Annotated in this window: 48 protein-coding genes and 2 pseudogenes (1 of these 50 running past the window's edge); 18 read left to right on the top strand and 32 right to left on the bottom strand. The window is 74.5% G+C overall.

What is annotated here, in order from left to right; genetic code table 11:
- On the bottom strand, window positions 1-355 hold the start of the coding sequence (locus IPL61_29330) for a glutamate racemase (protein ID MBK9035310.1). Its footprint begins 458 nt before the window's first position; 355 of the gene's 813 nt are visible here — the first part of the coding sequence; it begins with the start codon at window positions 353-355; the stop codon falls past the left edge of the window.
- A gap of 442 nt (window positions 356-797) precedes the next feature.
- Here IPL61_29330 and IPL61_29325 point away from each other — a divergent pair, with 442 nt between their 5' ends.
- The 3 genes from IPL61_29325 to IPL61_29315 all read left to right on the top strand — a co-directional run bounded on the left by IPL61_29325 (window position 798) and on the right by IPL61_29315 (window position 4602).
- Window positions 798-1982: an HD domain-containing protein gene (locus tag IPL61_29325; protein MBK9035309.1), complete on the top strand. Its 1185-nt coding sequence runs from the start codon at window positions 798-800 to the stop codon at window positions 1980-1982.
- A gap of 69 nt (window positions 1983-2051) precedes the next feature.
- On the top strand, window positions 2052-4259 hold the full coding sequence (locus tag IPL61_29320) for a hypothetical protein (protein ID MBK9035308.1): 2208 nt from the start codon (window positions 2052-2054) through the stop codon (window positions 4257-4259).
- 25 nt (window positions 4260-4284) lie between these two features.
- The gene (locus tag IPL61_29315; protein MBK9035307.1) at window positions 4285-4602 is read left to right on the top strand and encodes a hypothetical protein; all 318 of its coding nucleotides are present in this window, start codon (window positions 4285-4287) and stop codon (window positions 4600-4602) included.
- A gap of 34 nt (window positions 4603-4636) precedes the next feature.
- Here the strand turns inward: IPL61_29315 and IPL61_29310 are convergent, their stop codons facing one another.
- The 5 genes from IPL61_29310 to hisD form a co-directional block, all read right to left on the bottom strand.
- The gene (locus tag IPL61_29310; GenBank protein MBK9035306.1) at window positions 4637-5095 is read right to left on the bottom strand and encodes a hypothetical protein; all 459 of its coding nucleotides are present in this window, start codon (window positions 5093-5095) and stop codon (window positions 4637-4639) included.
- 4 nt (window positions 5096-5099) lie between these two features.
- Complete coding sequence (locus IPL61_29305; protein ID MBK9035305.1) at window positions 5100-5693, bottom strand: Uma2 family endonuclease; 594 nt, start codon at window positions 5691-5693, stop codon at window positions 5100-5102.
- Between the two features lie 329 nt (window positions 5694-6022).
- Window positions 6023-7885 carry an FHIPEP family type III secretion protein gene (locus tag IPL61_29300; protein MBK9035304.1) on the bottom strand — a complete coding sequence of 621 codons (1863 nt, stop codon included), beginning with the start codon at window positions 7883-7885 and terminating at the stop codon, window positions 6023-6025.
- A 66-nt stretch (window positions 7886-7951) separates the two neighbouring features.
- Window positions 7952-9052 carry a histidinol-phosphate transaminase gene (gene hisC, locus IPL61_29295; protein MBK9035303.1) on the bottom strand — a complete coding sequence of 367 codons (1101 nt, stop codon included), beginning with the start codon at window positions 9050-9052 and terminating at the stop codon, window positions 7952-7954.
- Window positions 9049-10341, bottom strand: a complete 1293-nt coding sequence (gene hisD, locus IPL61_29290; protein MBK9035302.1) for a histidinol dehydrogenase — start codon at window positions 10339-10341, stop codon at window positions 9049-9051. Before hisD ends, hisC begins: the two co-directional genes overlap by 4 nt.
- A gap of 223 nt (window positions 10342-10564) precedes the next feature.
- Between hisD and IPL61_29285 the strand changes: the two genes are divergently transcribed.
- The gene (locus IPL61_29285; protein ID MBK9035301.1) at window positions 10565-11044 is read left to right on the top strand and encodes a hypothetical protein; all 480 of its coding nucleotides are present in this window, start codon (window positions 10565-10567) and stop codon (window positions 11042-11044) included.
- A gap of 19 nt (window positions 11045-11063) precedes the next feature.
- A complete protein-coding gene (locus IPL61_29280) occupies window positions 11064-11519 on the top strand; it encodes a hypothetical protein (GenBank protein ID MBK9035300.1) in 456 nt (151 codons plus the stop codon).
- 444 nt (window positions 11520-11963) lie between these two features.
- On the opposite strand, the gene IPL61_29275 is transcribed toward IPL61_29280, so the two are convergent.
- The 5 genes from IPL61_29275 to IPL61_29255 all read right to left on the bottom strand — a co-directional run bounded on the left by IPL61_29275 (window position 11964) and on the right by IPL61_29255 (window position 14695).
- Window positions 11964-12242, bottom strand: a complete 279-nt coding sequence (locus IPL61_29275; protein ID MBK9035299.1) for a DUF2277 domain-containing protein — start codon at window positions 12240-12242, stop codon at window positions 11964-11966.
- 8 nt (window positions 12243-12250) lie between these two features.
- On the bottom strand, window positions 12251-12649 hold the full coding sequence (locus tag IPL61_29270) for a DUF4345 family protein (GenBank protein MBK9035298.1): 399 nt from the start codon (window positions 12647-12649) through the stop codon (window positions 12251-12253).
- A gap of 7 nt (window positions 12650-12656) precedes the next feature.
- The gene (locus IPL61_29265; protein ID MBK9035297.1) at window positions 12657-13397 is read right to left on the bottom strand and encodes a hypothetical protein; all 741 of its coding nucleotides are present in this window, start codon (window positions 13395-13397) and stop codon (window positions 12657-12659) included.
- Between the two features lie 57 nt (window positions 13398-13454).
- Window positions 13455-13724: a hypothetical protein gene (locus IPL61_29260; GenBank protein MBK9035296.1), complete on the bottom strand. Its 270-nt coding sequence runs from the start codon at window positions 13722-13724 to the stop codon at window positions 13455-13457.
- Between the two features lie 80 nt (window positions 13725-13804).
- The gene (locus IPL61_29255; GenBank protein MBK9035295.1) at window positions 13805-14695 is read right to left on the bottom strand and encodes a hypothetical protein; all 891 of its coding nucleotides are present in this window, start codon (window positions 14693-14695) and stop codon (window positions 13805-13807) included.
- Between the two features lie 255 nt (window positions 14696-14950).
- Here IPL61_29255 and IPL61_29250 point away from each other — a divergent pair, with 255 nt between their 5' ends.
- The 3 genes from IPL61_29250 to IPL61_29240 all read left to right on the top strand — a co-directional run bounded on the left by IPL61_29250 (window position 14951) and on the right by IPL61_29240 (window position 17825).
- The gene (locus IPL61_29250) at window positions 14951-15652 is read left to right on the top strand and encodes a hypothetical protein (GenBank protein MBK9035294.1); all 702 of its coding nucleotides are present in this window, start codon (window positions 14951-14953) and stop codon (window positions 15650-15652) included.
- A gap of 332 nt (window positions 15653-15984) precedes the next feature.
- The gene (locus IPL61_29245; protein MBK9035293.1) at window positions 15985-16341 is read left to right on the top strand and encodes a YciI family protein; all 357 of its coding nucleotides are present in this window, start codon (window positions 15985-15987) and stop codon (window positions 16339-16341) included.
- A gap of 236 nt (window positions 16342-16577) precedes the next feature.
- Window positions 16578-17825 (top strand): sigma-70 family RNA polymerase sigma factor, encoded by a 1248-nt coding sequence (locus tag IPL61_29240; protein MBK9035292.1) that lies wholly within the window; start codon window positions 16578-16580, stop codon window positions 17823-17825.
- Between the two features lie 649 nt (window positions 17826-18474).
- Here the strand turns inward: IPL61_29240 and IPL61_29235 are convergent.
- Window positions 18475-18924 carry a hypothetical protein gene (locus tag IPL61_29235; GenBank protein MBK9035291.1) on the bottom strand — a complete coding sequence of 150 codons (450 nt, stop codon included), beginning with the start codon at window positions 18922-18924 and terminating at the stop codon, window positions 18475-18477.
- 119 nt (window positions 18925-19043) lie between these two features.
- Between IPL61_29235 and IPL61_29230 the strand changes: the two genes are divergently transcribed.
- The gene (locus IPL61_29230) at window positions 19044-19502 is read left to right on the top strand and encodes a hypothetical protein (GenBank protein MBK9035290.1); all 459 of its coding nucleotides are present in this window, start codon (window positions 19044-19046) and stop codon (window positions 19500-19502) included.
- 236 nt (window positions 19503-19738) lie between these two features.
- Here the strand turns inward: IPL61_29230 and IPL61_29225 are convergent, their stop codons facing one another.
- Both IPL61_29225 and IPL61_29220 read right to left on the bottom strand, forming a co-directional pair.
- Window positions 19739-20335 carry a hypothetical protein gene (locus IPL61_29225; protein MBK9035289.1) on the bottom strand — a complete coding sequence of 199 codons (597 nt, stop codon included), beginning with the start codon at window positions 20333-20335 and terminating at the stop codon, window positions 19739-19741.
- 328 nt (window positions 20336-20663) lie between these two features.
- Entirely contained in the window at window positions 20664-21521 is an 858-nt protein-coding gene (locus tag IPL61_29220; GenBank protein ID MBK9035288.1) for a hypothetical protein, read from the bottom strand.
- Window positions 21522-21556: 35 nt separating this feature from the next.
- On the opposite strand from IPL61_29220, the gene IPL61_29215 reads away from it, so the two are divergent.
- A complete protein-coding gene (locus IPL61_29215) occupies window positions 21557-22627 on the top strand; it encodes a teichoic acid biosynthesis protein (GenBank protein ID MBK9035287.1) in 1071 nt (356 codons plus the stop codon).
- Between the two features lie 497 nt (window positions 22628-23124).
- Here the strand turns inward: IPL61_29215 and IPL61_29210 are convergent, their stop codons facing one another.
- Together IPL61_29210 and IPL61_29205 are read right to left on the bottom strand one after the other, a co-directional pair.
- A complete protein-coding gene (locus IPL61_29210; GenBank protein ID MBK9035286.1) occupies window positions 23125-26655 on the bottom strand; it encodes a hypothetical protein in 3531 nt (1176 codons plus the stop codon).
- Between the two features lie 600 nt (window positions 26656-27255).
- Entirely contained in the window at window positions 27256-27714 is a 459-nt protein-coding gene (locus IPL61_29205) for a hypothetical protein (GenBank protein ID MBK9035285.1), read from the bottom strand.
- Window positions 27715-27997: 283 nt separating this feature from the next.
- Here IPL61_29205 and IPL61_29200 point away from each other — a divergent pair, with 283 nt between their 5' ends.
- Entirely contained in the window at window positions 27998-28810 is an 813-nt protein-coding gene (locus IPL61_29200) for an alpha/beta hydrolase (protein MBK9035284.1), read from the top strand.
- A 119-nt stretch (window positions 28811-28929) separates the two neighbouring features.
- On the opposite strand, the gene IPL61_29195 is transcribed toward IPL61_29200, so the two are convergent.
- Entirely contained in the window at window positions 28930-30546 is a 1617-nt protein-coding gene (locus IPL61_29195) for an ATP-binding protein (protein MBK9035283.1), read from the bottom strand.
- Window positions 30531-30986: a hypothetical protein gene (locus IPL61_29190; GenBank protein ID MBK9035282.1), complete on the bottom strand. Its 456-nt coding sequence runs from the start codon at window positions 30984-30986 to the stop codon at window positions 30531-30533. The genes IPL61_29195 and IPL61_29190 overlap by 16 nt, the downstream gene beginning before the upstream one ends.
- 145 nt (window positions 30987-31131) lie before the next feature.
- Between IPL61_29190 and IPL61_29185 the strand changes: the two genes are divergently transcribed.
- On the top strand, window positions 31132-31902 hold the full coding sequence (locus tag IPL61_29185) for a hypothetical protein (GenBank protein MBK9035281.1): 771 nt from the start codon (window positions 31132-31134) through the stop codon (window positions 31900-31902).
- A gap of 271 nt (window positions 31903-32173) precedes the next feature.
- On the opposite strand, the gene IPL61_29180 is transcribed toward IPL61_29185, so the two are convergent.
- The 4 genes from IPL61_29180 to IPL61_29165 form a co-directional block, all read right to left on the bottom strand.
- Window positions 32174-34228 carry an ATP-binding protein gene (locus IPL61_29180; protein MBK9035280.1) on the bottom strand — a complete coding sequence of 685 codons (2055 nt, stop codon included), beginning with the start codon at window positions 34226-34228 and terminating at the stop codon, window positions 32174-32176.
- Between the two features lie 46 nt (window positions 34229-34274).
- Window positions 34275-35618, bottom strand: coding sequence for a hypothetical protein (locus tag IPL61_29175; GenBank protein MBK9035279.1), 1344 nt, complete (start codon window positions 35616-35618; stop codon window positions 34275-34277).
- Between the two features lie 67 nt (window positions 35619-35685).
- A complete protein-coding gene (locus IPL61_29170; GenBank protein MBK9035278.1) occupies window positions 35686-37311 on the bottom strand; it encodes a thrombospondin type 3 repeat-containing protein in 1626 nt (541 codons plus the stop codon).
- A gap of 176 nt (window positions 37312-37487) precedes the next feature.
- Entirely contained in the window at window positions 37488-38051 is a 564-nt protein-coding gene (locus IPL61_29165; protein ID MBK9035277.1) for a hypothetical protein, read from the bottom strand.
- Between the two features lie 140 nt (window positions 38052-38191).
- Here IPL61_29165 and IPL61_29160 point away from each other — a divergent pair, with 140 nt between their 5' ends.
- Genes IPL61_29160 through IPL61_29150 form a run of 3 tightly spaced genes read left to right on the top strand, consistent with a single transcriptional unit; the run spans window position 38192 to window position 39857 of the window.
- Entirely contained in the window at window positions 38192-38893 is a 702-nt protein-coding gene (locus IPL61_29160; protein MBK9035276.1) for a methyltransferase domain-containing protein, read from the top strand.
- Entirely contained in the window at window positions 38890-39504 is a 615-nt protein-coding gene (locus IPL61_29155) for a tail fiber protein (protein MBK9035275.1), read from the top strand. Before IPL61_29160 ends, IPL61_29155 begins: the two co-directional genes overlap by 4 nt.
- Entirely contained in the window at window positions 39501-39857 is a 357-nt protein-coding gene (locus IPL61_29150) for a tail fiber protein (protein MBK9035274.1), read from the top strand. Before IPL61_29155 ends, IPL61_29150 begins: the two co-directional genes overlap by 4 nt.
- A gap of 100 nt (window positions 39858-39957) precedes the next feature.
- Here IPL61_29150 and IPL61_29145 read toward each other — a convergent pair whose 3' ends face one another.
- From IPL61_29145 to IPL61_29120, 6 genes are all read right to left on the bottom strand, one after another.
- Window positions 39958-40596, bottom strand: a complete 639-nt coding sequence (locus IPL61_29145) for a hypothetical protein (protein ID MBK9035273.1) — start codon at window positions 40594-40596, stop codon at window positions 39958-39960.
- The gene (locus tag IPL61_29140; GenBank protein ID MBK9035272.1) at window positions 40593-41285 is read right to left on the bottom strand and encodes a hypothetical protein; all 693 of its coding nucleotides are present in this window, start codon (window positions 41283-41285) and stop codon (window positions 40593-40595) included. Before IPL61_29140 ends, IPL61_29145 begins: the two co-directional genes overlap by 4 nt.
- A gap of 311 nt (window positions 41286-41596) precedes the next feature.
- Entirely contained in the window at window positions 41597-42763 is a 1167-nt protein-coding gene (locus tag IPL61_29135) for an elongation factor Tu (GenBank protein MBK9035271.1), read from the bottom strand.
- A 364-nt stretch (window positions 42764-43127) separates the two neighbouring features.
- Window positions 43128-44921 carry a chloride channel protein gene (locus tag IPL61_29130; protein ID MBK9035270.1) on the bottom strand — a complete coding sequence of 598 codons (1794 nt, stop codon included), beginning with the start codon at window positions 44919-44921 and terminating at the stop codon, window positions 43128-43130.
- A gap of 426 nt (window positions 44922-45347) precedes the next feature.
- Window positions 45348-46274, bottom strand: coding sequence for a ClpX C4-type zinc finger protein (locus tag IPL61_29125; protein ID MBK9035269.1), 927 nt, complete (start codon window positions 46272-46274; stop codon window positions 45348-45350).
- Between the two features lie 26 nt (window positions 46275-46300).
- Window positions 46301-47875 (bottom strand): tetratricopeptide repeat protein, encoded by a 1575-nt coding sequence (locus tag IPL61_29120; GenBank protein MBK9035268.1) that lies wholly within the window; start codon window positions 47873-47875, stop codon window positions 46301-46303.
- Window positions 47876-48913: 1038 nt separating this feature from the next.
- On the opposite strand from IPL61_29120, the gene IPL61_29115 reads away from it, so the two are divergent.
- Window positions 48914-49327 carry a hypothetical protein gene (locus IPL61_29115; protein MBK9035267.1) on the top strand — a complete coding sequence of 138 codons (414 nt, stop codon included), beginning with the start codon at window positions 48914-48916 and terminating at the stop codon, window positions 49325-49327.
- 160 nt (window positions 49328-49487) lie between these two features.
- On the opposite strand, the gene IPL61_29110 is transcribed toward IPL61_29115, so the two are convergent.
- The 4 genes and pseudogenes from IPL61_29110 to IPL61_29095 all read right to left on the bottom strand — a co-directional run bounded on the left by IPL61_29110 (window position 49488) and on the right by IPL61_29095 (window position 54724).
- Entirely contained in the window at window positions 49488-49658 is a 171-nt protein-coding gene (locus IPL61_29110; protein MBK9035266.1) for a hypothetical protein, read from the bottom strand.
- Window positions 49659-49734: 76 nt separating this feature from the next.
- A pseudogene (locus IPL61_29105) lies at window positions 49735-50915 on the bottom strand (DUF1688 family protein).
- 354 nt (window positions 50916-51269) lie between these two features.
- Window positions 51270-52700 (bottom strand): hypothetical protein, encoded by a 1431-nt coding sequence (locus IPL61_29100; protein ID MBK9035265.1) that lies wholly within the window; start codon window positions 52698-52700, stop codon window positions 51270-51272.
- A gap of 1533 nt (window positions 52701-54233) precedes the next feature.
- A pseudogene (locus IPL61_29095) lies at window positions 54234-54724 on the bottom strand (D-tyrosyl-tRNA(Tyr) deacylase).
- Window positions 54725-54822: 98 nt separating this feature from the next.
- Between IPL61_29095 and IPL61_29090 the strand changes: the two are divergent.
- Entirely contained in the window at window positions 54823-55314 is a 492-nt protein-coding gene (locus IPL61_29090; protein ID MBK9035264.1) for a hypothetical protein, read from the top strand.
- A 1074-nt stretch (window positions 55315-56388) separates the two neighbouring features.
- Complete coding sequence (locus IPL61_29085) at window positions 56389-57048, top strand: hypothetical protein (GenBank protein MBK9035263.1); 660 nt, start codon at window positions 56389-56391, stop codon at window positions 57046-57048.
- Window positions 57049-57671: the final 623 nt, after the last annotated feature.

Below are 57671 nucleotides of genomic sequence, written 5' to 3'. Positions count from 1 at the left end.
GCGTGCCGATCACGCCGACGCGATGGTTGCGCGTCGCGGCGAGCGCGCTGGCCGCGCCGGGCTCGACGGCGCCGATGACCGGCACCGGGCTGGCCTCGATCAGCGCGGGCAGCGCGTTGGCCGAGGCGGTGTTGCACGCGATCAGCACCAGCTTGACGTCGTGCGCGAGCAGGAACCGCTGGCACGTCAGCGAGTAGCGCTCGACCGTGCGCGGGCTCTTGGAGCCGTACGGCACGCGCGCCGTGTCGCCCAGGTAGACGATGTCCTCGCCGGGCAGCCGCGCGCGCAGGGCCCGCACGACGGTCAGGCCGCCGACGCCAGAGTCGAAGACACCGATCGGGCGACGCTCGCTCATGCTTCTATAAGGCCTACACCGCGACCGATGTTCGCGGGGCTGCGCAGATCGGCCCACGTCGACCCATCAGCAGCGTACCGGTGGCCAGATTCCCCGTCGTCGACACGAACAGTGAGACGGTGTGGCGCACTGGCTGATCGATCCGCCAGTGAGGGGTCACTTCTTGCGGCGGGGCTTCTTGGTGGCGCGGGTGGCCTCGACGGCGCACCGCCGCCCCTCGTAAATCCAGAGAAGCTGCAAAAATGTCGTCGGCTTGCACCGACCGTCGGACTCGGACGAGAGCTCCCGATAGAGCTTCCCGATGCCCGGGCACGCCTTTTCGGCGAGCGGAAGCTGGCGAGCGGTGATACGTCCTTGCACTGCGCCGCCGCGCTAGAGCACGTCTCGTGCCGCCGGCCTTGACGCTGGCCGGGCCCGCCGGTAGGAAGCCCCACCCGTGTCGATGGTGGATCCCCAGGATATCTTGCGCGCTCCGGATGGCCCCGAGACCGGGGCCCGCGTCCGCGCGTGGGCGGAGGCCAACCCTCTGATCTTGTTCGATATCGCCAGCGCCATCGCCACCGAAGGAGGGCACTGGCCGGCCCCGGCCGTGACCGCAGCGGCCCAGGAGGCCTCCAGCACCATCCTGAGCGCCCCAGCGGACCAGCTCCGCGCCGCGATCGAGCCGATGCTCATGGGCCGCGACGTCGACCTCGCCCTCGAGTGGGTCCGCGAGACCGGCCTCTTGGCCCAGGTGTTCCCCGAGCTCGAGGCGACGGTCCACCTGCAGCAGGAGACCGATCGCCAGCACAAGGACGTCTGGAGCCACACCAAGCAGGTCGTCAAGCAGGCCGTGCGGCGCCCGCTGGTGCGCTGGGCCGCCCTGCTCCACGACATCGGCAAGGTGCCGACCCGCACGTTCACGCCGCAGGGCGTCCACTTCCATGGCCACGCCGAGGTCGGCGCGCGGATGTTCGACAAGGTCACCCAGCGGCTGCTCTTCGATCGCGATCATCGCCGCGCGGTGAAGTTCCTGATCCGCCACCACCTGCGCTCGAACCAGTACAGCCAGGCGTGGACCGACAGCGCGGTGCGCCGGTTCCACCGCGAGATGCTGCCGCACCTGCACGACCTGCTCGACCTGTCGCGGGCCGACATCACGTCGAAGCGGCCGGGCCGCCGCAAGCAGATCCTCGAGCAGATCTCGGCGCTGTCCGAGCGGATGGAGCGCCTGGTCGAGGAGGACGCCAAGCTGCCGCCGCTGCCGGGCGGGGTCGGCAACGCGATCATGGAGACGTTCAAGCTGCCGCCGTCGCGGCTGATCGGCGATCTCAAGCGCAGCCTCGAGGAGGCGGTCACCGCCGGCACGCTCGAGGCTCGGCGCGAGGACGCGTACTACATCGCGGCGCTGGCGCGCGCGGGCATGATCCCGGGCCTCGATCCCGCGGTCGCGGCGACGCTGATCGCCGCGGGCGGACTCACCGACGCCGACGCGGCCGACGCCGACGCGGCCGAGGCCGCCGGTGACCTGGCGGGACCTGCGCCCGAGCTCGAGCCGTCGACCCACGACGGCGATCCCGATCGGCCCCACGACGGGCCGGTGCCCTGCGGCCCCGACTGCGATCCCGACGAACCACACACGCACTGACGGGCCCGGTCGGGTTGTCTTTGCCGGCGGTTGGATCGACCGTCGGGGTTCATGCGTTGGAACGCTGCGATGCGCACGCCCGTCTACGCGACCCTGCTGATCCCGGCGCTGCTCGCGTGCGGCGGCGACAGCCACAAGCCCCCGACCAGCCCGCCGCCGCGCGTCGGCAGCGACGGCGGCGCGACGGTCACGCCTGACCTCGGCGGCGCCACCGACTGGGGCCCGGCGGCGCCGCCGCGGATCGCGCCGCACACGGCGTTCATCACGGCGACGGTGCTGGACCGCACCGCGACTGCGGCGATCTCGATCGACACGATCGGCGCGCTGCGCCTGTGGCCCGCGCTCGACGGCACCGCGGCCCCGATCGCGCTGCCGCAGCGGGGCGCCCGCGCGCTCGAGGTGGTCCGCCACGCCGGCGGCTTCGTCGTCGGCGCGATCGACGCCAGCGGCACCGCGCACCTGTTCCGGCTCACGGCCGACGGCGGGCTGCTCGATGTGGTCGACGTGCCGGCGGTGCCGCAGGCCATCGGCCTGGTCGCCAGCGCCGCCGACGCGTGGCTGGTGGTGCGGGCCGATCAGTCGATCGCCCTGGCCGACGGCCACGGCGCGATCGTCGACGAGCTCAGCCGCGACGGCACCCGCATCGAGGCGCTGCGCCCGAGCGGCGCGACCGACGCGCTGGCGATCGTCAGCCGTGCGGACGGCGTCGACCGCACGTTCGCGGCGGTGGCGATCACCGTCGCCGATCGCCACCTGCGCTGGGGCGCCGAGCGACCGCTGGCGATCGCGCCGCGCACCCCGGTCGAGCTGGCGGTCGCGCCCGACGGCGCCCACCTGGCGTACTTCGCCGACCCGGCCGCGGTGAAGGCCGCCGCCGCTGCTGCTGCCGCTGCCGCGGTGCAGCCCGCCCCGCCCCCCGGCAGCGCCGGCCCCAGCGGCGCCGGCGCGCCCGCGCCCGGCCCGCGCAAGCCTCAGCCCGATCGCCAGTTCGAGGCGCCCCGGCAGCGACTGGCGCCGCCGACCGAGCAGGCGGTCGCCGTGATCATCGCCACCGCCACCGGCGCCGACGTCACGCCCAAGGCGCTGGCCGCGCTCACGCTCACCAATCCGCAGCGGCTCGGGTTCCCGAGCGCCGACGCCCTCGACGTGTTCTCGCTCGGCGCCGGCGACTGGACCGTCGCGCTGACCGCCGACGCCGACGCCGTGACCAGCACGCTCGGGCGCAACAGCCCGCCGGCGATCGGGCCCGGCCGGGTCGTCGCCGGCATCGGCCAGAACCTCGTCGTCGCCGACGACGGCGGCGCCACGCGGTACGTCGGCTATCAGTTCGCCACCACCACCGCCGCGGCGCTGTCGCCCGACGGCACCCACGTGACCTGGGCGATGGGCGCTGGCGACGTGACCATCGAGGCGCTCGACGGCACCGGCGCGGTCACGGCGACCGCCGGGTCGGCCGTGGTCGTCGTCGAGTACGTCGACGACGCCCACGTCGTGCTGATCACCGCCACCGGCCAGGCCGTGCTGATCGCCGCCGCCGACGGCCACGTCGTGGCGCAGGCGCAGGTGCCCGGCAGCCCGCACTCGGCGGTCTGGCACCCGCGCGGGTACCTGCTCGGCGTCCGCGACGGCGGCGGGGTCTGGGCCCTGCCGATCACGCCGAGCGCGACGCCGGTGTTCGGCAAGCCCAAGGTCATCGCCGACGGGTCGTTCTCGTTCTGGCCGCGCGCGGGCGCCGACGACGCCGCGCCGGCGCTGGTCACCGTCGACTCGTCGCAGCGCGTGCGCACGTACACCGCCGCGCAGCTCGCGACCGGCGTGCCGCTGACCAAGCTCGGCGACGTGCCCAGCCGGACCATGACCGCGCAGCCGCTCCTCGTCGACAGCGCCGGCCGCGTGTACATGTTCGACGGGCGCACCGTCACGCGCTACGCCAGCGCCGCCGCCGACGATCCGCACGCCTTCGACTACCGCCAGTCGATCGAGCAGATCATCGGCGTGCCCGGCACCGACACCGCGATCCTCGCCGACGTCAACGGCGCGACCACGGCGATGGCCCTCGACGGCAGCGTGCGCTGGAGCGCCAGCCTCGGCACCAGCCTGTCGCGGCTGACCCTCGCGCGCGACGGGCGCCGCGCGCTCTTGATGTCGATGGCCGGCGCGGTCGTCCTCGACACCGCGACCGGCGCGATCGTCGCGAGCCGCTGCGGCTGGCGCTTCGGCGCGTGGCCGACCGCGCCCCAGGCCGTGAACAACCCGTTCGAGTCGGCCTGCCAGTAGCCGCGGGATCTGCGACGCTCGCCCCATGGCACCGATCCCGCCCGTCGGCCGGGCCCGCGCCCTCGCCGCCGTCCGCGCCGGCGACCTGCCGCTGTGGCTGGGCTCCCCACACCCGTTCGTGGCGATCGTCGAGCAGGACGGCGTGATCCGGATCCGCGCGCTGGTCGTCGATCCGGCCGAGGCCGAGGCCGCCCGCACCGCGTCGCTCGCGGCCCACGGCCACTGGCTGCCCGAGCAGCACTACGAGCTCGGGCGCCCGACCGGGCCGATCCATCTCGAGGCCGCGACCCGGGCCGAGCTGGCGGCGGCGATCGAGGCGATGCCCTGGCCCGAGCGCTGGTAGCGCCGGGTGTCACGGCGCCGCGGTGACTCGAGATCTAGCGGGCCAGCGCCAGGCCGAGCTCGAGCGACAGCGCCAGCGGCGCCGGCGCGACGTCGTCGATGAAGGCGTAGACGCGGACGCCGGTCGTGACAGCGATCGGGAAGCGCGTCGGCCACAGGAACGCGGTGACGCCGGCGGCGGCGACCGGCGCGGTCGGCCAGGCGACGCCGGCGCCGACGTGGACCACCAGCTCGAGGCGCGGGCGCGCGGCGTTGGCGCGGTACGCGAACCCGGCGGTGACCGCGCCGCTGGCGCCGTCGAGCGCGAGCCGCGACACGCTGACGTGGCCGCCGGCGCGCCGGGTCAGGTAGGCGATCGCCGTGGCGTTGACGCGCTGGCGCGGGCCGCCGCCGAACGCGACCTCGCTGCCGCCGATCAGCGCGCCGATCGGCTCGGCCGTCGCGGGCGCAGCGGCGCCGACCAGCACCGCGATCGCGACGAGCCCGCGGGTCACGCGATCAGCCCTGATCGTCGGGATCATCGCCCAGCAGGACCGCGACCTGGAGCTCGATGGCGTCGAACGGCTCGGCCCGCACCCGCTCGCCGGCCTCGGCCGACACCACGATGAGATAGCCGTCGGCGGTGTGGCGGTGGACCGTGAGCGTGCGCGCCAGGTGGTCGAGCAGCCAGTAGTGCGGCACGCCGGCCTGGTGGTAGCGCCGCAGCTTGGTGACCGTGTCGATGGTGCGGTTGGACTCGCTCACGATCTCGCACAGCCAGTCGGGGCGCGCGGTGATCGGCCGCGTCGAAGGGGGCGCCGGCAGGTGTTCGCGGCGCCAGCCGGCGATGTCGGGGCGGTAGCCGCGGCCGTCCAGCACGATGTCGACCTCGGTCGCCAGCCACCAGCCGCCCGGTCCACCAGGACCACCCACCCGTCGGTCGAACGGCCCGCCGAGCGCTCCGACGGTGTGGCCTTGCGCCCGCCCGTGCTCGAACGTCGGCGCCGCCTTCTCGACGAACTCGCCGTCGATCAGCTCGACCCGCGCGTCGCTCGGCAGGGCCAGCCATTCCTCGAGGGTGTGGCTCGGGCGGGGAGCGCCGGGCGTCGCCATGGCTCAGGTTACCACGCGCCCGCCGACCCACACGCCAGGTCGATGCGCCCGCGCGACGCCCGCCGACGCTCACGCCAGGTCGATGCGCCCGCGCGACGCCCGCCGACGCTCACGCCAGGTCGATGCGCCCGCGCGACGCCCGCCGACGCTCACGCCAGGTCGATGCGCCCGCGCGACGCCCGCCGACGCTCACGCCAGGTCGGTGCGCCCGCGCGACGCCCGCCGACGCTCACGCCAGGTCGATGCGGCCGCCCGGCGTGACCACGCTCCCGCCGACGGTCACGCCAGGTCGATGCGCCCGCGCGGCGGGAGCACGACGCCGCGGACGCTCACGCCAGGTCGATGCGCCCGCGCGGCGTGACCACGACGCCGGCGACCAGCTCGTGCGGCGCGACCACGGCGACGCCGGGCAGCTCGGGCTCGAGCACGGTGCGCAGGTGCCGGCGGACGTCGCCGGCGACCAGGATGACGCCACGCTCGCCGACGACGCGGCGGACCGCGCCGACGATGTCGCGGCCGAGGTCGGGCTCGAGCGCGACGATCGCGCCGCCGTCGCGCGGCAGGATCGCGCTGCGCACGACGTCCTCGATCATCGGGTCGAGGGTCCAGGCCTCGAGCTTGTTGCGCGGCGCGACGCCGGCGGTGACCGCGCGGCCGGTGCGCCCGCGGACCTGCTCGGTCAGGCTGGCGGCGTCCTTGGCGCCGCCGGTCGGGACCTGGGCCAGCGCCTCGAGGATCGCGCCGAGATCGTGGATGGCCACGCCCTCGCGCACCAGCCGCCGCAGCACGTCGGTGACCACCGCCAGGGACGCCACCCGCGGCACGACGTCGCGCACGAGCGGCGCCTGGCCCGGGCCCAGCTCGTCGAGCATCGCCTGCACGCCGCCGGCGCGGATCAGCTCGTCGGCGCAGCCGGCCAGCGCGGCCGTCAGCGGCGCGACCAGGTCGGCCGCGGTCCGCGGCGCCGGCAGCCAGTCGACGGTCGTGCCCCACAACCGCAGCTCGGCGTCGGCGGACGCCACCGCCGCGTCGCCGATCACCGCCAGCCCCGGCACGCGCACGCCCAGCCGCGCGATCAACCCGGCCCGCACGTCCGACAGCACGGTCGCCAGCGCGGCGCGATCGAGCGCGGCCGCCACCCGCGGCGCCACCGCGATCACGACGCCGTCGGGCCGGCCGCGGTCGTCGGTCGTCGCCGCCACCGCGATCGTCGCGCTCGGCGCGACCCGCCCCGCCGCCGCCCGCGCCAGCAGCGCCAGCCCGCCGGCCACCGCCGCCAGCACCAGGAACGGCACGTGGGGCAGGCCCGGCACCAGGCCCAGCGCCGCCAGCAGCACCGCGGTGGTCGCGAGCGCCCGCGGCTGCGCGCCGAGCTGCGCGACGATGTCGTCGCCGACCGCGCGCTCGCCGTCCGCCGACGCCAGGCGCGTCACCGCCAGCGCCGCCGCCAGCGCCACCAGCAGCGCCGGCAGCTGCACGACCAGGCCGTCGCCGACCGACTGCACCGCGTAGATGCGCGCGGCCTCGGCCAGCGACAGGCCGCGCTCGCCGACGCCGATCACCAGCCCGCCGATCAGGTTGATCGCGACGATCAGGATCGCGGCGATCGCGTCGCCCTTGACGAACTTCATCGCGCCGTCGAGCGCGCCGTAGAGCTGCGACTGCTGCTCGAGCGCGCGCCGGCGACGCCCGGCCTCGGCGGCGTCGATCGCCCCGGCCTTGAGATCGGCGTCGATCGCCAGCTGCTTGCCGGGCAGCCCGTCGAGCGCGAACCGCGCCGCGACCTCGGCCACGCGCTCAGCGCCGCGCGCGATCACCAGGTACTGCACGATCGTGATCACCGCGAACACCACCAGCCCGACCACCAGGTCGCCCTGGGCGACGAAGTTGCCGAACGCCTTGACCACCTGGCCGCCGTCGGCCTCGGCCAGGATCCGCCGGGTCGTCGACACGTTCACGCCCAGGCGGAACAACGTCGCGACCAGCAGGATCGTCGGCAGCGTGGTCAGCCGCGCCGGCGCGGTCGCGTAGACCGAGGTCAAGAGGATCACCACCGCCGACGTGAAGCTCAGCGCCAGCAGCAGATCGATCGCCAGCGCCGGCAGCGGCACGACCATCATCGCGACCACCGCGACCACGATCACGGCGAGCGCGATGTCCCCCCAGCCCCGACGGAAGCTCGAACCGGCCATGGCGCGGTTATCGGCGGTCCCTGTGACAGTCCGCGGCGCCGTCCGCGCCGTCCGTGCGGCGGCGGATCACGCGGTCAGGACCGCGCGCAGCTCGGTCAGGAACAGGTCGTTCTCCTCGGGCGTGCCCGGCGTGACCCGTAGGCACCCGGCCAGCGGCCCGGGACGGTCGAGGTTGCGGACCAGCACGCCGCGCTCGGCCAGGGCCTGCCACGCCGCCTTGGCCCGGCCGTCGCCGACCCGGCCGATCCGGAACAGCAGCAGGTTGGCCTCGCTCGGGAACACCCGCACGTCGGGCACCGTCGCCAGCGCCGCGGCCAGGCGCGCGCGCTCGGCCACCACGTCGGCGGCCCGGGCCCGCAGCCACGCGCCCTGGGTGCGCAGCATCCACAGCGCCGCGCGCTGGTTGAGCGCGCCCAGGTTGTACGGCGGCCGGACCTTCTCGACCTCGCGCACGATCGCCTGGTCGGCCACCAGGAACCCGATCCGCAGCCCGGCCAGGCCGACCTTCGACAGCGTGCGCATGACCACCAGGTTCGGCAGGTCGGCGAGGCGCGGCAGGAGCGTGCGCCCGCCGTAGTCGATGTAGGCCTCGTCGGCGACGACGATCGTGCCCGGGTGGGCCGCCGCCAGGTCGGCGACGCGCTCGGGCGTCCACAGCGTGCCGGTCGGGTTGTTGGGCAGCGCGAAGAACGCCAGGTTGGGCGCCGCGCCGGTCATCGCGTCGTCGACCAGCTCGAAGTCGAGCTGCATGTCGTCGTCGAGCGGCACCTCGATCGGGTCGAGGCCGTGGCCGAGCGCGGCGATCCGGTAGACGACGAACGACGGATCCGGATACAGCACCGTCGCGCGGGTCTTGCCCGGCCGCGGCTCGCCGAACGCCGCGCACAGGAGCGCGAGCAGCTCGTCGGAGCCGTTGCCGAACGACAGCGCCGCCGGCGCGACGCCTAGCTCGGCCGCCAGGTGCGCGCGCAGCTCGACCGGATCGGCCTCGGGATACCGGTGGAGCGCGACCGTCGCCAGCTCGCGGCCCAGGGCCTCGGCCACCTCGGGCGGCAGCGCGTGCGGCGACTCGTTGGCGTCGAGCTTGGCGCGGATGCCCGCGGGCCGCGGCACGTGGTAGGCGGTCATCGCGCGCAGGCCCCGGGTCACCAGCCCCGCGATCGTCACGAGCCACCTCCGCCGCCGTGGCCGCCGAGCCGGATCAAGGCCGAGCGCCCGTGGGCGTCGAGGCCCTCGACCGTCGCCAGCGTCGCGATGATCTCGGCGTCGGCCCGGGCCGCGGCCTCGTCGTACTCGACGATCGAGGTGCGCCGGACGAAGTCGTAGACGCCCAGCGGGCTGGCGTAGCGCGCGGCGCCGCCGGTCGGCAGCACGTGGTTGGCGCCGGCCACGTAGTCGCCCGCGGCCTCGGCCGCCCACTTGCCGACGAAGATCGCGCCGGCGGTGTGCAGCCGCGGCACCAGCGCCCGCGGATCTTCGACGTCGAGCTCGAGGTGCTCGGGCGCGTAGCGGTTGGCCACGGCCACCGCCTGATCGAGATCGTCGACGAGGATCGCCGCGCCCCAGCGCTCGAGCGCCGCGCGCGCGATCGCCGCCCGCGGCAAGGTCTCGAGCTGCGCCGCCAGCGCCCCCTCGACCGCGGCCGGCAGGTCGCGCGCCGTCGTCACCAGGATCGCGCGGGCCTCGACGTCGTGCTCGGCCTGGGCCAGCAGGTCGGCGGCGACCCAGGCCGGGTCAGCGCTGGCGTCGGCGATGATCAGCACCTCCGACGGGCCGGCGACCGAGTCGATGTCGACCTGGCCGAAGACGATCCGCTTGGCGGCGGCGACCCACTGGTTGCCGGGGCCGACGATCTTGTCGACCCGCGGCACCGTCTCGGTGCCGTACGCCAGCGCCGCGACCGCCTGGGCCCCGCCGATCTCGAACACCCGGTCGACGCCGGCGATCTCGGCGGCGGCCAGGGTCTCGGCCGACGCGCCCGGCGTCACCATGATCACCTCGGCCACGCCCGCGACCTTGGCCGGGATCGCGGTCATCAGCACCGACGACGGATAGCGCGCGGTGCCGCCGGGCACGTACAGCCCGACCCGGGCCAGCGGCGCGACCCGCAGGCCCAGCCGGATCCCGTCGCGCGTGACGTCGACGTCGACCTCGCGCTGACGCTCGTGGAACCAGCGGACGCGCTCGGCGGCGTGCTCGAGCGCGGCCCGCACCGCCGGCGCGATCTGCGCGCGGCGGGTCCACTCGGCGCGCGTCACCTCGTAGCTGCCGTCGGGGCCGGGGCTGCGGTGATCGAACCGCTCGGTCGCGGCCTGGACCGCGGCGTCGCCGCGCGCGCGCACGTCGTCGATGATCGCGTGGACCGCGTCCTCGACCTCGCGCGGAAACGTCGTCGATCGATCGAACCGCGGCGCCAGGGCCGGGTCGTCATGCTCGAACACGGGCAAGAGCGACATCGGGCGCAGGATGGCCCGCCCGCCGCCGCGCGCCAAGGCCCGACTACCGCAAGCGCGCCGGCGCCGGCGCGCTGGGCACGAAGGCGCTTCGGCGCGCCGACGACACGCCCACCCACCTTCGGTTGCAGGCGAGATCGCAGTACATTTCCGTCGTCGCCGGCTGTCACGATCGCCCGCGGGCCTCGTTATGGCGTGCGAACCCCGAACGAAAGGCCCCGCCCCGATGCGCACGCTCCTGCTCCTGTCCACGCTGCTCGCCCCGCTCGCCCTCGCCGCCTGCGGCGGCGCCGACGCCGCACCGGCCCCGCGCACCGGCGCCACGCCTGCGGCCAGCGCGCCCGTCGACGCGGCGGCCCTGGCCCAGTGCGAGGCCTTCTTCGCCCGCGCCCGCACCTGCACCGACGACTACATCCCGGCCCTGGTCGACGTGCGCATCGAGCTCGACAAGCCCGCCGGCATCGCCGCCGAGGCCCAGCAGCCGGGTGGCCGCGACGGCATCGTCGCGCAGGCCAAGACCGAGTGGGCTGACGACTCCCAGCCGGCCGCGGTGACCGCGATGTGCACGCAGGTCCTCGGCTCGATGCCGACCACGCAGTACGACGCGATGCGCGCCCAGGCCGAGGCGTGCATGGCCGCCAGCGACTGCGCCGCGTTCTCGACCTGCTCGATGGACATGCACCGCGGGATGATCGGCGGCCACTGACCGTGGCACGCTGGCGGGCGTGCCGGCCGATCCGCTGACGCTGCGCCTGCCGCCGTGGCTGGTCGATCGCTTCGAGCTGCCGCGCGTGATCGCCGAGTCGGGCGACTGCACCCGCAGCGCGGCGTTCCGGCTGCTCGAGCGGTTCGCGATGAGCGGCCCCGAGCAGGCGTTCGTGCAGACGGTGCTCGCCCGCCGCACCAACCTGTGGCTCTACCGCTGCAACCAGCGCGCGGCCTGCGGCGACTTCATCGTGGTCGACGTGTCATCGCCGACGCCGGCCGATCGCGTCGCCGTGGCGATCGAGCTCAAGGCCGGCGCGCCGCTCGCGCTGGGCGGCGCCCGGGTGCAGCTCGCCAACGTCGACGCCGCGGTCGCCGAGCTGGTCGTCGCGGGCGTGGTCGGTGGCGGCGCGGTCACGCACGCCTACGGCGACGAGGCCGTGGTGCTGACCTACCTGCGGGCTGCGCCGCCATAGCGACGTGCCCGAATCCCGGGCGCGGCGCGCGCTTCTCCCAGCGCGCACGGGCCTTCGCCAGCTCGCCGTCGCGCGCTTCAACGACCTCCGCCGTCAGCCCGGCCGCGGGCGCGCGCGCTTCAGCGACCGCCGCGGTCACCCCCGGGCCCGCCGTCGCGCGCTTCAGCGACGTGTGCCGTCAGCCCGGCCGCGGGGTCGCGCGCTTCAGCGACCGCCGCTGTCACCCCCGGGCCCGCCGTCGCGCGCTTCAGCGACCTGCGCCGGCAGCCCGGCCGCGGGCGCGCGCTTCAGCGACCGCCGCTGTCACCCCCGGGCCCGCCGTCGCGCGCTTCAGCGACGTGCGCCGTCAGCCCGGCCGCGCCGTCGCGCGCGGCCGCGACGCACGCCCTCAGCCTGGCCGCGCCGTCGCGCGCTTCGCCCAGCGCATGCCCTCGGCCTGCGCCGTCAGCCCGGCCGCGGGGTCGCGCGCTTCTCCCAGCGCGCGCGGGCCTTCGCCAGCTCGCCGTCGCGCGTGCGCGGCTCGCCGCGGGCCTCGAGGTTGTCGAGCAACGCCGTCGTGATCGCGGCGATCGACGTGACCGCCGCCGCGAACGCCGCCTGGTTGGCCTGCGACGGCTTGGTCGCCCCGCTCACCTTGCGCACGTACTGCAGCGCGGCGGCGTGGATCTCCTCAGGCGTCGTGGGCGGTGCGAAGTTGTGCAGGACCCGGATGTTGCGGCACACGCTCGAGGTTAGCGCGCCGGGCCGGCCGCGCGGCGCGCGAAGGTGCGCAGCGCCAGGGCCCCGCCGATCACCAGCGCGACCTCGGCCGTGATCCACACCCACTGGCGCTGGTCGGGCGCGCCGTCGAGCGCGAACCCCAGCAGCCGCGCCGCCCCGATCCCGGCCATCGACCACATCGTCAGGCCCGCCAGCGTCCGCCGCCACGGCCCCAGCCCCGGCAGCCACGCCACGAACGCGCCCAGCCCCGCGAGCGTGCCGCCCCAGCTCGCGCGCAGGTTGATCAGCTGGCCGGGCGTCGTCGCCGGGCGGTCGAGCGCCCGCGCGACCGTCAGCGGCGCCAGCGCCAGGTACGCGCCCAGCGCCACCAGCGCCAGCCCGACGACCACCCGCGCCCGGCGCCCGGTCATCGCCGGCTCAGCGCTCGCACGGACGGTCGATCACCGCGACGTCGGTGGCCCCGCCGCTGTCGCCCTCGATGCCCCAGCTCACCGACGCGGTCAGCACCAGCTGCTGGGCCGGGGTCACGATCGCCGCGATCGCCGCGGGCTCGATCGTGTTGGCGAACGACTCCTCGGACAGGTCGAGCGCGGTCCACTGCTCGCCACACCGGACCTCGATCCGGTCGGTCGACACCGGCCACGCGCCGGTCACGCCGTCGCCGTCGGTGCCGACCTCGGCGCGGGTGCGGCGCAGGGTCCAGGCGCCCAGCTCGATCTGCCCGCCGGGCTCGAGCGCGACGCCGCGGAAGCCGAACGGCTGGTAGCCGCCGGCGGTCAGCGCGGCCCTGGCCGCGGCCAGCGCGTCGTGATCGATCCGCGCGAGGTCGTAGTCGAAGAACTGCTGGTCGTCCGGGTGCCGGTAGTAGACGTGCTCGCCGGGCTGTGCGCCGACGAAGCGCACCGCCGCGGTGGCGCCGCCCTGGATGCTGGAAGCGTCGACCGCGCAGGCCGCGGTCCGGGCGCTGTCCGACCACGCGAAGCACGTGACCTGGAGCGCGTCGCCCTTGGCCAGCACCGCGAAGGCCTCGTCGAGCGAGGCCACCGCGAGGTCCGGATCGCTGGTGCGGTCGAGCGGCGGTGATGACGACGACGCCCCCACGACCGTGGGCTTGGGCGATCCGCCGCAGGCGGCCACCAGGACGATCGCTCCAGCCATGCGCGTGATCATGGGTCGATCATGCGAGCCCGCGCGCGCCGACACAAGCGCCCCGGGTTACGGCTGGGGCACCACCCAGCGCAGCGGCCCGCGCGGGATGCCGCGGCCCTCGGCGTCGCCGACGAGCGCCCGCCCGGCCGCGTCGACCGCGCACCGTGCCCGCGATCGATCCCAGGCGAGCACGGGCGGCGAGGTCGAACACCTCGCCGCCGCCCACGACCACCGGCCCGGCGGCCTCGAGCTGCCGTGGCCGCCGAGCTCGCCCCGGCTACCGGCGGCGACGTCGACCACCACCGCGGTGTCGCAGTCAGGGTCGCGTCGCGTCACGGCGCGACGCATCGCCTCGAGGAAGCACGCCCGCGGCGCCGGTCGCACGCGGGGCGCGCGTCCGGGCGGTCAACGGCGCATCACGGGATGATCGGCGCCTCGGTCGTGACGCCGGCGCCGAACCAACGGATCGTGCTCGCCTCGATCAGCGTCCCGACCCCGGTCTGGCGATCGATCCGGATGAACGATCCGCCGAGGCCGAAGCCGTTGTCGACGAAGCCGTAGAGCGTGCCGCCCCAGAACGCGACGCCGAAGATCTTGTCGAAGCCGGTGGAGGTGGCGCTGACGGTCGCGGCCCAGTTGTTGGTCGGATCGAGCGTCGCCAGGTAGTCCATGCCCGTCGCGGCGCCGATGTCGACCGTCGCGACCGTGCCGAAGCCCTTCACGTAGACGATGTCGCCGCTCGAGATGATGTCCATGCCGCCGAGCTGGCCGTAGTCGCCGATCACCGTCGCGGTCGCGGCGGTGCCGACGACGTCGATCCGGATGACCGCGCCGGTGTCGGTGGCGGCGACCAACATCTCGGCCCCGTCGGGGTTAGCCGGGTCGGCCGGCACGAACGACAGGCTGGTCAGCGCCGAGCCCGTGAAGTCGGCCAGGAACGTGCACGCGGCCGTGGCCGGATCGATCTCGAAGATCTTGTCGCGGGTCACGCCGATCATCCGCTCGTTGCGATCGACGGCGATGTCGAGCATGCCCTGCATCGCCAGGTTGGTGAACATCCCGACCACGTTGGCCACGTTGGTGGTGGTGTCGATGCGGTAGAGCGTGTCGCCGGAGTGGGCGTAGACCCGGCTGGGCGGGGTCTCGTCGGCGTCGATGCCGCCGGGGCCGTCGATCGGCACCGCGCCGTCGGTCGCGGCGTCGATGGGCACGTCGTCGTCGTCGCCGCTGACCTTGGGGCCGCAGGCGATGAGCGAGCCGCCGATGACGGCGGCGAGGACGACCAGGCGCGGGCGAGGGAGGTACATCGTTGTCGGCTCCAGGCGAGGGACGCGGACCTTACGCGATCCAGCGCGACAATACCGCGAGGAATCGGTGACACCTTGCCGCGATCGCCCGGCTACCCGGTCCGAACCCCGGGGCTGTGGCCCGGCGCACGCGACGATCCGGGCCGGGGCCGGGCGAAGATCCGTCGGGGCGGTGCCCGGGGCTGTGGCCGGGCGCACGCGACGATCCGCCGCCACCCCCGTCCCCGCGTCCCCGTGCGACAGTGCGGTCGAGCCATGAAGTCCGCCTGCGCGCTCGCCGTCCTGCTCGCCGTCGCCGCCTGCGCCGACGACGCCGCCACACCGATCGACGCCGCCGTCGACGCCATCGACGCCGTCGACGGCCCCGACATCGACGCCGGCCCGTGCGGCGCCGACTTCTTCCTGACCGGCGCGTACGAGGACTGGGACTCGACCACGGCCACGTTCGACGGCATCGAGTTCGCCACCTGGACCGTGCGGGGCGAGCCGGCGCGCACCTTCACGACCAACCCCAACGGGCGGGTCGAGCTGTGCATCGGCGCCGGCCGCGAGAGCGTCATCGACGCGACCCAGGGCGAGTACGTCCCGTCGATCTACGTGGCGCGGCCCGAGGTGTTCGGATCGCCGGGGCTGTTCTTCTTCCAGATCAAGGGCATCAAGACCGTCCGGATCGATCCGTTCCTGCAGGACCTCGGCATCACCGCCGACCCCACCCGCGGCCACGTGTTGATCCAGCAGCAGGGCACCGCCCGGGCGTTGGCGCTCACCGGCGGCGGCAGCCCGTTCGCGGTCGCCTCGAGCGACGACACCGCCTGGACCGCTGGCTCGACCGGCGGCCTGGTGCTGTTCACCAACGTCGCCGTCGGCACCGCCACGCTCAGCACCTCCGGCGCGATCGTGGGCGCGACCGCGCTCCCGGTCGAGGCCGGCACGCTGACGATCACGACGATCCGCTGACCGCGCAGGTCGAGGTCCGGGACCTGACCAGCGGGCGCGGGCTGGTGAACACGCGCCGTGACCACGTCGGCCGCCGCCTGCGCCGACGCGCCGCCAGCACGCCGCGTCGAGCCGATCGGGATCGGCCAGGATCGTCCACGGCGCGCGCACCGGTGCCGCCCGGGCTCCGCGCGGCGCTCGGTCCGACGGACCGCCTGATCTGCGGGAGGTTCTTCGCTATCCTCCAAGATCTCACGACGTTGGGCCGGCCCGGATCTTGTGCGGGGCGCTGTCGATCCACGACCCCGCCGTTCGACCCATGGGTGTACGCACCAACGACAGGAGCCCTCCCGATGCAATACCTCTGCTTGATCTACGACAACGAGAAGCTGATGGACGACATGCCCCCGGCCGCCAAGGGCACGTTCTTCGGCGAGTACGGCCAGTTCACCTCCGACATCAAGGCGTCTGGCCACTTCCTCGGCGGCGACGCGCTGCAGCCGGTGGCGACCGCCACGACCGTGCGCGTGCGCGACGGCAAGGTCACGACCACCGACGGCCCGTTCGCCGAGACCCGCGAGCAGCTCGGCGGCTACTACCTGATCGAGGCCAAGGACCTCGACGAGGCGATCAAGGTCGCGGCCCGGATCCCGAGCGCCCGCTACGGATCGATCGAGGTGCGACCGATCATGGTCTTGACCGCGATGTGACGTCGACCCGGCGTACAATGCGCCGGTGACCGCCCCGATCGACGCCGTGTTCCGCGCCGAGCTGCGCCCGTGATCGAGGCCGTGTTCCGGATCGAGCGGCGCCCGTGACCGCCTCGATCGAGGCCGTGTTCCGGATCGAGCGGCGCCCGTGACCGCCTCGATCGAGGCCGTGTTCCGGATCGAGCGGCGCCCGTGACCGCCTCGATCGAGGCCGTGTTCCGGATCGAGCGGCGCCCGTGACCGCCTCGATCGAGGCCGTGTTCCGCGCGGAGCGCGCGCGGGTGCTGGCGTCGACGATCCGCGTCACCAACGGCGACTTCGATCTCGCCGAGGAGATGGTGCAGGAGGCGTTCGCCGCGGCGACCGAGGCCTGGGCCGCCGGGGTCCCCGACGAGCCGCGCGGCTGGCTGGTGCAGGTGGCGCGCAACAAGGCCATCGACACGATCCGCCGCCGGGTCCGCCTGCGCGCGATCGTCGCCAGCGAGCTACGCGACGACGAGCCGACCGCGACCGTCGACACCGCCGCGGTCACCGACGATCGCCTGCGGCTGATCTTCACGTGCTGTCACCCGGCGCTCGCGCCCGAGGCCCAGGTGGCGCTGACCCTGCGCACGCTCGGCGGGCTCACCACCGACGAGATCGCCCGGGCGTTCCTGACCTCGCCGGCGACGATGGCCCAGCGCCTGGTGCGGGCCAAGACCAAGATCCGCGAGGCCCGCATCCCGTACGAGGTGCCCGAGGCCAGCGAGCTCGGCGCGCGCGCCGAGGCGGTGATGGCGGTGGTGTACCTGGTGTTCAACGAGGGCTACGCCGCCACCGCCGGCGACGATCTGGTGCGGCGCGACCTGTGCCACGAGGCGATCCGGCAGGCCCGCCTGGTGGTCGAGCTGACCGCCAGCGACCGGCCCGAGCTGGCCGCGGCCAACGCCGAGGCCGCGGGGCTGCTGGCGCTGATGCTGTGCCACGACGCGCGCCGCGCCACGCGCACCGACGCCGCCGGCGACCTGGTGCTGCTCGAGGACCAAGATCGCGCGCGCTGGGATCGGGCGCAGATCGACGAGGCCCTGGCGCTGGTGCCGCGCGGGCTGCGCCGCCGCGGCGGCCCCGGTCCGTACGCGCTCCAGGCCGCGATCGCCGCGCTGCACGCGTCGGCGCCGACCTCGAGCGCGACCGACTGGCCGCAGATCGCCGCGCTGTTCGGCGAACTCGAGCGCCGCTATCCGTCGGCGATCGTCGCGCTCAACCGCGCCGTCGCCATCGCAATGGTCGACGGCCCCGCCGCCGGCCTCGCGCACCTCGAGCCGCTCGCCGACGAGCTCGGGGACTACCACCTCTGGCACGCCGCCCGCGCCGATCTCCTCCGCCGCCTCGACCGCGCCGCCGACGCCGCCGACGCCTACCGCGCCGCCCTCGCCCGCGTCGGCAGCGCCCCCGAGCGCCGCTTCCTGACCCGCCGCCTCGCGACCGTCACCGCCGACGACTGACCGGCCCCGTTCCCGGCGGACTAGAAATCGGAATTAATTCAACAATATAGGGCCACCCCGAGAAAGGACCTGCGCCCTCGTGACGGGTGTCCGCCCGCGTGACGGGTGTCCCCGCGTGACGGGTGTCCCCGCGTGACGGGTGTCAGCCGATCGGACGCTCGGCGCCCCGCGTGACGGGTGTGCCCCGCGTGACGGGTGTCAGCCGATCGGACGCTCGGCGCCCCGCGTGACGGGTGTGCCCCGCGTGACGGGTGTCCAGCGTTGCCGGGTGTCAGCCAGCGTGCCGGGTGTCAGCCGATCGGACGCTCGGCGCGTGACGGGTGTCAGCCGATCGGGTGCTCGCAGACTCGAAAGAATAGTTAATTCAACTACATAATGTCGTCCCCGAGAAGGACATGAGCATTGAATCATCTGCTTCAAGCAGTTGCTTGACATCGATGGGCGTCGCGCACGTGTCAACTACGGCCAGCGTGCCGGGTGTCAGCCGATCGGACGCTCGGCGCGTGACGGGTGTCAGCCGATCGGGTGCTCGGAAGACTCGAAAGAATAGTTAATTCAACTACATAATGTTGTCCCGAGAAGGACATGAGCATTGAATCATTTGCTTCAAGCAGTTGCTTGACATCGATGGGCGTCGCGCACGTGTCAACTACGGCACCGGCGGGCAGTCGCCCTCGCACGACTCCTGGCAGCGCGCCAGCCGCACCGGCTTGGTCGAGCGCGGCAGCGGCACCACCACGGCGTTGTCGATGCACGCGCCGCTGACCCGCTGGTAGATCCCGACCACGATCTCGCCCGCGGACTCGGCGGTGAAGCGGTGATCGATCGGCGCGCAGCGCACGTCGACCACCGCCGCGCGCTGCACGTCGAGGTCGAGGCCGGGCGGCACCGGCGTCGCGCACGCGAACAGCCCGTCCCATTGCGCGACCGAGTCGACGACGACCAGGTCGCCCGCCACGTCTGACAGGCAGTCGACCTGCGGCAGCACGATCGCCGTGGTCGCGACGGCCGTCGCCCCCGTCGGCGGCGCGCACTCGCCGACCTCGACCGTCCGCGAGCCGTCGGTCCCGCCGACACAGCCGATGGCGACGAGGGACACGGACAGCAACGCGCGCTTCATTAGCCCTCGTCGAAGCAAGGGCCATGCCCCACGCGAATCCAGCGGCTTGACCTCCCGCGATCACAGGAATCTGAGGCGCCGACGGGTACGCTCACCAGATGTACCGCGTCGCGTGGGTCGGCATGTTCGTGCTCGCGGGCGCGTGTTCGTCGTCAGCGCCACCGCCCGCCGCGGCGCCGGCGTCCGAGCCTGTGCTCGGGTGCGCGGCGATGGGCCAGGGCGCGCTGTACGCGTTCAAGGCGAGCTCGCCTGCGCTCGACGACGCCCAGCGCGAGTACGACGTCGCCGCCGAGGACACCGATCCGGCCAGCGCGGCGCAACACTACCTCGCCTGCGCGCGCGCCTACCGCGCGGTGCCCGACGACTTCGCCGAGCTCGACCACGTGATCGCGAACACCCGGATCTGCTACCAGGCCGCGATCGTCGAGTACTACAACGGCCAGCTCCTCGAGCGCCTCGGGCGCGCGGCGGTGACCGCGGCCCTGGCCGACGAGCCCCGGGTCAAGGCCGCGGTCGAGGCCGAGCTGGCCAGCACCAAGGAGTGCACCGCCGAGTAGCGCGGTGCCGCGCACCATGCACGTGGGACCCTCGTCGGCGAAGCGCCCCTGCTTGAACGACTGGATCAGCTCGACGGTCGACGCGCAACGCCCGCCGGCTAGCTGGCGAGGTCGAGGCGGATGACGGCGGGGCCGCGGCCGGTGGGGTTGGGGACGCGCTGGATGATGAGTTGTTCGGTGGCGGAGCGCCCGACGGTGTCGCCGGTGGGCAGGTGCTTCGTAGGGTCGTTGAGGAGTTAGTGGACCATGCCGAACACGAAATCGAGCGCGCCCTTGCCCTGGATCGGACAGGTCACGTAGATCTCCTCGCGGCCGTACCGGGCCATGCCGTGGCTGAGGAACGACATGCGGTCCTCGGACTCGCGCGCGGTGGTGATGTCGACGGCGATCTCCGAGGGCAGCGCGCCCTGCTCGACCCCGAGCTTGGCCATGTCTCGGAACAGCGCGGCCTTGTGGAACACCACGCCGTGGCCGAGCATCGCGCCGACCGCGGGGACGTGCTCGATGACCGCGGCGGTGAGCGCGGCCATGCGGGTGTCGCGCTCGCGCTCGGCGCCGGTCAGGCCGAGCGCGGTGACCATGAGGTGCGCGCGCGCGGCGGTGGCCTCGGGCGGCGGCACCGCGGTCGGCCCGGAGGCCATGTTCGGCGCGTCGGGGTGCGGCGGCATCAACGCGACGAACAAGACGCCACCATCGCCGAAGGTGAAGGTCTGCAGGTCGCCGCTCGGCGCGTCGACGCTGAGCTCGATCCCGAGCGAGCCCGCCGAGGCGATCACGAGGTCGGGCTCCGGGTAGGACGGGTCGCGGAGGAGAACGAAGGCGAGGTCGGCCATGGGCCGAGCCTCGCATGGCCCTCCGCGATCGTCGGGCACGTCTCGGGCCAGGATCGCCGCCCGCGCGATCGGGACCTGATCTACCCTTTCAAAGCACTAGAATCGCATGAGAATTTCGGCCTACCGCGTCAGAAATGGGGGGGGTCTGCCGCTTTCAATGCACCAGAATCGCATGAGAATTTCGGCCTACCGCGTCAGAAATGGGAGGGGTCTCCGCTTTCAATGCACCAGAATCGCATGAGAATTTCGGCCCACCGCGTCAGAAATGGGGACAGGCTCCCGTCCCCCAGATTTCTGTGACGCGGTAGGCCGAATTGTATTTTAGATTTCATGCACATGGAGGGAAAGACCCGGTCCCCATGGCGTCGAGCCAGCGCTCGGGAGGGCCCCGGCGGACCATGCCGCCGAGGTCGAAGACCGTCAGCTCGTCAATGCCGGCGGCGTGGGCGCGGGCGACGTCGCGGGCGAGCTCGTCGGGGCCGCGGTAGGCGGGCTCGTCGCCGAGCGCGCCGGTCGAGACGCAGCCGAGCGAGAGCGCGGCGCGCGGGCCGAAGCGGCGGCGGGCGAGGCGCGCGGTCACCGTCAACAGCGCCTCGGCGCGCCGACGGCCGACGAGCCCGCGCGACCAGCCCTCGTAGAGCGACGTGTACGCCATGACGCTGTGGCGATCGACCGGCAGCGCGGTCACCGGCGTGCCCAGCAGGCGTTGCAGCCACTCGCCGCCGAGCTCGACGGTGAGGAACGGCAGCACCGCGGTCGACACCCGGCGCGTCGCCCGCCAGCGCGTCACCGCCGCGACGTACGCGGCGCGGGCGGTGCGGTAGGCCGCGGGCGTCGGCCGCGCGCTCAGCGCGAGGCGCCCGCCCTTCCACGCCTCGAGCTCCGCCAGCGGCGGCTCGAGATCGAGCACCAGCTCGTCGCAGGTCGGGGCGGTCGCGACGACCGCGTCGGCGAACGCGAGGAAGGCCGTGGCCGAGGCCACGCTCGCCCAGCGCCCGGCCGCGTCGTCGATCATCGGCCACAGCGCCACCACCAGCCCTGCGGCTTGCAGCCGTCGCACCAGCGCGTCGACCTCGCCCAGCTGCCACGGTCGCACCGCCAGCACCAGCGCGATCCCGCGCGCGCGCAGCGCCGCGATCAACGCCGGCCGCGCGACCTCGTCGAAGGCCAGAGTCTCGCACCACACCCGTCGGCGCACGATGCCGGATAGTATCGTCGCCGATGCGAATTCTCTACGGCGTGGTGGGTGAAGGCATGGGCCACGCGATGCGCTCGCGCGTCGTGCTCGAGCACCTGGTCGCGGCCGGCCACGAGGTCGAGATCATGGCCTCGGGGCGCGCGGTCGACTTCCTCGGCAAGCGCTTCGACGGCGTCAACCGCATCCACGGCCTGCACATGGTCCTCGAGGAGAACCGCGTGCGCCGTGGCAAGACCCTGTGGTCCAACGTCGTCGGCGGCGCGCTCGGGCTGCCCGACAACATCGGGGCGTACTTCGATCTGATCGGCGCGTTCGAGCCCGAGGCGGTCATCAGCGACTTCGAGTCGTGGACGCACCTCTACGCCAAGAACCACCGCCTGCCGATCCTGTCGATCGACAACATGCAGATCATCCACCGCTGCGCGCTGCCCGACGACATCATCGGCGACGACGGCGTCACGTTCCAGCTGACCAAGGCGTTCATCAAGTCGAAGCTGCCGTTCTGCGACGCGTACTACATCACCTCGTTCTTCCGCCCGCCGATCCGCAAGGCCGACACGTTCCTGTTCCCGCCGATCCTGCGGCCCGAGATCCTCGCCGCCACGCCCGGCCCCGGCGATCACCTGCTGGTCTACCAGCCCGGCGCCAACGCCGCGCTCGAGGCCGCGCTGCGCGCGCTCGGCCGCGAGTGCCGGATCTACGGCATGCGCCCGGGGCTCGCGACCGAGGAGCACGACGGCGCGCTGCGGTTCCGGCCGTTCAGCGAGGCCGGCTTCATCGACGATCTCGCGACCGCGGCCGGCGTGGTCGCCGGCGGCGGCTTCACGCTCATGGGTGAGGCGGTGTTCCTGCACAAGCCCATGCTCGCGATCCCGCTCGCCGGTCAGTTCGAGCAGATCATGAACGCGCGCTACCTCGCCAAGGAGGGCTACGGCCTCGCCGCCGCCGACATCAACGAGCCTGACCTGCTCGCCCGCTTCGTCGAGCGCCTCCCCGACCTGACCGCCGCCCTCGCCGGCTACCACCAGGACGGCAACCGCGAGCTCCTCACCGCCGTCGATCACTTCCTCACGATCGCCGCCCAGCCCCGCTGAAGGGGACCGGATCTACCCATCCAGGCACCTGAAATCAGGGCCGTTTTTTTGAGCTCACCGCGTCAGAATAGGGGGTCTACCCCTTCAAAGCCGCAGGATCGCTGAGGAATTTCGACCTACCGCGTCGAGGCTGATTCACGCGTGGGGTGGGTCGGTCCCGATGCGTGGTCGAATCGGTAGGCGGATTTATGAACTCGCCTCAGGCCATTCTGACGCGGTGCAGTCAAATAGGTGTGTTGTTCTAAACGGTTACGACCCACGATCCTGTCCCCTATTTCGACGCGGTAGGTCGAAATTCCTAAATGATTAGAATTGGTTGAAGGGGTAGATCCTGTCCCCTATTCGCCGGCGCAGAAATCAACGAGCACGACCTGCTCGCCCGCTTCGTCGAGCGCCGACCCGACCGCCGCCATCGCCGGCACGGTCGAAAAGTCGAGTAGTTCAATTTACTTACGACCCATGAGCCGGTCCCCAGCGAGCCCGTGGCCACGACCCGCTCACCGGGCGAGTAGCTCGAGATCGCGGGCGACCGCGGGGTCGGTGGGATCCGAGAGGCGCTGGAACTCGAGCCGGAGACGCACGAGCGGGTCGGCCCGTGACGCCTTGGCGCGCGCGGCGAGGGCGGGATCGTCGATGAGCAGCGCCAGCTTGACGGCATCGAGCCCTGGGCGTCCGTGCGCTGCGCGCGCGTGCGCGGCCACCTCGGTCCAGGTCGGGGCTGCCGTCAAGACGGCCCACAGGGGATCCCGGGCGGTCGCGAGGTCCGCGGCGACGTCGACGGCCGCGCGCGTCCGTCGGAGCTGTTGCCACCGGCTGGCATCGGGCGTCGCCAGCGCGATGCGGTCGATCGCGCAGTCGACGGCGACCGTGCCGGTCGCGAGCGCCGGCCACAGCCGCGTTGCCGCGGCCTCGTCGGCCAGGCACGCATCGAGGTCGGCGGGCGTGGCCCGGCGCCAGCCGACCCGACCACGCGCCGCTGCGCGGAGCACGTGCGCCAGCGCCGCGGTCCGGGGATCGACGCGCGGTCGCTCGACGACGCTCGTCATGTGGTCGATCAGCGTGGTCGCGGCCTCGACGTACTTGGCGTCGTCGTCGCCGCGCTCGACCCGCGCCCGCGCCCGCGCCGCGTCGCTGGTGTCGAGCGCCTTCGCCTGCCGCATCCGGTCGACGACGGCCGCGGCCGCGACCGCGTCCTGCCGGAAGTCGGCCGCGCCCAGCACCACCGCGTAGGCGTCGGGGTTGTTCGGCGCGAGGATCTGATACTGGGCGGCCAGGTCGATGGCCCGACGCCAGGCAGGATCCCCGCTCAGCTCCGCCTGGATCGGGTCGGCCTGGTCATCACGCGCGAGCGCCGTCACCACGTCGAACGCCGTCTCGCCGTCGAGCTTGAGGAGCCGCGCGTCGACCCGGCGCGCGAGCACCCGGATCGCGGCCTTGTGCCGCAACAGGGCCGCCAGGTTGCCGACGACGATCGGATCGTCGGCGGTTGCCCGGTAGGCCTTCTCCATCGCGGCCTCGGCCTTGGCGACGTCGGCGATGTCACCCGAGCAACCGTAGGCGTGCAAGTACGCGACCGCGGCGTTGTTGTAGCCGGCCAGGTTCGACGCGTTCGCCGTGGCCAGGCAGGTCCGCGCCGCCTCCTCATACTTGCCCGCGCACGCCGCCCACTGACCGGCACGCTGCATGCGCCCCGCGGCCAGCTCGAGCAGCGACGACTGCACGAACGGCGATCGCTGGTCGGCCTTCAGATACCACCCCTCGCGCGCGTCCTCTTCGTCGGTCAGGAGCGCGAGCAGGACCGCGACGTCGCTCCGTATCTCCGTCGGCGCCGTCGCGAACAGCGTCGTCGCGACCTCGGTCGCGCGCGCGGTGCTGCCGATCTCCCGGTAGAGCTGCGCGACACGAAAGGTCAGGACCGGATCTGCCTTGGCCAGGAGTCCGCGCAGCTCGGCCTCGGATTCGTCGACCTTGCCGAGGCGCGCGTAGATCTCGCCGAGCCCGAGGTGAAACTCGGGTTGGCCCTCGGCGGCAGCGCTGATCGAGAGGAAGACCCGCTCCGCCTCGCCGAGCAACGCCTCGCGAGCCGGGCCGCTGGCGATCTGCGCCCGGCGCACCTTGTAGGTGCCCAGCGCGAGCGACGCCGGGACGACGTCGCCGAGCGCGACGTAGGCCGCCTGCGCGCTGACCACGGCAGGGGCGGCCTCGATCTGCTCGCGCATCCACGTCATCACGGCGTCGCTGCGCTCGGCGTCGGTCGCCGCGGCGTTGACCTTGGCCCGCAGCGCGCCCGGGACGTCGTCGCGCTGCAACCTGGCCCGCACCTGCGCCTCGGCCTCCTGGGCCGCCTCGTCGAGGGTGCCCCCGGCCGCGACGAACCGGCGCAGCCGCGGGGCCAGCATCGCGGTCAGGATGGCGTCGGCCTGGTCGAGGTCGCCGCGCGCCGCGGCGAGCTGGCTGAGCATCACCCGGCCATCGCGCACCAGCTGGCCGGCCGCGCCGAACGCCTGCAGCCGGGCCGCCGCCGCGTCGAGCCGCCCAGCGTCGAAGTCGATCCCGGCCAGGCGGATCGCGGCGCGCTGATCCCACGGGCGGCGCCGGACCGCGGCGGCGAGGTCCGCCGGGGTGCGCTGCTCGTCGTCGGCCTCCGCCCGGGCGGCGGCCGCGCGGTCGCGCGCGTCGCTCACCTTGGCTCGATCGGGATCGTCAGGCGACGCCGCGGCCAGCCACGCCTCGACCTCGCCCGACGCGTCGTCGAGCAGCGCCGGCGTGTCCGCGAGCGCGGCGAGGGCCTTGCCGGCCGCGGCCGTCGTCTCCGGCGTCCGCGGCGCAGCCATCAAGATCGCGACGGCCTCGGTCGGCTCGGCCTCGGCGAGCGCGGCCGCCATCTGCAGGCGGAGCGTGAGCATGCGTGCGTCGAGCGCCGCCGTGCGGCCGACATCGTGCCCGCTGCGCGCCAGCGCCGCCGCCTCGCGCAAGATCGTCAGCTCGGCGTCGGGCACGTCGTGCAGCGCGGCCATCCAGCCATCGAGCGCGGCGAGCATGGCCTCACGCGCCTGGCCTTCCTTGGCCGGCCCCGGCAGCGCCTGGTACCGGCGCACGACCCGCAGCGCCTGATCGAGATCGCCCGGCGCCAGCGGCGTCGGCACCAAGGCGGCCGTCAGCCGGATCACGGCGGCGCCGGCGCGCTCGCGTCGATCCGCGTCGACGCGCTCGAAGTCGGGCCCCGTGAGCTCGCGATCGAGCCGCTGCAGCGCGGCCTCGCGATCGCCCCGCTCGGTCGACGCCAGCGCCGCGTCGAAGCGCTTGCGCGCCAGCCGGCCCGGGTCGGTCAGGTGCTGATGGAGCGCGAGCCCGCCGATGCCCAGCACCACGGCCGCGATCACGGCGAGCCGCGCCAGCCGCGCGAACGTCGACAACGGCGCGCGCGCGAAGATCCGGTAGCCACCGGGCTCGTCGGTGACCACGTACGCGCCGATCGGCAGCAGGGGCACCCAGGCGACCGAGACGCAGTGCGTGGTCGTGTACGAGCCGTCGCCGCGCTGATCGCGGCGGCCGTAGAAGCCGACCCCGCAGCCGTTCCACCGCGCCAGGGTGGGGCCGTCGCCGCGGAGCGGCCGCGGCGCGTCGAGCTCGGCGCGGGCGGCGCGGGCGATGGCGTCACCGGCTCGGTCGCGCGCCAGGCCCGCGCACACCTTCCGCGCGGCGCGCTCGCGGTCGTTCGTGAACAGGTAGCGCGCGTGCGCGAGCCGCTGGTAGCGCGCCGGCGAGGCCTGGGCCGCGTCGAGCAGCTCGCGCTGATCGGCATCGCGGGCGTGCGCGCGCGCCGCCGCGAGCCACGTGGCCGAGGTCGCCTCGTCGCCGGCCGCCAGCGCGACGACGCCGGCCCGCGCGTAGATCGTCATCAGCGCCTGTTCGACCTCGGCGCGATCGGCGGCGGTCAGGTCCGCATCCGCGCGCGCCCGCTCGGCCGCCAGGGCGTCCAGCCGCACCCGCAGCGCCGCGACGTCGGCGACCGACACGGCACCCACGACCGGCTCGTGCGACCGCGCCGCCACCCACGCTGACTCGAGCAGCGCACCCAAGGAATCGAACTTCTGCGACATCACACCCTCCCAGCAAGCTATCCAGGCGCCCGCTCAACTCGGCGCGCCGTGGGGCAGCACCACGCCACCGCCCCGGATGACGCGACAGGTCGCGACCGTTGTCAAGCGCGGACCACGCGGCCGGGAGCGGCCGGGGCCCGACCGAGGCGCGCGGAACTGGCGCTGTCTCTCAGGAACAGCGGCGCCCGACCGACGCGCGCGGAACTGGCGCTGTCCCTCGGCAGCAGCGGCGCCCGACCGACGCGCGCGGAACTGGCGCTGTTCCTCGTCAGCAGCGGCGCCCGGCCGAGGCGCGCGGAACTGGCGCTGTCCCTCGGCGACAGCGGGGCCCGGCCGACGCGCGCGGAACTGGCGCTGTCCCTCGGGAGCAGCGGCGCCCGACCGACACGCGCCGAGCTGGCGCAGTCTCGCGGGACGTTGGACCACGGCGCGAGCGAGACCCAGGCGGCGTCGCGCGCGATCCGCGGGAGACGCCGCTCACGAAGTCGCGGACTCGGGCCTTGGCCCGAGACGGGTCGGCGGTGGCTAGCGCGCGGGCGTGCCGAAGGTCTTGGCGAGCCACGCGTCGGCGGTACCGCGCTCGAGCCGCCAGCCGAAGTACTCGCGGGGGCCGGTGGGCGGGTGGTCGATGACCAGCTTGTGGTCGGCGTGGTCGGGACCGTCGACCGGCGTGATCCGGAAGGTCGAGCGCATGGTGGTGCCGGACGCGGGCAGGAAGTACTCGAGCTCGCCGCCGTCGACCTCGTGGAAGAACACCTCGAAGTCGCCCTTCCAGATCGTGCGGTGCTGCCGGATCGCGCCGCCGGTCTCGTCGAACATCACCAGCTGGAAGCGATCGCTGGGCGTGCGCGGCGCGTGATCGAGCCAGACCCGATCGTGCAGCAGCTCGGCCGCTTGATCCGGCGGCAGCGGCTTGCGCTTGGCCTCGGACTGATGACACGCGAGCAAGGCGGTGGCGGCCACGGCGACGGCGACGGTTCTCATGGCGCCAGCATAGCGCAGTGCTCGACCCGACGACGCACACTACCGGAGCCCGCGGCGGGTCGGGGCGCCGCCACGCCACCCCGGCCATCGTCGAGCATGGCGCCGTGATCGACCCGACGACCCACACTACCGGAGCCCGCGGCAGATCGGGGCGCCGCCACGCCACCCCGGCCATCGTCGAGCATGGCGCCGTGATCGACCCGACGACGCACACTGCCGGAGCCCGCGGCGGGTCGGTGCGCGGCGCCGCCACGCCGCCCCGTCCATCGTCTAGCATGACGCAGTGATCAACCCGACGACGCACGCGACCGGAGACCGGGGCTGGTCGGTGCGCCGGATCGGCCCCACGACCGGCCCCGCCAGCCCGACGATCGTGTGGCTGCACGGCCTCGGCGAGCTGGCCACGACGTTCGCGCCGATCACCGCGGCGGCGGCGCTAGCCCACTGCGCCCACCTGCTGATCGACCTGCCCGGCCACGGCGGCGCGCGCGCGCTCGAGGACGCCGGCGCCGCGGCCTGGGCGAGCCCGCCGTCGATCGACGCCACCGCCGCGCTGCTCGCGACCTGGCTGGCGCCGGCCGCGCCGGTCGTGGTGATCGGCCACTCGTTGGGTGGTGTCATCGCCACCGCGCTGGCCGCGCGCGCGCCCGAGGTCGTCGCCCAGGTGATCGACGTCGACGGCAACGTGGCGCTCCCCGACTGCACGTACTCGAGCCAGATCGCCGGCTACGCGCTCGCCGACTACGTCGCGCACGGCCACGCCGAGGTCAGCGCGCGGCTCGCGGCCCACGCCGATCCGATCATCGCCGGCTACGGCCAGCGCCTCGCCACCGCGGCGCCAGCGCAGCTGTGGCGCTACTCGGTGGATCTGGTCGCGTGGTCGCGCGACGAGGACTCGGCCCGGCGCCGGGCCGCGCTGACCGTGCCGCTCACCTACGTCGCCGGCCACCCCGGCGGCGCCAGCCCACGCTCGCGCGCGCTCCTGGCCGAGGCCGCGGTCCCCACGATCGAGGTAAGCCCCGCCGGGCACTGGCCGTTCCTCGATCAGCCCGCGACGTTTGCCGTGCGCGTCGCCGGGTTGGTCGCGGGCGACTGAGCTGCAGCCCGCGACCTTCGCCGCGCTGGTCGCCGAGGTCATCGCGGATAGCTGACCCAGCGCACTGATCGCCATCGTTGCGCGGCGCGAGAGAGATCGCGGCGCGACCGCGCCCCGGATCAGAGCTGGCTGACGACCTTGCCCATGGCCTGGTACTCCGACCGGGCCGCGCGCAGCAGGTGGCGCATCGCGATCGCCGTGCCCTCGTCGGCCGCCAGGAACGCCGCCCGCAGCGCCGCGTTCTTGATGTACCCGCCCGTCATCTCGAACCGCGCCGCCAACGCGTCGTGATCGATGTCCGCGGCCACCGCCGCCTCCTTCGGCAAGAGCGTCCGCCACAGCCGCGCTCGCTCGTCCGGCTCTGGCACCGGGAAGTCGACCCGCAACGACAGCCGCCGTCGGAACGCCTCGTCGATCGACGTCTCGTGGTTCGTCGTCAGGATCACGATCCCCGCGTACGACTCCATCCGCTGCAGGAGGTAGTTCACCTCCAGGTTCGCGTACCGATCGTTGCTCGACTGCACAGCCGTCCGCTTCGCGAACAGCGAGTCGGCCTCGTCGAACAGCAAGATCGCGTGCCCCGCCTCCGCCGCGTCGAACAGCTCCCCCAGGTTCTTCTCCGTCTCCCCCACCCACTTGCTCACCACCTTCGACAGGTCCACCTGGTACAGGTCCAGCTTCAGCTCCTCCGCGATCAGCCCCGCCACCATCGTCTTGCCCGTCCCCGGCGGCCCCGAGAACAAGGCCGACAGCCCCAGCCCCTTCGCCACCTTCCGCCCGAACCCCCACCCCTCGTAGACCTGCCGCCGGTGCCGGATCCGCGCGATGAACTCCCGCACCTCCGCGACCGCCTCCTCCGGCAGCACCAGATCGCTCCACGTCTGCCGCCACGTGATCCGCATCCCCAACGTCGCCAGCTTCGCGTCGAGCACCCCGCGCAACCCCTCGTGCAGATCCGGCGCCACCACCTGCGGCGCCTCGTCCGCCTCCGCGCGCGCCCGCGCCTTCGCCACCGCCGCCGTCGCCGCCGCCCCGATCACCCCCGGTGTCACGAAGTACCGCTCCGCCGCCCACCGCGCCAGCGCCGCGTCGGTCCCCGCCGGCAGCGCCCGCTGCCACAGCGCCTCGCGCGCACGCTCGCCGGGCACGCCGACCTCGAGCACCACCGTCCCGCGCCCCAGCTGCGGCGGCCGCCCGGTGATCCGCCCGCACGTCGCCGCCACCGGCGCCGCCGCCCCGCCCAGCAGCGCCTCGTCGATCCGGACCGTCCCGTCCGCCACATATTGATCCAGCTCGTCGAGCACGATCACCGCCCGCCACAGCACCGCCTCCCGCAGCAGCACCGGGCCCAGCGCACGCAGCCCCGCCTCGTCCTTCGGCAGCGCCCGCGCCCGCACCCGCAACGTCGTCAGCCCGTGCCGCGCCGCCGCCGTCGCCAGCATCGCCTTGCGCCCCGACCCCTCCGGCCCTGACAGCAGCAGCACCGGGTGCGCCACGCCCCGTCGGCTCGACGCGAGCGCGGCGCCGACCAGGCCGACCAGCTCCTCGAACTGCGCGTCGTCGAGCACCAGCGCGTCGCGCGAGCGCGGCCGCACCAGCTCGACCAGCCGACCCAGCATCCGATCGAGCACGTCCTTGCCGTGCACCAGCTCGACCACGCGCTCGACCGCCCGCACCCGTCGCAGCACGAACGGCGTGTCGGCCTGGCCCTCGAGGTGGATCAGCCCGTACCGCACCAGCGTGCCGTCGGGCCCCAGCTCCTCGGGGACGCGCGCGCGCGCGCGGGCGTGGTGTAGAGCAGCTCGGCCAGGAGCCCGACGTCCGGGTGCTGGCGCTGGCCGTCGTTCATCAGCGCGCGGACCTGCGCGCGCAGCCGCAGATCGAGCTCGAGCCCGATCAGCAGCACCAGCACCTGCAGCTCGGTCGGGCTCAGCCCGAAGACCGCCTGCAGGCGCCGCAACGGCACGGTCGCGGGCGCCGACGCCGCGGCGCGCGCGTCGACGAGGGCGAGGCCGTCCGCGAGCTCCGCGCGCAGGCCCGCGAGCTCACCGTCGTCGGCAAAGTGGGCGGGGTCACCGAGCTGGCGCCGACGCACCGCCGCCCGCAGCGCGAGCCGAGCCAGGCGCAGGTGGTCGTGCAGGTGCTCGGCCGGCGTCCCGTACGGCGTGGGCGTCACGGAGGGCACCGTACCAGAACGCGGCGGGCCGGCGACCGGTCCGGGTTGGTGGCTCGTCCGCGCTGCGGAGGTCGTGGTGCCCGCGACGAGGGACGCCGCTCCGCCATGAGGTCGTGCGATCGCGAATCTGCTAGCGTCGTCGACGATGACCTCGACGCCGTGGCTGGTGCTCCGATTTCCGCGCGCGGCCGGCGCGACCACCCTGTCGGGCGTGCTCTCGGCCGACGGCCAGCTCTTCGTGGAGCGCGGCGAGACGATCGCGGCGGTGTGCGACCTGCTCGCCGCACGAGCGCCGACCGCGAGGCCGGTGCTGGTCGATCCGCTCGACGGACGGCACGGGCTCGCGCACCTCGTGCTCGAGGAAGCACAGCGGCGCGGCTGGGAGTTCGCGCGGCATCCGCCGCCGGGCCACGAGCTGCACGTGCTGGATCTGGCCGGCGCCGACGCGGAGCCCGCGCGGTCCATCGCCGACGCGACCGCGCTCCTCGAACAGCTCGCCGGGGCGATGGGCGACGCCTGGAAGGATCAAGAGCTCGGCGAGAGCATCGGCATCGGGCGCCAGGCGCTGACGCTGTGCCTGCATCACTTCGGGGCGTGGCACCCGTACACGTACTGGATCCTCTCGAACTTGTTCCAGGCGTCGGCGGGAACTGGCAACGACGACAACGTGCGGGCGGCGTCCGCGTTCGTCGACGATCTGTTGTCGCGTGACATGCCCGAGACCATCGTGGGTGGTGCGAGCTCGATCGTGCGGCTCGACGAGCTCGCGCATCGGTGCCTCGCGAGTGGGAACGTCCGGCTCGCGACGCGCGTGTACGACGCGGCGATCGCGATCGCGCGCAAGGCGTACGGCGAGCAGCACACGACCTACGCGCAGATCCAGGACCGGAAGGCTGCGGCGCTGGCGAGCTCGTGAGCGGTGGGCCAGGCCGCGCGGCGCCCGCGATGACGATCGCGATGACCAGCCCGCGCTTCGGGCCGGCGCTCGACGCGCGCTAGTGCTCCGACCGGATGATTCTGAACCCGCCACGCCGCCGATCCATCCCCGTGGGCTTCGTTCCAACTCCTCGAGTTACAGGCAGTAGCCCTTCGTCGTTGCGCCTCGCCCTTGGGGCGCCTCGACGCCGTGGACGGATCACAAGCACCCGGTTGGAGCCCTAACCGCCGCTCATTCCGCGCGCCCCAGGTCAGAGCTGGCTGACGACCTTGCCCATGGCCTGGTACTCCGACCGGGCCGCGCGCAGCAGGTGGCGCATCGCGATCGCCGTGCCCTCGTCGGCCGCCAGGAACGCCGCCCGCAGCGCCGCGTTCTTGATGTACCCGCCCGTCATCTCGAACCGCGCCGCCAGCGCGTCGTGATCGATGTCCGCGGCCACCGCCGCCTCCTTCGGCAAGAGCGTCCGCCACAGCCGCGCTCGCTCGTCCGGCTCTGGCACCGGGAAGTCGACCCGCAACGACAGCCGCCGCCGGAACGCCTCGTCGATCGACGTCTCGTGGTTCGTCGTCAGGATCACGATCCCCGCGTACGACTCCATCCGCTGCAGCAGGTAGTTCACCTCCAGGTTCGCGTACCGATCGTTGCTCGACTGCACAGCCGTCCGCTTCGCGAACAGCGAGTCGGCCTCGTCGAACAGCAAGATCGCGTGCCCCGCCTCCGCCGCGTCGAACAGCTCGCCCAGGTTCTTCTCCGTCTCCCCGACCCACTTGCTCACCACCTTCGACAGGTCCACCTGGTACAGGTCCAGCTTCAGCTCCTCCGCGATCAGCCCCGCCACCATCGTCTTGCCCGTCCCCGGCGGCCCCGAGAACAAGGCCGACAGCCCCAGCCCCTTCGCCACCTTCCGCCCGAACCCCCACCCCTCGTAGACCTGCCGCCGGTGCCGGATCCGCGCGATGAACTCCCGCACCTCCGCGACCGCCTCCTCCGGCAGCACCAGATCGCTCCACGTCTGCCGCCACGTGATCCGCATCCCCAACGTCGCCAGCTTCGCGTCGAGCACCCCGCGCAGCCCCTCATGCAGATCCGGCGCCACCACCTGCGGCGCCTCGTCCGCCTCCGCCCGCGCCCGCGCCTTCGCCACCGCCGCCGTCGCCGCCGCCCCGATCACCCCCGGCGTCACGAAGTACCGCTCCGCCGCCCACCGCGCCAGCGCCGCGTCGGTCCCCGCCGGCAGCGCCCGCTGCCACAGCGCCTCGCGCGCACGCTCGCCGGGCACGCCGACCTCGAGCACCACCGTCCCGCGCCCCAGCTGCGGCGGCCGCCCGGTGATCCGCCCGCACGTCGCCGCCACCGGCGCCGCCGCCCCGCCCAGCAGCGCCTCGTCGATCCGGACCGCCCCGTCCGCCACATATTGATCCAGCTCGTCGAGCACGATCACCGCCCGCCACAGCACCGCCTCCCGCAGCAGCACCGGGCCCAGCGCACGCAGCCCCGCCTCGTCCTTCGGCAGCGCCCGCGCCCGCACCCGCAACGTCGTCAGCCCGTGCCGCGCCGCCGCCGTCGCCAGCATCGCCTTGCGCCCCGACCCCTCCGGCCCTGACAGCAGCAGCACCGGGTGCGCCACGCCCTCGCGGTCGCGCTCGATCGCCGCGCGCACCAGGCCGCACAGCTCCTCGAACTGCGCGTCGTCGAGCACCAGCGCGTCGCGCGGCCGCGCCGACACCAGCTCGGCCACCCGCGCCAGCCCGCGATCGAGCACGTCCTTGCCGTGCGCCAGCTCGACCACGCGCTCGGCCACGCGCACCCGCCGCAGCACGAACGGCGTGTCGGCCAGGCCCTCGACGCGGATCAGCGCGTGGCGCGCCAGGCTGCCGTCGCGGCCCAGCTCGTCGGGGACGCGGGTGCGCTCGGCCCCGACGTAGAGCAGCTCGGCCAGGAGCCCGACGTCGGGGTGCGGCCGCTGGCCGTCGTCCATCAGCGCGCGCACCTGCTCGCGCAGCGCCACGTCGAGCTCGAGCCCGATCAGCAGCACCAGCACCCGCAGCTCGGTCGGCCGCAGGTCGAACGCGCGGCGCAAGCGCTCGAGCGGCACCAGCGCCAGCTCCGACGCCTCGGCGCGGGCGCGGCTGTGCAGGTCGCGCCGGGTCAGCTCGGTCCGCAGGCGCGCGAGCTCGAGATCGTCGTCGCCGTTCGCCAGGTCGCTCATCTGGCGCGCGCGCGCGGCGATCGCCAGCATCAACCGCGCGAGCTCGAGCTGGTCGGTCAGGTGCTCGACCGGTCGCTCGTACGACTGCGCGGACACGGCGCGACGGTACGCCCGCCCAGCCCGCGCGAGCGACCTGCGCCGCCTACTTCAGCAGGCCCATGAGCGCCGGCAGCGCCGCGGCCACGCTGGCCGCCAGCAGCACCGCGCACGGCTGCCACACCCGCAGCACCAGATCGCGGCCGACCGGCTCGTCGCGCCGCCGCGCGGTGAACACGATCGCGCCCCGGGTCCCGAGCACCGGACGCGTGGTCATCCGGAACGGCCCCTCGCCGGTGGTCGCGGTCGTGAACCCGGCGACCTCGACCTCGTCGCCGTCGCCCAGCGCCGGCACGATCGCGCCGGTGCCCGCCTGCGCGGCCCAGGGCGGCGTCGGGCTGACCACGTCGCCCCCCGCCGGCACCGCGAGGTCGCCATGGGCGGTGCGCAGCGTGAAGCCCTGGCACTGCGGCGCCAGCCCCGCTAGCCAGCCGCGGTGGTGCAGCGTCGCGACCGTCGTGCTGGCCGGCGCCTCGACCACCACGGTCCCGCGCTGGATCGCCGCCGAGCGCTGCGCGCGGCGCGCGCGCCGCAGGCCCCGGATGTGCGCGAGCGCGACCGCGACGATCGTCATGATCGCGAACCACCACCCGCCGATCAGCACCGGCACGTACTGCGTGTACAGCTGCGCGGCGTGGTCCTCGTGGGTGCCGCCCAGATCGATCGCCCCGATCGCCACCATCACCAACCAGCCAGTGATCGCCGCCAGCGGCCACCGCGCGGCGCGGAGCCAGCCCGGCCGCCAGGTCGCGACGCCGGCGATGATCGCCGCGACCACCAGCGGCGGCGCCAGCGCCGGCACCAGCGTCGCGCGCACGAACGCCGCCGTGAGCTCCGCCGACTGCGACGTCGACGCCGCGTACACCGGCAGCCACAGCGCCGTCGCGAGCACGTCGGCGATCGCCAGGGCCGCGATCGCGGTGAGCCAGCGCGGCGTGACGGTCGAGCCGCGCCCGAGCACCAGCGCGGCCACCAGCACCACCGCGCCAGCGCGGAGCGCGTAGGTCGCCGCGACGTCGGTCAGCGGGTACAGCTCGGCGACCAACGGATGGTGGGCGTGGACGACCTGCCACATCGCCGCGAGCACCACCGCCAGGCCGGCCATGACCGCGGCCAGCACCACCGCCGCCTGCGCCCACGGCGACACGCCCTCGTACCGCGCGGTGACCGCGGTGATCAGCGCGCCGATCAGCGTCACGGTCGCGACCATCCCGACCCTGATCGGGCCGGCGCCGTGATCGAACACCTGGCCGACCAGCACCGCGGCCACCGCGAGCAGCGCGACCGCCAGGGCGGCCGCGGCGATGATCACGGCCCCGAGGCCGCGGCCACCCGCCGGGGTCTGCCACGCGCCCGGCACCACCACGTGCGAAGGAGAGATCGCTCGCATCCCTCGATTGTTCGCCGCGGCTATGCCGACTGCAACGGAAATCCCCGGCTGCGCGGCGGCCCGGGGGTCAGTCGCGACGGCGACGACGACGCACCAGCGCCGCGGTCGCGGCCGCGAGCGCGAGCGCCGACGCGGGCGAGCCACCGGTCTGGCAGCACCCGCCCGCGTCGCCAGGCAGGTCCGGCGGCGCGTCGAGCGCGGTGGCGTCGCGCGGCGCGGCGTCGAGCCCGGGCATCGCGTCCGCGGTCGGGTCCGGCGCGTCGATCAGCCCGGCGTCGATCAGCGGCGCGTCGATCAGCCCGGCGTCGATCAGCGGCGCGTCGATCAGCCCGGCGTCGACCAGCGGCGCATCGACCAGCGGCGCGTCGACCAGCGGCGCATCGACCAGCGGCGCGTCGACCAGCGGCGCGTCGACCAGCGGCGCGTCGATCACGCCCGCGTCCACCACGCCCGCGTCCACCACGCCCGCGTCCACCACGCCCGCGTCCACCACGCCCGCGTCGACCCCCATCGGCGTCGGATCGCACACATCCCCGAGGCCATCGCCGTCGCTGTCGGCCTGCAGCGGGTTGGGCACCATCACGCAGTTGTCGCAGGCATCGCCGACGCCGTCCCCGTCGCTGTCGAACTGCAGCGGGTTGGCCAGCATCACGCAGTTGTCGCAGGCGTCGCCGACGCCGTCGAAGTCACTGTCGGTCTGCGACGGGTTGGGCAGCATCGCGCAGCTGTCACAGGCGTCGCCGGCGCCGTCCCCGTCGCTGTCGAACTGCAGCGTGTTGACCACCGCCGGGCAGTTGTCGCAGGCGTCGCCGGGGCCGTCGCCGTCACCGTCGGTCTGGCTCGGGTTGCCGACGGTCGGACAGTTGTCGCCGCTGCCCCCGACGCCGTCGAAGTCGACGTCGGGCTCGCACGAGCCCGGCCCGCCGCCGGCGCACACCCAGCCCGACTGGATCACGCACGCGGCCGTGCAGCCGTCGCCGCCGACGTTGCCGCCGTCGTCGCACTGCTCGCCCGGCTCGAGCGCGCCGTTGCCGCAGGTCATCGAGCACGCGCTGGGGTTGCCCGTGCACACCCAGCCGGACTCGATCTCGCAGACCGGCGAGCAGCCATCTCCGGCGACGAACCCGCCGTCGTCGCAGTCCTCGTTGAAGTGCTTGTTGCCGTTGCCGCACTGGCAGTACGAGTTGATCGTGATCCGGACGATCACGCCGTCGCCGCCGCTGCCGCACACGCGCAGCTGGGTCATCATCGGCTCGGTGATCTCGAGGTAGCCCGAGCCGTCGCCGCCGCTCGCCTCGACGCCGCCGGCGATGACCGTCACCGGCTGGGCCGTGCCGTAGGGGTTCATGATCAGGTGACCCGCGGTCAGCGGGTAGGCGCTGCCGTTGAGGTCGACGGTGAAGCGCTCGCCGGGGTCGACGTCGACCAGCTCGAAGTCGAAGCGCGCCACGATCTGCCCGAGCTGGTAGGTCGTGCAGGTCGGGCTCGCCCCGCCCAGCGCGAGCCCGGTGATCCCGTGCGCCGTCGCGGTCGTGGTCACCCCGCTGACCGTCACCGGCAGCAGATCGGCGTAGGTGCCGGTCGCGGTCGGAAAGAAGTTGGCGCAGATGTACTGGGCCTGGGCCGGCCGCGCCCGGCCCAACCACAGCATCGCCACGACGACCGCGAGGGTGAGCCGGATCGTCCGCGCCATCGGCCCATCGTACCTCACCGAGGTCGCCGGACCGCACGGTCTGGCGCGGCCGCGGTCCGTCGATGTCGCGAGCCCGTCTCGCCGAGCCGGACGCGCGGGGACGGCGGCGGTCTGCTCGATCCGCAGGGCGTCCGACCGCGGCGACGCGCCAGCGGCGGCCCTGCCCAGCGCCGTGATCAGCGCGCGCGGGCGATCCGCTTGAAGATCGCGTCACAGTCGCCGACGTCGGCCTGGTCGCGATAGATGCACTGGGCCATCAGGCCGTGGCCGTCGGCGGCCAGCACCACCATCGACGTCAGCCGCTCGCCCCGGGCCGCGCGCACCGCGCACGCCCGGCCGGCGGGCAGCTCGATCACCGCCGGCGCCTCGATCACATCGCCGAGGTTGCGGCCGTTGGCGGCGCACGCGGCGGGGTCGGTCGGGTCGAACGGCAGCGGCTCGGGCGCCTTCGACAGCACGACGCTCACCGGCGGGTCGCGCTGCACGGTCTGGAGGGCGACCCGGCCGTCGGACGGATCCGACTCGGTGCGCCACCCCGACGGCACCGGCACCGTGTAGGCGCCGATCTGGACCGTCGGCTCCGCGGCCTGCGAGGCCTGCTTGTCGGTCTGCTTGTCGGTCTGCTTGTCGGTCTGCTTGTCGGTCTGCTTGTCGGTCTGCTTGTCTGCCTGCTTGCCGCAGGCGGTCACCATCGGGACGACGGCGAGGGCGATCAGGATCGTGCAGTGAGCGCGGCGCATCCGCCGACGCTACGCGAGCGCGCCGAGGTTGTCTCGACCACGCCGTCCCGATGTGCCCCGCGCTCGCGTTCGCCGCCGACGACGATCGCGCGACGGCTCGCGTTCGCGCGGCGCCGCCGCCGGCGGTGCTATCCCTGAGCATGACCGCCCCGCGCGCTCCTGACGTCGCACCGCCGGACCCCGGCCACGCGTACTGGCAGCGCCACGCGCGACGCTACGATCGCTCGACGCGCCTGCTCGACGGGCCGCTGGCGTGCGCGCGGGTGCTCGCGGCCACCGCCGTGCGCGGCCGCGCCCAGGTCCTCGAGCTCGCGGCGGGGACCGGCGCCTTCACCACCGCGATCGCGCCCGAGGTCGGCGCGCTGATCGCCACCGACTACGCCGACGCGATGGTCGATCAGCTCGCGGCGACCGTGCGCGCGGCCGGCCTCGCCAACGTCACCTGCGCCCGGGCCGACCTGTACGACCTGCCCTACGCCGACGCCAGCTTCGACGCGGTCGTCGCCGCCAACGTGCTGCACCTCGTGCCCGATCTGCCGCGGGCGCTGGCCAGCCTGCGCCGCGTGCTCCACCCCGATGGCGTGCTCGTGGCCCCGACCTATCTCCATCGCGCGACCTGGCGCGCGGCGCTGCTGTCGCGGGTGTTCGCGTTGACCGGGTTCCCGGGCCGGCGACGGTTCGACGCCGACAGCCTGCGCGCCGCGCTCGCGGCCGGCGGCTTCGAGGTCACCCGCCTCGAGATCGTCCCTGGGCCGTTCCCGATCGGTCACGTCGAGGCCGTGCCCGCGCGCGCTGACCGTGCGGCCCCGTTGATCGCGTCTGGTGTATCGTCGGCGCCGTGAAGCGACGCGAGTTCTTGCAGTGGAGCGGCGCCGGGGTCGCGGCCGCGGTGGCGTTGCCCGCGTGCGGACCGATGACCGCGCCGCTCGGACCACCGCCGCCCGCCCCCGAGGCGGACGCCGGCGGCGTCGTCGAGGCATCGCCCGACGCGGGCCCCGTGACGGACCCGCCGGCGATGGTCGAGCCCGAGCCACCGCCCGCGGGCACGATCGTCGGCGAGCCGGTGCCCAACGACGACGGCGACCGACCGATGCTCGGCGAGCTGCGGATGTTCGCCGGCAGGTTCGCGCCCAGGGGCTGGGCGCCGTGCGACGGTCAGCTCCTCGCGATCGCCGACAACATGGCGCTGTACGCGCTGCTCCAGACCCGGTTCGGCGGCACCGGCGTCGACACGTTCGCGCTGCCCGACCTGCGCGGCCGCGTGGTCGTCGGCGCCAGCCCCGCGCTGCCGGCGGGCACACGCGGAGGCGACGCCACCGTCGCCTCGATCGAGGTCGCCGCCGGCACCGGCGCGACCGTCGCCGCGGCCGGCGCCAACGCCCAGCCTGACCTGACCACGCAGTACCTCATCGCCGTCGCCGGCGTGTACCCGGCGCGCGCCTCGACGGAGTGACCATGCCGATCCTCGGAGAGATCAAGCTGTTCGCCGGCGCGTTCGTGCCCACCGGCTGGGCCGCGTGCGACGGCCGGATGATGCCGATCCAGCACTTCGCGGCGCTGTTCTCGCTGCTGGGCACCACCTACGGCGGCGACGGCCGTACCACGTTCGCGCTGCCCGACCTGCGCGGCCGCGTGCCCATCCACGGGCCGCCCGGGACCCAGGGCGGCGACGCGGCGCTGCCATCGACGACGGTCGCCGCGGGCACCGGCGCCACCGCGGCCGCCGCCGGCGCGAGCAACATGCAGCCGTACCTGGCGCTCACCTACATCATCGCGATCGACGGCGTGTTCCCGTCGCGCGGCTGAGCGGCCTACCTGGTGCGCCGTCCGCTCGGGCCCGGCCCGCTCGATGAGCTGGCCGCGCGCGTGCGGGCCCGCGCCGCCGCCGTGCTCGGCGAGCCCTCGGTCAGCGCCCGCCCCACCGGACCCGCGCGCCGACCGGCCCGAGGCGCGCCTCGAGCAGGCGCGTCACCGCGGCCACGTCGTCGGCGACGACCGCCAGCGTCACCTCGAGCGGGCCGACCGCCTCCGCGACGATGTCGCGCCTGCTCGCCAGCGCGCGGGCCCAGGCGTGGACGTGCACGGTCGAGCGCGACCGCGCGCCCTCGTGCCAGTAGGCGTTCTGCGCCATGAACCGGATGCAATGATCCGCGTCGTCGAGGTCGGCGACCAGGTGCTCGGACCAGCTCGTGCTGCGATCGAGGTCGCGCTCGGGCATCGTCCACGCGCGCAGGCGCAGCGCGTCGGCGCCGTGCTCGACCCCGAAGTGGACCGCGAGATCCAGCGCGAACGCGCGCAGCGGCTCGACCAGCCCGTCGACCGCCTCGACCACCGGCAGCACCGGCGGCGGCGGCGGCGACCGGATCAGCTCGCGGATGCGCGCGAGCTCGTCCTCGCCCATGCACGACCGGATCCAGTCGGCGGCGCGGCCCTCGGTGAGCACCTCTCCGGCCGGCACCGACCACTCCATGTCGAGCGGCGCGCGCATGTCCATGACCACGCGGCCGCCTTCGATCGAGACCCGGTAGCGATCGTCGGCCGTCATCGTCGGGCCGTGGTACCGCGGCGGCCGCGCGCGCCGGTGGCCAGCGCGACGACGATCAGCGCCGCGCTCGACCAGCACCACATCGAGCCGAACTCCTCGAGCGCCAGCAGGGCCATCGTCGTCGCGAGCGTGCCGACGATGATCGCGGTCAAGAGCAGCCCGAGCCAGCGCGGCCGGAACAGCAGCACCAGCGCGCCGACCGGCAGCGCCCAGTAGAGCGTGAAGAAGACGACGTCGAGCGCGGGCTGGAGCCCGGCGTAGTGCGCGAGGAAGCTGGCCCAGGCCTGGTGGTGGTTGGGCCCGATGACCGTGCAGCGCGCGGGCCCGGCCGCGAACGCGCCGACGATCAGCGCCGCGCGCACGACCACGAACCCGAGCGTGGTGACGAGGAACGCCCGCGCGAGCCGGGGCCGCGGCGACCCGCGCTGCGCGAACCAGACCCACGCCAGCGGGACCAGGCCGATCAGCAGCCGGACGACCAGGCTGGCGATCACGTTGACGCGGTCGCACGCGTCGGCGCGGACCGCGATGTGCTCCCACAGCAGCCACTGCACCGCCTCCTGCGCGGCGATCGGGCTCACCGCGATCGCGAACGGGCGGTCGAGCGGCCGGTCGCGGCGCCACAGCCACGCGACGCCGGCCCACTCGGCCACCGCGAACGCCGCCGAGACCTCAGCGCTCCAGCACATCGACGCCTCCGACGGGCGCGTGGCCCCAGGCGTCGCGGTCGCGGCCGATCATCACGCGCGCGATTGTACGCGGTCCGCCGCGCCGTGAGCGCCGCGACCGCGATGCACGCGCGTGCGCGGTCAGCGTCGACCGACCGTCGCGACCACCGCCGAGCGTCACGCGCGCACGGTCCGCGGCACCGCGTGACCGCCGTGACCGCCGCGACCGGCGCGCCCGCCGCGCCCGCGCCGTCCGAAAATGCGACGGCCGAAAATGCGACGGCCGGAGTCCGAGGGGACTCCGGCCGCCTGACTTCATCGCTGGTGCGGCGCTACCCGACCTCGGTGACCAGGCCGGCGCCGATCGTGCGCCCGCCCTCGCGGACGGCGAACCGGACGCCGGGCTCGAGCGCGATCGGCCGGTCGAGCGCGAACCCGACCTCGGCCCGGGCCCCGGGCAGCATCTCGACGCCGACGTCGAGGGTCGCGGTGACGTCGGTGGCGCCGACGAACAGCTGCGGCCGGTAGCCGGTCCGGATCGCCTTGGCGCGACCGCCCTCGCGGGTGGTGAGCAGGTACAGCTCGGCGCGACCGCCGCGGTGCGGCGCCAGCGACCCGGGGGCCGCCAGCACCATGCCGCGCGCGATCTCGTCGCGCTTGACCCCGCGCAGGCGCAGGCCGACGTTCTCGCCGGCGCGGGCCTCGCGCTGCTCGCGGTGGAACGACTCGACGCCGGTGACGACGATCTCCTCGATCTCGCCGTCGCGGCGACCGACCAGCTCGACCTTGGCGCCGACCGGCAGCGTGCCGCGGCCGACTCGACCGGTGACGACCGTGCCGATGCCGTCGATGGTGTGGACACCCTCGACCGCCATCAGGAACGGCGCCGTCACGTCGCGCACCGGATCGGGGATGGCGCGATCCATCGTCGCGACCAGCTCCTCGATGGTCGCCACCCACGGATCGTCCAGGCGCCCGGCCGTGGCCGCCGCCAGCGCCTGCAGCGCCGAGCCGCAGACCACCGGCACGTCGACGTAGCCGAAGCCGCGCAGCAGCTCGTCGACGTCGAGCACGACCAGGTCGACCAGCTCGCGGTCGGCCACGTCCAGCTTGTTGACGAACACGACCAGGTGCGCCACGCCGACCTGGCGCGCCAGGAGGATGTGCTCGCGGGTCTGCGCCTGCGAGCCCTGGGTGCCGTCGACCAGCAGGATCGCGCCGTCCATCTGCGACGCGCCGGTGATCATGTTCTTGACGTAGTCGGCGTGGCCGGGGCAGTCGACGTGGGCGTAGCGACGCCGGGCCGACTCGTACTCGACGTGGGCCAGGTTGATCGTGATGCCCTTGGCCCGCTCGGCCGGGGCGCTGTCGATCTGATCGAACGCCAGGCCGACGCCGCCGTGCCGGCGCGCCATCACCTGCGTGAGGGCGGCCGTCAGCGTGGTCTTGCCGTGGTCGACGTGACCGATCGTACCGACGTTGACGATGAGCTTCTGCATGACACGTGTCCTCGTGGGTGGGCGACCCACCTGATGCGACCGCGTCGGGCGCTGTCGAGACCACGGACCATCCGCGCTCCTCGGGCCTGACGCGGGCCCGAAACGAAGTCGGGCCCCGGGACGCTGGGTCCGGGGCCCGATCGGCGCGATGTGCGCTGGCTAGGCTCTCGAGACGTGCGCGGTCCCCTCGGCGGCCCGGCGCCGGATCGACCGGGACGGGCAGCGCGATGACGCTGACGCTGATGAGTCGAGAGCGAGCACGAACATGACGACGCACCAATGCCAGGTTCGCGCTGACGCGTCAACGAGATTCGCGCGCACGCGGCGCAACTGCCGAGGATCGCGATCGCGGGGCGCGCGCGGCTCAGACCGCGTCGCGCGGGATCTCGAGCAGCTCGGTGTCGGCGTCGCCCGCGGCCTCGGCCTCGGCCGCGGCCTTGCTCGCGGTCCGGGCGCGCATGTACTCGTGGGCGATCGCGGCCTCGTCGAGGAGCCCGAGCACGCGCCGCTCGGCGTCGACCACCGGCAGCTCGCGCACGCCCATCGACATCATCACGTGGAGCGCGTGGTTGACGACCTCGACCGGGCGCAGCGCGACCGGCGGGCGCATGATGTCGGCGGCGCACACCAGGCCCTCGAGATCCGACTCGGCGGCGAGCGCGGTCAGGTCGGCGAGCACGATCAGGCCGACCAGGCGCTGGCTCTTGTCGAGCACCGGGAACACCTCCTGGCGCCCGGCGGTCGACAGCACCTGCAGCATCCGGCGCGCGCCCTCGCTCGGCGTGAACGTCGCGTAGTCGACGTCGAGCTTGACCTTGTCGATCGCCAGGCCGTCGATCGCGTCGATCACCTTGGGGTGGAGCTGGACGCCGTCCTGCTCGAGCAGCGCCTCGTAGATCGGGGTCGGCCGGAGCTGGCGCGCGAGGCCGTAGGCCATCATGTTCGCGATCATCAGCGGCAGCGTCAGGCCGTAGCCCGCGGTCATCTCGATGATGATCAGGACCGACGTGATCGGCGCCCGGACCGTGCCCGCGAACACCGCGCCCATGCCGACCAGCGCGAACGAGCCGACCTCGGAGTGGGCGTGGCCGAACACCTCGACGTCGAGCGCGCCGAACGCGCCGCCCAGCATCGCGCCCATGAACAGCGACGGCGCGAAGATGCCGCCGGCGCCGCCGCTGGCGTACGAGAACACCGTCGCGACCAGCTTGAGCGCGCCCAGCGCCAGCAGCACGCCGACGACGTACTGGCCCGACAGCGCGCCGCCCAGGACCCCGTAGCCGCCGCCGGTGATGCCGCGGGTGTGGACCAGGTACATCGCGGTGACCGCGAGCACGCCGGTGACGAGGCCGCCGATCGCGGGGCGGAACCACACCGGCATGCGGGTCGACGCGTTGAAGCGCTTGCGCAGCACCAGCAGCGACTCGGTGAACGCCACCGACACCAGCGCGGCGACGACCCCGAGCGCGGCGTAGATCACGAGCGACGACGCGTGGTCGAGGCCGTAGCCCATCGGGATCGTGAAGACCGGGTTCTCGCCGAGCACGCTGCGCTCGACCACGGCGGCGAGCGCGGCGGCGACGATCACGCCCGACAGCAGCGTCTGGTCGAGCTTGCCGACGATCTCCTCGATCGTGAACGTGACCGCGGCGATCGGCGCGTTGAAGGCGGCGGCGATCCCGGCGGCCGAGCCGACCGGCAGGAGCAGCTTGAGGTTCTGGGCCGTGACGCCGCCGAGCTTGCCGATGGCCTTGGCGACGCCCGAGCAGATCTGCACCGTCGGGCCCTCGCGCCCGAGCGACGAGCCGGTGCCGATCTGGATCGTGCCGATCACGAACTTGCCGACCGAGTCGCGCAGCCGCAGCTTCATGACCTTGCTGGCGTAGGCGACCTTGACCTGGGGCACGCCGCTGCCGCGCGCGCCCGGCAGGTAGTAGAGCATCACCCCCGACACCAGCGCGCCGAGCGTCGGCACCGCGATCACCCACGCGATCCAGATGTCGCCGGTGGCCTCGAACGCCGGCTCGATCGTGATCGACTCGACCCAGCGGATGCTGAGGTGAAACGCCACCGCGACCAGGCCGCACACGCCGCCGATCAGGATCGTCAGGCCGAACAGGCGCTGCCGCTCGGTCGGGCTGAACCGCGCCTTGGTCAACAGCCACAGCTGGTAGCTACGCTGGACGACGTCGGCCGCGAACGCGATCGGCTGCGCCGGCCACGCGGTCGGGCGCGAATCGTCGGGCGGCCGGGCTGGGTCGGGTGGTTCCGGCGCGCTCTGCCGTCCGCTCCACGTCGCGCTTGGAACGCGGGGATGCGGCGCACCACCCGTCGGTACCACGATCTGATGGTCGCTCCATAATCTCCCGCCGCGAGATCCGACGGGAGCCCCGGCGAACCGCCTCAACAATTCAAGATCATTAGCTATCCGACACGCGACGCTCGAGATAGTCGCCTGCCTTGGCGCGCGCGCGATGACGTGGCGCATCGGTGCGCGCGTCGCGGCCGTGGGAGAGGTGGCGATCGAGATCCAGGTGCACGACGGCGGCGCTCGGCGCCCGCCGCCGCAGGCACGTACGCGCGGTCAGCGGAACGGCGAGGACTCGGCGGTGGTGGACGACAGGCGGGCGGCGTAGGGGCCTTCCGGGTGGGCAAATTCGAGGCCGGCGGCGCGGGCCGCGCGCGCGCCACCGACGTCGCCGCGGGCGGTGAGGACCCGGGCCAGGTAGTGGTGCGCCAGCGCGCAGTCTGGGCAGGCGGCCAGGTAGGCGCGCGCGCTGTGCTCGGCCGCGTCGAGGGAGCGAGCGGCGAGCGCGGCCACGGTCATGACGCCGAGCCGCCGCGCGCGGACGGCGTCCGCGCTCGCGCCCGCAGGGAGGGTGGCGGTCGCGCCCTCGAGCTCCGTGACCCGACCGCGCAGCGTCGCGATCGCGCTCGCGTCGAGCCCACCGCGCTCGAGCCGGGCCTGGACGTCGTGCAGCGTGTGGAGCACGGCGCCGATCCCGTCGACGGCGCCCGGCTCGACGGTCGCGAGCGCCGTCACGGCCTCGTCGTGGTGTTCGAGATCGGCGAGGAGCCCGCCGAGATCGATCGTGTCGATCGGGGTGCGGTCGGCCGCCGGGATGGCCCGGAGCGCGGCGACCGCGGTGTCGAGGTCGTCGAGGTGCACGGCCGAGCCCATCACCTCACGCAGCACGAGCCGGTGGCGGCGGCCAAGCTCGATCACGGCGCGCAAGGCGGGCCGGGCGCGGGCGTAGGGGGCGTGCGCGCCGAGCTGTGCGACCGCGCTCAGGAGCGCCCCCGCGTAGTAGCTGGCCTCGCCGTCCTTGTGGGCCTCGTCGTCGAGGATCTGGTCGCACAAGAGCACGCACCCGTCGCAGACGTACACCCCCGGTCCGGAGACGAGCTTGCGGACCTCGCGGCGGTGGCGCCCGCAGAACGAGCAGCTGACGTCGGGCTCGGCCGGATCGGTCGGCCGCCCCCGTCCGAGGACGCGCTTGAGCCACGACATCGGCCGAGCCTACCGCGGGACGCGCATCACCAGCGGTCGAGCGCGCGTGATGGCGGCTCCGCGTGGCACTCCCCGCCCATCAGCACGACGTGACCGGCGCGGAGGCCTGGCGGCACGCCGACGACGTGGCCGCGATCGCGCCGAAGGTCCGGACCTGGACGCTCGACGCGACGGACCGCGCCGACGACGCGTTCTACGCGGGTCCGCTCGATGGCGCCGGCGGCGCCGGCGGTGCCGCCGAGGGCGCGCGCGCGCTCGATCCGCGGGATGTGCGGCGGGTCGAGCTCACCGTCCCCGCACCAGCGCCTCGGCCCGCGCGCGGCGCGCCGCGGCGGCCGGACCGGTGAACGCGTCGCGGGCGGCCTGGGCGAGCCGCACGACCCGCGGGCGATCGAGGCCGCGCGCGTCGAGCGCGATCGCCAGCGCGAGGCGGTGCGCGCGAGCTCGGCGGCGTCGACGGCGGCGGCCTCGCGCAGCTCGAGGGCGCGCGCGAGGACGTCGATCGCGGCGGCGGGCTGCCCGGCGGCGGTGAGCGCCTCGCCCTCGCAGGTGAGGCTGTAGGCCAGCTCGGGCGAGCGGTCGCCGGAGGCCTTCGCCTCGACGGCGTAGGCGCGGCGGCAGACGACGAGCGCGCGGGCGGCGTCGCCGCGGGCCAGCGCGACGTCGCCGAGGTTGCCGAGCGGGATGGCCAGCGACGGGTGCTCTTGACCGAACACGCGCGCCCAGGTGGCGAGGGCCCGGGCGAAGTGATCTTCGGCGGCTGCCAGCTCGCCGCGATCGAGGTAGACGCCGCCGAGGTTGTTGAGCGAGGTGCCGACGTCCTCGTGGTCGGGGCCGAGCGCGGCGCGGCGCGCGGCCAGCGCCTGCTGGTACAGCGCGGCGGCCTCGTCGAGCCGGCCCTGGTGGTAGATGACGGCGCCGAGGTTGTCGAGGGAGGACGCGACGTCGGGATGGTCGGCGCCGAGCAGGCGCGTGCGCAGCGCGAGCACGCGGCGATGCAGCGCCTCGGCGCCGGCGTGGTCGCCTTGCCGCGAGGCCAGGATCGCCTTGTGGTTGAGCACGTCACCCACCGGCAGGGCGTCGGCGCCAGTGGCGGCGGTGCGCAGCGCGAGGGCCTGATCGTCGCGCGCCATCGCGGCGGCGAAGTCGCCGGTGGCCTCGAGCGCCGCGGCCTCGGCCTCGAGCAGCGCCGCCGGCTGCGGCCCGGGCCGGTCCAGCCGCGCCAGCGCGGCGTCGGCGGCGTGCGCGATCGCCAGCGCCTCCTGCGGCCGCCCCAGCGCCGCCAGCACCCTGACGCCGGCGATCCACGCCGCGGCCGCGGCGGGCTCGGCGCGGGCCTCGGTCGCGAGCCGCGCGGCGCGGAACACCTCGTCGTCGAGGCCGGCGTAGTCGCCGGCGATCAGCGCGGCATCGACGTCGGTGACCAGGGCCTCGGCGACCAGCACGCTCCAGCCCGCGCGTTCGGCGAGCTCGACGCCGGCGCGCGCCAGCGCGCGGGTGTGGCGGGCGTCGGCGGCGTAGCTCCCGGCGCGGGCCGCGGCCACCGCGGCCTCGGCGGCCGCCAGATCGCGCTGGCGCGCCGGGTCGGTCGGCCGCGGCACCGCCGACACCAGCGCCTCGGCGTCGGCGCAGGCGTCGATCGGCGGCAGGCGCGCGCGACGGCGTCGAGCGCGCGATCCATCAACGCCGCGTCGGGCGCCGCGCCCAGCCGCGCCACCAGCGCCGCCAGCTCGGCGCCGCGCCGGTCGAGGCACGTCATCCGGCGATCGAGCAGCGCCGGCGACTGCTCGTGGCGCACGCTCGACGCCTCGCACGCCGCGACCCGGCTCGCGCCCAGCGCGCGGGCGCGGCGCTGCAGCTCGTCGGCGACCCGGGCGGTCCAGCCGTCGACGGCGGGCCGCCCGGTGGCGCGGAACGCCGTCGCCACCCGCGCCCGCGCCGCGTCGGTCCACAGCTCCAGCGCGGGCGCGTCGACGCCGCGGCACGGCGGCACCGGGGCGGCGCGGCGGGTCAGGCCGACCAGCGCGAGCGCGCCGAGCCCAACCACCACGGCGCCCAGCGCGACGCGTCGCCGCCGCAGCGCCGGGTCGCGGGCCACCTCGACCAGCAGCGCCTGCAGCGCCGGGAAGCGATCGCCGGGCTCGGGTTGCAGCGCCCTGAGCAGCGGCCGCCGGAGCCACGCCGGCACGTCGCGCTCGCGCGGCGGCGGCCGCACCCGGTAGGCGAGCGCGTTGTCCGCGATCTCGTCGGCGTGGTCGCCGGCGAACGGCCGCTCGCCGTACAGCGCCTCGTACAGCGCCACCGCGAACGCGTACTGATCGACGCGGGCGTCGTGGACGCCGGGGCGCCGCTGCTCGGGCGCCATGTACGACGGCGTGCCCATGGCCCGGCTGGCGAGGATCCGCGGGCTGGCGTCCGCGTCGGGGTCGGGCTCGCTGCCGGGCGTCGCGGGGTCTGGCGCCACGACCATCGCGCCGACCCGGGCCACGCCGAAGTCGAGCACGCGCACGCGCCCGTCGCGGGCGATCATGACGTTGCCCGGCTTGAAGTCGCGGTGGACGATGCCGGCGGCGTGGGCGGCGCACAGCCTGGCGCCTGCGGCGGCGAACACCGTCACGATCTCGCGCCAGCTGCGCGGCGTGCGTCGCCATTCGGTGAGGGGTCTGACCGTCGACCAGCTCCATGGCGCTGAAGACGCCCTCGGCGAAGCGGCCGGCGTCGTGGACCGCGCACACGTTGGGGTGCGACACGCGGGCCATGGCCTTGGCCTCGGCGATCAACCGCTCGCGGCCCTGCCCGGTGAGGTCGCGCACCAGCTTCAGCGCGACCCGACGATCGAGCTCGGGATCGTAGGCGGCGTAGACGTCGCCCATCCCGCCCTGGCCCAGCAGATCGATCACGACGTAGCGGCCGATCACCGTGCCGCGATCCATCCGCGGCAGCCGACGTCGGCGCGGGCCCGGCGGCGGCGAGGTCATCGTCGCGGTCGCCGTCGCGTCGCCGTCGCGCAACTGATCGACGGCCGCGTCGACCTGCGCGGTCGAGAACGGTGACGCCTGGGGCGGGCTCGGTGGAGTCCCGATCGGCCACCTCCAGTCTACGCCTTCGTCGGCCGCGGCGGGCCGGCGTCGGGCGCCACCGCACGCGGCGCCATCGGCGCAGCGGTCGCGGACCGACCGGCGGCAGGTGGCGCGATCGAAGAAGAGCAAGCGGTCACGGCTCCTGCATCGCGAGGTCGAGCGTGCAGGCCATGAACTCCTGACACCCGACCTTGGGCAGACACTTGTCCTTGTACCAGTCGACGATCCGCTGGCTCCGGGCGCAGGCCGCGGTGCCATCCTTGCCGGGCGTCGTCGCCAGGCGCTGGGCGTCAGGGCCCAACACCTCGCCGACACACCGGACGTAGCGCCCGCGACCAGCGGTGCCGCCGCCCGAACGCTCGGCCGCGTCCGCGGCGCGGTCAGGGACACGAGGTGCCGTCGCCGGCGATGGGCGAGCCGCCGCCGGCGCGCGCGCGCGACTGGCGCCCGGCGTACCAGGTGCCGCCCTCGAGGACGCTGGCCAGCGGCATCTGATCGGGCGAGACCTGCAGGCGCTCGCGGACCGCGTCGGCGACCCAGTCGAGCAGCGCGACGGTGAGCGCGCGCCACTCGACGACGACCTCGTCGTCGACGCGGTAGCGGGTGCCCTGGGTGATCGCGTCGTAGCGCGGCACGATCACGCCGAGGTCGACCAGCAGGCCGCCGTTGCGGTGCTCGGCGAGGCCGGTCATCGCGCCCTGCTGCACGACCTGACGCCGCCCAGCTCGAGCGGCTCGAACAGCGAGTACGCGAGCCACTGCGACAGCTTGTGGAACGGCACCAGGCCGCTCGATGCCGGCGCCGCCGGCGGCGGGGTGACGCCAGCAGTCGCCGAGGTTGACGCCACCGAGCTCGATGCGGCCGGGCCAGATCGGGCCGAGGCCCTCGAGGAGATCGCCGAGCAGATCGGCGGCGCGGACCTCGGGCCCGCGGGCGCGGATCGACGTGAGCAGCCCGCTCGGGCGGCCGTTCGGGAACATGGCGGGGTTGTCGTCGATGACCTCGCCCAGCCGTCGGGAGGCCGGCGCGGCCGGCCAGCCCCACCAGCGGGTTGTCGGGGCTGGCCTGAGCGCGCGCGAGGGTCGTCGTCGTCGAGGCCGCGCAGCGCCGCCGCGTCGACGCGGAGCGGCAAGAGCGCGTCGGCCGAGAACAGGCCGGCCCCGAACGCGCGCAGGCTGGCGACCGCGACGCCCTCCGCCCGCGCCAGGAGGTCGCCGGTGGCGTCCTCGCGGTAGCGCCACGCGTCGCCGGCGTCGGCGTCGAGCAAGACGCTGACGACGATCGGATCGATCAGCGCCTCGGCGGCGATCGCGCCGGCGCCCGCGGCCTCGACCATCGCGGCGACGCGATCGAGGTTACCGGCCCGGAAACTGCACCAGGCGCCCGCGGGCGGGATGCGCAGGGTCGGATGGTTGGCGCGCGTCACCGCGATCACTCGATCAGCGACGGCCTCGATCCGCCCGCGATCGACGCGGAAGTGGCGGAGCTCACCGAGCAGGCCGGCCTCGAGGACGTTGGTCGCGCGGACCCGGATCGCCAGCGGCGAGCGCAGGTACGACACCGCGGCGGCGCCGCGTCGGCGGCGGCGCCTGGGACGATGAACCCGCTGCCGAGGTCGTAGCCGCTCATGGCGCCGCCCCGACGGCACCGCGGACGCTCGCGTCGTGGTTCTGGTTCGACATCGGCACGTGCGTGACTCTGGCACGAGCCCTGGCGGGGTAAAGCCACGCCTCGGGCGGGGCCGTGGCGCGGCGCGACGTCGGCCGCGCCCAGGTGCGTGCGCGCCGACGCGACCGGTCCGCACGACCGCTCCGCGCGATCGATCAGCGCGGCAGCACGCGCGTGCGCATGTGCAGCTCGTGGCGCTCGCGCCGCGCCGGGTTGGCGACGCCGGGCGTGGGCTCGACCGTGGCGATCAGGTGCAGCTCCGCGGCGCGCGTCGGCAGCAGGCGGCCGGCGGTGTGGACGGTGGTGACCGTGCCCTGGCCTCGAGCCGCGCGGTGCCGCCGGCGACGGCCTGGGCGATCGGCGCGATCGCGGTCTCCGACGAGATCACCGCGACCGCGCCCTTGCGGCTGACCAGCTTGGACCGGACGATCACCGTGACCGCCTGGCCGACGATGCTGGTCGGGTAGGTCGACGACCAGGTCGCCCCGACCCCGATCGGCTCGGTCGGCAGCGCCACGAACGTGGTCATCGACTGCGCCACCTGACCGACCACCACCGGCGTGGTCGGGATCGGGTGCTCGACCGCGACCGCGTACTCGGCGACGCGGCCGTCGGGCTCGACCCCGCTGGCGAACACCGCGCCGACCAGCGAGGCCATGCCCGACGCCAACGGCGGCGTCGTGCCCGGGCCGGTGGCGGTCGCCTCGGCCACGGTGAACTGGTAGCGGAAGCGGCCGCTCGGCTCGATCGCGACCACCTTGGCGGCGCCGCGCAGCGTCAGCGTCGGCTGATCGGCCTCGACCCGCTTGCCGGTGCCGTCGTCGGACACGGCGCGGCCCGACATCTGGTAGGCGATCGGCTGCGCGCTGTCGACGGCGGCGGTCAGCACCAGCGGCGCGCGCTGCTTCTTGCCCGGCGCGTCGAGCTTGGACGGTCTCGACGTTGACGTCGAGCGCGTCGCGAACGGCTGCGACACCGGCGGCGGCGGCGCTCGCCGGAACGTCAGCGCCGAGGTGACGATGCCCTGCGACGCGGTGGCGACGCCGCCGCCGACGATGCCCGCGTCAGCGCGCACGCACAGCACGGTGCGCGCGGCGTCGGCCTCGGCGGCGTTCTCGGTGGCGAGGCACCAGGTGCCGGCGTCGCCGAGCGCGAACGCCTCGATGCCGCCGGCGATCGCCGGCAGCGTGTCGGTGGCCTCGGCGTGGGCCTCGTAGGTGACCGGCGCCGGCGCGGTCCCCAGGCGCATCGGCTCGGCGACGGTCCACGCCAGCGCGCCGGCCTCGTCGTCGGGCAGCGGCGTGACCACCGTGAGGTGCTCGGTGAACCACAGGCCCTTGGCGGTCGCGATCACGCCGAACCGCGGCAGCCCGCCGCTGATCGGGCCTAGCTCGCGATCGGGCGTGCACGTGAGAACAGGCGCGCGCTCTCGAACGCGGCGCTGCGCGCCGACCTCGCAGGTGATGACCGGCGCCGGCCCCTTGCCGGTCCAGCCCGCGAGCGGGAACTGCCAGCGCGCGCCCTTGACGAACAGCTTCGCGAACGGCGCCGTGGGCTCGATCTCGAGGTAGTCGGCCTCGACCTTGCCGCCGGTCGGCACCACCAGGCCAGGGTTGGTGACCTGGCCGCCACCGCAGGCCGCGATCGAGAGCACAACGACGAACCAGCGGGCGCGCATCGGCGCAGACACTACCGCGTTTCGCCTGTCGCGCCCGCGTGCGCGGGCGCCCGCTGCTGCTCGGAGCAACGCCCGCCCGGCCGCGGCCCGTCCGGCCAGCGCGGGATCGAGCGCGACCGCTTGACGCCAGGCGTCGAGGGCCGCGTCGCCGGCCGCCGCGTCGCCCGCCACCGCGGCCTCGTAGGACGCGTCGGCGGCCGCGGCCCACGCCGCGGGCGGTGGCGGCCGCGGTGGCGTGCTCGTGCGCGAGGGTCGCGGCGGCCGGGCGCGTCGCGCCGGCGCGGATCGGCCGGCGCCAGGTCCGGACGACGATCCACGCCGCGATCGCGTCGGTGGGATCGCTCCGCAGCGCGCACCTCGCGCGTGAGGACCTGCGCGACCGTCGTGGCCAGGGCCGCGGCGCTCGTCGGCGCAGGCGGGGTCGACCCGCCGCCACTGAGCGCGGCGAGCGCGGCGGTGGCCTGCGCGATCCCCGCTCCGCCAGACCGGGGGCGGCGAGCCGGACCTGCGCGCGACACGCGCCGGCGTCGTCGAGCTGCGGCTGCGCCAGGCGTAGGTCGCCGCGGCGTCGCGGTCCTTGCCGACGTCGGCGTAGTGCGCGGCGAGGCGCAGCAGCATCGTCGGGGTCCCGGCGCGATCGAGCGCGCGCGAAGAACGCCCCGGCCTGCGCCGGCGACCCGACCTCCGCGAACGCGCGCACGACGTCCTTGAGCGCCTCCGGCGCAGCGGGTCCCGACCGACCCGCGCGACCTCGACGAAGTCGGCGAGCGCCGCCTCGAGGTCGCCGCGGTTCCAGGCGACCCAGGCCCGCTTTGGAGCGCGCGTACGCGCCGACCAGCGGATCGCCCAGCGCGCGCTCGGGTACATCGCGCCCGCCGTGGTCAAATCGTTCGCCGCGAACGCGTCGTCGCTGAGCGACCGAGGCGGTGCCGGCTCAGCGCGACCTCGGGTAGTCGCGGATCAGCGCCGCCAGATCGCCGCGCATCGCCCGCGCGCTGGCCCCGCCGCAACGCCTCGGCGCACTCGGCCAGCACCTGATCGGCGGTCGCGACGGCCGCGAAGCCCGGTTCCGCCAGCGGCGCGGCGCCCAGCGCCAGGGCTTCGGCGCCGCGGTCACCGGCCGAGGGGTCGACCAGCAGCTCGAACAGCTGGATCCGCAGCTCGAGGCGATCGCGCCCGTCGGATGACGCGATGGCCGCCCGCAGCATCTCTCCGCTTGCGCTCGATCACCGCCGGCGACCGCCAGGATTCGCCGACGCCGTCGCCGGCGGGGCCCGGCGACCAGGCCCGACGCGGTCCCTTCGGCGGCGATCCGGGCGCCCGGCGGTGGCAGGTCGTCGCCGGCGCGCGCCCGCCCTGCCCACGCGCGCCGGTGGCGCACGGGTCGGAGCGCGGCGATCGCGGGAGGAGCCTCATCGCCGGTGGGGGACACGCCGCCCGCCGGGGTTTCAGAAACCTGCGCGGGTCCGCGCGGGCGCGGGTGGGACACGCCCCCCCGGCCAAGGAGCTCGGGATCCCCGCGCGCGGTCAAGATCAGAACTGCCGGCGCGAGTCGATCATGATCGTGACCGGTCCGTCGTTGACCAGCTCGACCTGCATGTCGGCTCGGAACACGCCTGTCGCGACCTGCGCGACGCCGGCGCTGCCCGCACCGCCGCCACCGCCCGCTCGTACAGCGCCTCGGCTGGACCCGGGTCGAGCGCGTCGAGGAACGCTGGCCGCCGCCCCTTGCGCACGTCGGCGTAGAGCGTGAACTGCGAGATCATCAGCACCCCGCCGGCCACGTCGAGCACCGACCGGTTCATCTTGCCGTCGTCGTCGGCGAAGATCCGCAGGTTGACCAGCTTGTCGACCACGTAGCCGAGGTCGTCGTCGCCGTCGCCCTTGCCCGCCCCCAGCAGCACCACCAGCCCGTGACCGATCTCACCCACGACCGCGCCGGCCACGGTCACAGACGCGCGCCGGCAGCGCTGGATGACGGCTCGCGACCCCGCGTACTTACGGCAGCGGCTGGGCCGGGGCAACCACCCGGCGGCCCCGCAGTCCAACCTCGCACCTCCGCCGGCCGGGCCGGCCGTCCGCGATTGTGTCCACCGACAACCCTGCTAGGATGCGCGCCCGCATGACCCGCCTCGGTCTCGTCCTCGTCCTCGTCCTCGCGCCGCCTGTGGCAAAGGAGATCGGCGACGAGTGCTCGTCGAGCCTCGACTGCGGTGACGGCAACGGGACCAGACCAGCATCTGCGACCAGCAGTCGCCCGGCGGCTATTGCACCGAGCTCGGCTGCGACTGGAACACCTGCCCCGGACGAGGCGGTGTGCGTGCGGTTCTACTCGGCGTCGTTCACGAACAAGCCGTGCGTGCTGGCGACCGAGGACCTGACCACCGACGACTGCACCACCTTCGACGAGGTCTGCACGCTGCGCGGCCAGTGCGTGCCGCGTGCCTCGGAGATCCGGTACTGCATGCGCACCTGCGGCGCGGCTCGGGCGACTGTCGCGACCGCTACGAGTGCCGCGACGAGTCCTGATGATGTCGCACGGCGGCGAGCCAGTGCCGAAGCCGGGCGAGCGCCTGGCTCGGCTCCCGGCTTCTGCGCGCCCGCGCCGGGTTGATTCCGGAACCGACGAGCGAGCTTTGGGGACCGGCTCCTGGGTCGCAAATACCCAGGATCACTGGCGATTTTCGCCCTGCCGCGTCGGCTTTGGGGGACCGGCTCCTGGGTAACGTTGGGGAGCGGCTCCTGGGTCGTAAATTCCAGGATCACTGACGTTTTTCGCCCTACCGCGTCAGCGTTGGGGACCGGCCCTGGTCGTAACTACCTAAACTTTGTTGACTATTTTTCAACTCTGGGAGCGGTCGTCGTAAATACCCAGGATCACTGGCGAGTTTCGCCCCGCCGCGTCAGCTTTGGGGACCGGCTCCCGGGTCGTAAATACCTAGGATCACTGACGTTTTTGGCCCCACCGCGTCAACGTTGGAGACCGGCCCCCTGGTCGTAAATACCTGCAGGATAACTGACGATTTTGCGCTGCCGCGTCAACGTTGGGGACCCAGCGTTGGGGACAGCGCGTACTCGGCATCCCAGGATCAGTGGTGCCTTCTCGCCTACCCGGCAGCTTTGAGGACCAGGATCTCCGCCTGGGGCGGTGGACGCACCGGAACCGCAGCGAAACACGGGGTGGTACGGTGGGGCAGACCTCGCGCCCGGCCACCGTCCACACATCCACCACGCCGGTGATCGCTCGGTCGACGGCATCCTGCGGCTGATCGCGGTCGCCGGCGAGGACGCGCCGTCGAGCAGGCGCTGACGACGAGCGCCGCGAGCTCGCGGCGATCACCGAGGTCGACGTCGTCAGCGCGTACGTCCGGGAACTGACGAAGACGGCGTCGACCGCCTGGTCATGCGCGGCAACCACGGCTTCCCGCCTCGGCGCGATTAGGCGGTGCGCCTGAGCTTCGGCGAGGGCTCGACCGGGCCGTGCGTTGAGTAGCCTGGCGCCCGGTGTCGGTCGGGGTCGGCCCCGACGAGCGCCACTTCGTTGGTGCCGGGCCTGGGCGAGGAGTAGTTCCCCGCGTACCTGGGCGTACCGCTGGATCGGTGGCGGCCGCGCGCTCGGCGTGCTGGTGCTGCAGCGCCGGCCTGACCGGGTTCGCGCCGACCGAGGTGACGCTGGCGACCGCGCTTCGTGGCGCTGGTGACGCCCCGCGGTCGAGCGCCGGTTCGGGCGCGCGGCGATGGCCCGGAGCGCGCGGCTCGGGATGGCGTCACTAGCCCCGGCTCGGCGGTCGCGCGCGCGACGATCCTGCCGACCCTGGCGGCGCTCGGCGAGCGCGGCGACCTCGACATCGCCGGGGCCCTGGCGCGCCTGCCGACCGATCTCGAGCGCGCGCGCCGACGCCTGCGCAAGCACGGCGACGCCGACGCGCAGGTGGCGCTGGCCGAGGTCGAGTTGTCTTCGCTCGACGGCCGGTTGCACGAGCGGGTCGCCGCGGCGCCGCCGACGGTGGCGGGCCCGGCGACCGTGGCCCGCGGCCTTCACGCGCGCGCGCCGTTCAGGCCGCGGCCCACGGGCCACGCGCCGGCGTTCGATCGCGCGGCTGAGGTCGAGGACCTGCTGGTGTCGTGGCGTGATGGCCAGCGATCGCCGCGGCCCTGCCGCCTGGCGGCATCTGGACGGCGAGCGTCGGCGGCCTGGCGGCGCTGGTCGTGCGGCGCAGAGCGGCGCGGCCGGCGCGATCGTAGTCGCGGCGCGGCCACGCTGCGGCGGCGGCGATCGCCTGGGCCGACGATCTGGCTGCCGCGGCCGGTGGTCCGCGGGCGTAACGCGTGGGTTCCGCCCCGGTGACCGCCAGTACCGTCGACGCCGACGCCGACGGCGCCGCCGCCGGTGCGCGTGAACCCGCCGGCGGTGGCGATCGAGGCCGCCGCCGCCGCGCCACCGAGAGCTGAGCGGCGCGACATCAGCGAGGCGGCGACGCCATCGCCGACGCCCCGGCTGTAGCCGCGGATCGGCGCGGTCCGCCACCGAGCGCTGCCCGGCGGACGCGGCGAGGCGTCGACGCGATCGGACGAAGCCCTGGCTGGTCGCGGACGGTGGTCCGGTCACCGAGCGCGGCGCGGCGCGACCAGCGAGGCGGCGACGCGACCGACGAAGCTCCCGCTGGCCGCGTACGCTTGGTCGCCGCCGAGCGCGGCGCGGCGCGACCAGCGAGGCGGCGACGCGATCGACGAAAACCCCGGCCGGCTGCGGACGCGCGGTCCGCCACCGAGCGCTGCGTGCGCAGCGGGAACAGCGGGGCGTCGTGACGCGATCGACAAGGCCCGGCCGGCTCGCGTACGCTCGGCCCGCTCGTGCCGCTGGGCGCTCTTCATCCTCCGACGCCTCGGCCTCGGCATCCTGTCGATGCTCGGGTGTCGCTGCTGGTGTTCCTGTTCCTGCACGTGATCCCCGGCGAACCGGTCGATCAC

It is taken from the genome of Myxococcales bacterium (genome assembly GCA_016717005.1).
Classification (GTDB): Bacteria; Myxococcota_A; Polyangia; order Haliangiales; family Haliangiaceae; genus UBA2376.
The sequence above is the reverse complement of the archived record's forward strand: the minus strand, read 5'-3'. Positions and strand labels throughout refer to the sequence as shown.

What these genes read in the sequence shown, in the direction of transcription:
- IPL61_29325 (MBK9035309.1), top strand. Translation starts at nt 798, where the DNA reads ATGGTGGATCCCCAGGATATCTTGCGCGCTCCGGATGGCCCCGAGACC.
- IPL61_29320 (MBK9035308.1), top strand. Translation starts at nt 2,052, where the DNA reads ATGCGCACGCCCGTCTACGCGACCCTGCTGATCCCGGCGCTGCTCGCG.
- IPL61_29315 (MBK9035307.1), top strand. Translation starts at nt 4,285, where the DNA reads ATGGCACCGATCCCGCCCGTCGGCCGGGCCCGCGCCCTCGCCGCCGTC.
- IPL61_29305 (MBK9035305.1), bottom strand. Translation starts at nt 5,693, where the DNA reads ATGGCGACGCCCGGCGCTCCCCGCCCGAGCCACACCCTCGAGGAATGG.
- IPL61_29300 (MBK9035304.1), bottom strand. Translation starts at nt 7,885, where the DNA reads ATGGCCGGTTCGAGCTTCCGTCGGGGCTGGGGGGACATCGCGCTCGCC.
- hisD (MBK9035302.1), bottom strand. Translation starts at nt 10,341, where the DNA reads ATGTCGCTCTTGCCCGTGTTCGAGCATGACGACCCGGCCCTGGCGCCG.
- IPL61_29285 (MBK9035301.1), top strand. Translation starts at nt 10,565, where the DNA reads ATGCGCACGCTCCTGCTCCTGTCCACGCTGCTCGCCCCGCTCGCCCTC.
- IPL61_29270 (MBK9035298.1), bottom strand. Translation starts at nt 12,649, where the DNA reads ATGACCGGGCGCCGGGCGCGGGTGGTCGTCGGGCTGGCGCTGGTGGCG.
- IPL61_29265 (MBK9035297.1), bottom strand. Translation starts at nt 13,397, where the DNA reads ATGGCTGGAGCGATCGTCCTGGTGGCCGCCTGCGGCGGATCGCCCAAG.
- IPL61_29255 (MBK9035295.1), bottom strand. Translation starts at nt 14,695, where the DNA reads ATGTACCTCCCTCGCCCGCGCCTGGTCGTCCTCGCCGCCGTCATCGGC.
- IPL61_29250 (MBK9035294.1), top strand. Translation starts at nt 14,951, where the DNA reads ATGAAGTCCGCCTGCGCGCTCGCCGTCCTGCTCGCCGTCGCCGCCTGC.
- IPL61_29245 (MBK9035293.1), top strand. Translation starts at nt 15,985, where the DNA reads ATGCAATACCTCTGCTTGATCTACGACAACGAGAAGCTGATGGACGAC.
- IPL61_29230 (MBK9035290.1), top strand. Translation starts at nt 19,044, where the DNA reads ATGTACCGCGTCGCGTGGGTCGGCATGTTCGTGCTCGCGGGCGCGTGT.
- IPL61_29225 (MBK9035289.1), bottom strand. Translation starts at nt 20,335, where the DNA reads ATGGCCGACCTCGCCTTCGTTCTCCTCCGCGACCCGTCCTACCCGGAG.
- IPL61_29215 (MBK9035287.1), top strand. Translation starts at nt 21,557, where the DNA reads ATGCGAATTCTCTACGGCGTGGTGGGTGAAGGCATGGGCCACGCGATG.
- IPL61_29205 (MBK9035285.1), bottom strand. Translation starts at nt 27,714, where the DNA reads ATGAGAACCGTCGCCGTCGCCGTGGCCGCCACCGCCTTGCTCGCGTGT.
- IPL61_29185 (MBK9035281.1), top strand. Translation starts at nt 31,132, where the DNA reads ATGACCTCGACGCCGTGGCTGGTGCTCCGATTTCCGCGCGCGGCCGGC.
- IPL61_29175 (MBK9035279.1), bottom strand. Translation starts at nt 35,618, where the DNA reads ATGCGAGCGATCTCTCCTTCGCACGTGGTGGTGCCGGGCGCGTGGCAG.
- IPL61_29170 (MBK9035278.1), bottom strand. Translation starts at nt 37,311, where the DNA reads ATGGCGCGGACGATCCGGCTCACCCTCGCGGTCGTCGTGGCGATGCTG.
- IPL61_29165 (MBK9035277.1), bottom strand. Translation starts at nt 38,051, where the DNA reads ATGCGCCGCGCTCACTGCACGATCCTGATCGCCCTCGCCGTCGTCCCG.
- IPL61_29160 (MBK9035276.1), top strand. Translation starts at nt 38,192, where the DNA reads ATGACCGCCCCGCGCGCTCCTGACGTCGCACCGCCGGACCCCGGCCAC.
- IPL61_29145 (MBK9035273.1), bottom strand. Translation starts at nt 40,596, where the DNA reads ATGACGGCCGACGATCGCTACCGGGTCTCGATCGAAGGCGGCCGCGTG.
- IPL61_29140 (MBK9035272.1), bottom strand. Translation starts at nt 41,285, where the DNA reads ATGTGCTGGAGCGCTGAGGTCTCGGCGGCGTTCGCGGTGGCCGAGTGG.
- IPL61_29135 (MBK9035271.1), bottom strand. Translation starts at nt 42,763, where the DNA reads ATGCAGAAGCTCATCGTCAACGTCGGTACGATCGGTCACGTCGACCAC.
- IPL61_29125 (MBK9035269.1), bottom strand. Translation starts at nt 46,274, where the DNA reads ATGTCGTGGCTCAAGCGCGTCCTCGGACGGGGGCGGCCGACCGATCCG.
- IPL61_29100 (MBK9035265.1), bottom strand. Translation starts at nt 52,700, where the DNA reads ATGCGCGCCCGCTGGTTCGTCGTTGTGCTCTCGATCGCGGCCTGCGGT.
- IPL61_29090 (MBK9035264.1), top strand. Translation starts at nt 54,823, where the DNA reads ATGACCCGCCTCGGTCTCGTCCTCGTCCTCGTCCTCGCGCCGCCTGTG.